We start from the raw sequence: 57,671 nt of genomic DNA, 5'->3' as shown, positions 1-57,671 counted from the left end.
ATAAGGCCTGTTTAATCAACTCATCCCCTAACCAACTCAATACTCTTAAACTTCCCCAAGCTGTCCTATAAGCCCATTATATTTTATAGCCACCATTCCTTCCCGCATTTAAGCAAAAAAGGGAGCCGGCCTGAAGGCCCCTTTTCCCCGCCACCCTTTAGCGGTGCGTCAAAAAGGGGGTTACCAGGCTTTCAACATCTCCTTGTGCCCCGGGCATTTGGCCCGGGCTTCCTGTCCGGTTTGCATTCCACTTTCGCTTCGCTCCACCTCCATGCTACCCGGCCATGTATCCCGTACCAATAGCCCTGGGCACCCCGCGGCAGCAGTGCTACAACCCCCAGCAACATTCATATCAGTTTTACATCTAAAACACACCTATCCAATAGTCCGCACAGCTGCTATTCCCCGCCCGGTTTCCTTTTCCCATCCACCCCCTTTTTGCCGCGTCATTATAAACCCCGAAAGGACCATCCACATGCGCAGTGGTTTTGTTTGTCATTCGTAAAATCCCAGTTCGTAAATCCACATTTCCCCGCCACCCCAAAAGCGGTGTGGGAAAGGTGTAATTCCCTTCAAACACCCCTTATGCCGGTGGCACTTGCCCCGTGCTCCCTGGCCGGTTTGCATTCCACCTGCGTTTCTCTCCGGCTTCATGCACCCTGGCCATGCATCCCGGGCCAAAAGCCCCGGCATCCCGCGACAGTAGTGCTCAATCCCCAACCTCATCAACGTATATCATTACCCCATCAACATACTTTTATTTGTTCGCACAACTGCCTTTTCTCTTCACGCATTTCACTTATCCGGATACACCTTTCCCACGTCATTATCGTCCCCGGGAAGGTACATTCGTTTATCTCCAACAGATTATTCAACATTGCAGGTTCTCTAACCTCAAAAGCTTTGAAAAAACAAAGACACCCATTTCTTTACCTGGCTAATCAAAATAGCCAAATATCAGATTGCGATATGAAAGCAAAAAACACGTTCAAAAAGAAAAAAAAGACTCGCAAAGTTAGGTCGGTATCCCGCAGCCCCCAGCCTTTGTCTGTCAAGGTCAAGCCCTTCGGGTTTTGCAAAAAACAAAAACCGTAAACCTCATCACTCCCTTTGCTTTGCAAAAACCTTGACAGACACCTATACCGCCCAATTCCACAGCTTTCTTTTTTCTCTTTTTCTTTTGTTCTTTTGATGATAACAGAAATAATTTACCTGTGAAAAGTATTAAAATCAAATCATTCCTATCTGTTTCTTTTGCTAATGGAAACCTTCTACATATTAGTACTCCCCAACAAAAAAGCCGCTCCCTCCTGGAAACGGCCCTGGCACGGTGGAGGCAAGGCCCCCTCCGCTAAATTATTTTTCTCTTTTCCACTATACGTCACATTTTCTTGGTTACTTTCTTGGTTACTTTCTTAGTTACTTACTTGGTTAATCACTCCCAAATAATTTCTGTTTATCTATATTACTGTCTGAAAACACAATCATTAATCATACATTCTAAAAATAAAGAATATGAATAATAAACTAGAATTTTATGATTATCCTATTGGTTTTCAACAACCTCCCAATGTCCTCCTTTGGCCGATCCTACACGTTTAAGTAAATTCTCACCCCTCAATTTTTTCAACTGATACTCAACACCTTTATCGGTTATTCCAATTTGCTCAGACAATTCATGGATAGTAATTTCTTTATTTCGCTTTATCAGAGTCAAAATTTTCTCCCTAGTTTTCTCCCTAGTTTTCTCCCTAGTTTTGACCTCTCTATTCTTTTCTCCTGCCTCCGTAAAAGTGGAATTGACAGAAACTCCAAACACACCCATTCGATCATAATCAAAAACAGGAGCAGGATTTCCATTTTCTTCCAACTCAAACTTAACCCGGGCTATTCCTCTATTAAATCTGTTTACATATCCAAGCACTTTCATTGCTTCTGCTATTACCGGGTTCCTATAATCATTGACATTTGGAAAATTCTCCGGTCGGGCATTTCCATATAGCCCTCCTGGATTTATCACTTCTATTCTTTGGGAATAATGATAAAATTTCACTGGAGCATTTGATTCATAATCCCTATGCATGATAGCGTTCATTAAAAGCTCTCGCAACGCCCATTTAGGATAATTCAACTGTTTACTTTCTTTCAAAGCTGATATGGCTACTGGTTTTTGTTGAATGATAACATACTCAATAAAAGTATCAAGCTCCTGCAATATATCTATTAAACTCCCAGTAAACTTTTTCTCATTTATAATTTCGGAAGCCTCAGTATCTCCATTAAACTGCACATACTGAATGTAGGCTCCGGGAATATGACGTTCGACCTCTTTCCCAAAAAGCAACATCCCGGCATTTGTTACGCTCGCATAATTGAAACTATAAAATCTTAAACTTGCAAGTTTTTCTTCTACACTCCTGTGGTCCTTTGACAAAGTTTCTTCATCTAATGCATTGGGAAGATAATTTTCGAGAAAGGTTTTTAGTTTTATTTCATCAACACCATTCCCTAATGAAGGACGAATATCATAAGTACTGACATTTGCTGTTCTCTTTTCTATTAAAAGACGCTCTTCCATCTCACTTGCAATGGCTTTCCGGGGTCCCACTCTTATCCAGGTTCTGCCTTTGTATCTTACAGGAGGAAATGGGGACGGTTGTATCTCCAAAACAATAACATCACCATCAGGAAAACTAAAAACTTGCGTGGACATTATGGGTTGCGGTAATATGTTCCCGTCTGATCGTAATCCTCCCAATGATTGGAGTAATTTATCAGTTGCCCTCAAGCCGCTAGGAGTGCCATCATCATGAACGCCTATGAGCAGATAACCATTTCTCAATGTTTTCCCAATATCATTCGAAAATGCACAGATTGCTTGTGAGAATTTATCAGTATCATTCTTTGATATAGTACGTTCTATCTGTTCTGATTCCATATCTCCAAGCAGCGCCTGAACTTTTTCTTTTGTCAATTCTACCTGATTCATAACTTTTCCTCAGAAAACCATATTAAACTTTGATGTAAGTCAAATCCCTCAAAGTTGCAAAAAATATCCATCATTTTCCAGGGACGGGTGATTTCCCAATCGCCCAATCTTAATCACCCCAATCCCCCCCATTTCTCTCACATTCCCCCAACTCCCTTGCAAACAGACACCCTCCTTGATAAATTGCCTCTAATCGATAAAACCTCAAATTATGGCAATTTTTGAAGATGCATTCAACAAAACCCTCATTCACGAAGGTGGATACGTCAATGACCCTGATGATCTTGGCGGGGAAACCTACAAAGGCATTGCCCGAAATATCCACCCCGACTGGACTGGCTGGAGAATCATCGACAGGTACAAACAATCGCCAGGTTTCCCGGATACTCTGGGTACTGATGTTCATCTCCCTGATGAGGTCAGACAATTCTACAAAAACAAATTCTGGAACAAGATAAAAGGCGATGCCATTCAAAACCAGTTGGTCGCAGATTCAATCTTCGACTTCTCAGTGAACTCCGGCATCAAAACCGGGATTTCAATTGCACAGAAAGTCCTCGATGTTGCCCCCGACGGAATCATTGGCCCCATTACCCTTAAGGCTCTAAACAATACCAATCCCGATCTGTTTCTGGCTTCCTATACCATCGCAAAAATTGCCAGATATGTCCACCTGGTCAAAATTAGACCGGCCAACCGTAAGTTCTTTTTCGGATGGATCCGCCGTGCTATTGGTGACATCTAAAAACTAAAATCATGAGCTTCATTGCCAACCTCTTCAATCCCAAAGCAGGAGAGACCATAGTCTCTTCTATTGGTAATGTCATCGACAACCTTACCACAACAAAATCAGAAAAACTTCAGCTGGAACTGGAACTCAAGAAAGCCGAATGGCAACATCAGCATGAAATGCAAAGCCTGCAGATTAAACAGGAAAGCAACATTCTAAAGGATAAGGATTCAGCACGAAACCGGGCAGCAAAAGTGCAGACAAGCCCATCCGCTACGCTGCTAAACAAAAACATCTCTGCTTACCTGGCCATCATTACCACCGTACTCTCTTTTGCTCTATTCTTTGTCATTCTCTTTTATCCCGATTCTCTCCCTCAAAAAGGCAAAGACATTATCATCTATATCCTGGGCGTTCTGAGTGCCATTATCACTCAGGTCTTCAGCTTCTACTTCGGTGCCTCCCTCAAACAGGAAGGATCAAACCTCTTCCACCCTGACTCACCAGCTCATTAGTTCATCAACTCATTAACTGAAAAAAAGCCCTCCGGTTTCCCGAAGAGCTTTTCATCTCAAACATCAAACAGTGTCAATTCATGAATGGGATTTAGGGTAAGTTGCAATTATTTTTTCTTCTGACAATGCAAAAAATCTGCGCATAGCTGGGCTCTGCAATGATTTTTTAAAGAAGTTAGAAGTAAAAAGAATAAAACTTGGTCCTGAAAACCATGCCTGATTTGACACTAACCCACCCGTTGGTGGCTATTTTATTCCTCCTCTCGGAGATGATTTTTCCTTTGGTCGGTTCAGCAAACGCTTAAGCAACAAAGAGACCAGGAAACTAACCGCAGCACCTATGGCAGAAAGCACAATCGTTCCCATCACATCTGCCAGGGAAATATTGGTAAAGATCCCTGTCAGTGTTCCTCCAACAAACCCTGCCTGCCGGCCACGTTCTATGTTTCCCGGGCTCATCATTATTCAACGGCAATTACGCGCAGGGCATTGGTCGAACCATTGTTGAGCTTATACAGCTCACCGTTCACTTCCTGCCAAAACAGGAGGCCAAGCATCACAACTCCAACACCACCTTCAACCGGCTCCACACTCCCGACGGTCAGAGTTTCTTCCAAGTGCTCCGACTCATCCAAAGAAAAAGGCTCCCCTTCAACGGTAGCAGCCGCCGATTCCAATCCGTTAAAATCAAAGAAACCGGCTACAGTCACAAATTGCGCATGAGTAGCTCCTTCAGGTTTCCGGATACTGGACGGATTGAAGGCGTCAATAAGCACCTCTGCAACACCTTCCGCAAGACTGGCTCCATAACCTTCGGTAAAGATATTCTTCAGGTTACTGTTGGCATTGAATTCAAAGCCCGTCAACAGTGCCACATCTCCAGCCATCACATTCCGCTCTCCACGAGCCGAGACCTCATCACTCTTCACAATCTTTGAGAATGCAGAAGACAAGCGTCCGCTCATTCCCCGGTCAGAAGTTAAGGTTAGCTGCTCGCGAAAAGCATCTCGCAACAATTTCCCGGCCTTGACGGCTCTCAAAAACTCCTGTCCGTTTTCCCGGGTACGCGCAAACCTCGGATCATTCTTGATGCGATCACCATCAATGCCCCCTTTAGTACGAGCCAGATATTTCCCGCCACTTTTGTAGAAAGTAAGGTCTCCTACTCTTCCTTTCAACTTCAAAAAACTTTCTTGTCTTGCCATAACATTTTAGGTTTTCAGGGAGATGGTTACCCCATACACCCTCGTTTATGAATCAAACCTATCACCGAAAACCCTTTTTTTCAAATCACCACAGGAAACCTGACTTTCAATGAGAAAACTGTCCTACAATGTCTCTTTTTTTATTATTTTTACTGGTACATATTTACAAACAGACAATACCACCTCAGTATAGATACGGTATATCTCAAGTATAGATAAAGTATTAAAACCTGACTTATTGTTAAATAAGTAACCCTATAGAAAATGAAGACCAAAAGAATTTGCATTTACGCCAAGGACATCCAGCGAATCACAGGCAAAAGCGAAAAAACCGGTTACCGCATCCTGGACAACATCCGTAAGCGCCTGGGGAAAGAACCCCATCAATTCGTAACCATCCAAGAATTTGCCGACTTCGCCGGCTTTGCGCCCGAAGAAGTAAAGGAGTACATCTACGACTAATCCCAGCCATTAAAATATCTCTCCATTTTTTTTGAATAATTTTGTATTAATGTGATACACAAATTCTCATTTTTCGTACTTTTATAATATGGTTCAGTTTGCACCAAAAACGCACGTTTCAGTTCAAAAAAAATGAGAACAAAACGGTGAGCTCATTGAAATGCTAAATTGTATATTACTAGAAATAAAGTCATTACAGGCACAGGGTGTCGTCCTGCTACCCCGACTTTTCAGGAATCACCTGAAAACAAAAGCCTGTAAATCGTTTGATTTACAGGCTTTTTTGTTTTTTATGATTCAGTTCAATTTAGTTAATACCAGAAACGGTTTGGAGGAATCTGCAATATTGTGTTGTTCAAATCATTAATCGGGAAACTGGAGAAATCATCCCGGTTGAGGTTTTTGTAACCATATTGCCCAAGAGCCAATATACTTATGTAGAGGCTTGCCTGAGCCATAAACGGGAATATTTAATAGGCTGCATGGCAAATGCCTGCCCTTACAGGGCGCAAGAATCAAACCTGATTTTTTCCCGTGACGATGCCACCTGCTTTTTTAGTTGGGCTTGCAGCCCGGTTTCCCCCACTCCCCGCTTCCGCACAAAAGGTTCATCATCCCTTGTTTGCTGACAAGAAAACAATTTAACACTTCATTTCTCCCCTTCAACACGGATATTTTCCCCTTCCACTTAAAATAAGCGATCTCCTTTTTCTCTGTTTCTATTTTTGCAAAAAAACAGATGAAGAACAACATCTTAATGAAAAAGAAAATGAGAACAGTACTATTATCCCTGACCATTATTGGTCTTACTATTTTAAGCATTGGATGCTCGAACACTACAGAAGAGCAAAAAAAGGAAATGCGGTATGTGAAGATAGCGAAGGTAAGCCCCCCCTCGTCTGCTAATGAACGGTCATTTAATGCCACTATTGAAGAGAATCACCAGTCCTCTGTGGCCTTCAGGGTAGGGGGACAAGTGGAGCACCTCTATTACTCGGAAGGGGACTACGTAAAGAAAGGTCAGATATTGGCAGTCCTGGACAAGCGGGATTTCAAAACCAGGTTGCTAGCTGCCGATGCCCAATACAAGCAGACTAAGAACGAATTTGAAAGATATTCACAACTGTATGAGCAGGGCAAATTCCCGAAGAATTCCCTGGACAAGCTGGAAGCCGGATTCCTGGCTGCCAAAAGCAACTGGGAAAGTGCCGCCAATGCCCTGACCGACACGGAACTGAAAGCCCCCTTTTCTGGTTACATACATCAAAAGCTCATCGACAATCATGAAACGGTTGCCCCGGGAGAACCCGCCTTGATAATCATTGATACCAATACACTGGAAGTGAACTTCTCTGTGGCTGAATCCATCATCAATCAGTTACATGAAGGACAGCAAGCCATGGTGAGCATCAACCACCATGTAGCACAACGCTATCCGGCAACCATCAAATCGGTGGCCCAAAAAGCCGGAGACGACGGATTGTTCAATGTACGATTAAGAATGCAAAATCCGGATCCCCGCACTGTTAAGCCAGGCATGACCGCCAGAGCATTCATCCACAAAACAGAGGAAGGCAACTCAACCATGGTATCCGTTCCTGCCGAAGCCCTCTTTTTCAAGGACGGAAAAGCCAATGTGTGGATCTACAACCAACAGAACCAAACAGTTGCTGTGCGCCCTGTGTCAACAGGTGAAGTCATTGAAAACGGACACATACAAATCGTCAATGGCATACAGGAGAAAGAGCTGATTGTTGTAGCAGGAGTTCACTCCCTGATGGAGGGGCAGCAGGTTAAACCACTTTCACAGAATCTCTCACTTTAAAAGCCAGTTACCGATGTTAGAGAAAATACTTGAAAAGAAATCACTACTCATCACCTTTTTCACCATCCTGGTAATTGGAGGTATTAGCTCATTCTCAAGTCTCAGCAAACTCGAAGACCCTGAGATCCCTGTAAAGGCTGCCGTGGTCATAACACCTTATCCGGGGGCATCTGCCGAAGAAGTAGATCTGGAAATCACCAGCCTTTTGGAAGAAGCTATTCAGAAGCTGGAAAATATCGACTATATAGAATCACGCTCCCTACCGGGGATGTCACAAATCACAGTTACGCTGGAAGGAAAAGTAACCACTGCGGAACTTCCACAGATCTGGGATCATCTCCGAAGAAAAGTGAACGATGCTAGTTCCGGACTGCCTGCCGGAGCAGGAACCCCTGTGGTCAACGATGATTTCGGCGATGTATATGGCATCTTTTTGGCCGTTAGCAGCGATGGCTATTCCTACGAAGAGCTGGACAATTATACCGATTTCCTCAGAAAAGAATTACTGCAGGTAAAAGGCGTGAAACGAATTGAAGTGGTAGGTGAGCAAAAAGAGGTGGTAAACATCTCCTTCTCAGCGGAAGAATTCGCACATCTGGGCATCAACCCCATGTCAATTGCTCAAACAATCAACGACGAGGCTAAAGTGACAGATGCCGGAAGCCTGGTGTCGGGAACAGAGCGATTGCGAATAAATGTGGGAACCAAGCTACGCTCCCTGGCAGAGGTGGAAGACCTGAATATTTACACCAATGATGGCAGAAGCTTCCGTCTGGGAGACATCGCCACTATTTCGAAAGACTTCTACCACCCCAGACAAAGTGGTTTATCATTTAACTCAAGACCTGCACTGGGGCTCGCCATCTCTATGGAATCGGGCGACAACATCATCAAGCTGGGAGAGCGGGTAGATTTGCGCCTGACAGAACTAACCCCGGAAATACCTGTGGGCATCGAAGTTCATAAGATCTACGACCAACCATCAAAGGTACAGGATGCAATAGGCGATTTCACCATCAACTTGGTTGAATCCGTAGCCATTGTCATTATTGTCATTCTGATAGCAATGGGGTTTCGAGCTGGACTCCTTATCGCCAGTAGCTTAATTTTCACCATTTTAAGCACCTTTATCATTATGGGATTCCTCAACATGAATCTCGATAAAGTTTCGTTGGCAGCCATTATTATTGCCATGGGAATGTTGGTGGATAATGCCATTGTCGTGGTAGATGGAATTCTTTCAGACATGCAAAAAGGCATCAAACGTCGAAAAGCGTTTGTCCTGGCAGCCAAACAAAATGCCTTCCCCCTCCTGGGAGCCACCATAATAGCCATTCTGGCATTTATGCCACTGGCATTTAACACCACTGCAGCCGGAGAATTTATGAAACCACTCTTTTTTGTGTTGGCCATTTCGCTTACCATGAGCTGGATTCTGGCGATGATTCAAGCCCCCTTCATGGCTTCCCTCTTTTACAAAAAGGGAAAAGTAAAGAAGAACAAAGGACAGGAGGCAGACGAGATCTATTCCGGAGGGTTTTATCGGTATTTCCGGAAAACAATACGATTTGCCCTGTGGCACAAGTCACTGGTAGCCATTGCAACAATACTCATTCTGTTCCTCTCTTTTTGGGCATTTCGCTTTATCAACAAAGACTTTTTCCCGGTATCCAAATACAATCAGTTTATGGTAGAATACAGTCTGCCCGATGGCAGTGACATCTACCAGGTGGAAAAAGATCTGCAGTCGATACAAAATGCCCTGCTTCAATGGGAAGAGGTGACCAAAGTAACCACAGCTCTGGGGAGTTCGCCGGTACGCTATACCCTTTCAAGGCCCATGAACAGCTTTAATCCTGGCTATGGAGAGTTAATTGTTGAAACAAATAATTTCGAAGAAACAATAAACATCATGCCCCGTATAGAGGCTGAGTTTCAAAAAAAGTACCCCAATGCCACCATTCGTTGCAGACAATACTCATCCATCGGGGGTGACTATAAAATCCAGGCCATGTTTTCGGGTCCCGATCCGGAAATTCTCAGAAGTCTGGCCGACCAGGCCAAAAAGATCATGAACGACGAATCCACTGCAATATTTGTAAACGATAACTGGGGCAACAAAGTTAAAAACCTGGCTCCTGTTTATGCACCCGAAAAGGCCAGACCACTCAACATCAGCCGTAGTTCGATGGCTTCGACACTGGCCATTGCCTCCGAAGGAATGCCGGTGGGAGCCTTCTATGAAAGTGACACACAACTCCCAATAATGTTGAAGATGGAACCATCGCTGGCCGACAATCCGGAAAATATTGGTTCAGTTCCAGTCTGGGGCAACTACTCGCAAAGCAGCATTCCCCTGCAACAGATTACCGACTCCACGAACATAAACGGAAGCAATTACCTGATATGCAGATACGACGGCATCAGATCCATCAAAGCTCAGTGCGATCCCTTAAGGGGACTGACTGCCCCTCAGGTAATGGAAAAAATAAAACCCGCTGTTGAGGCCATTCAACTCCCCGAAGGCTATTCTCTCGAGTGGCACGGTGAGCTGAAAGACAATAAAACAGCCAACCAGGCACTTATGGAAAACCTGCCGCTGGCCCTGTTGCTGATGGTACTTATCACCATTGCCCTGTTCAACAACTTCCGCCAACCCAGCCTCATCTTCCTCATTGTGCCACTGGCATTCATCGGCATTATTGCCGGATTTCTGATTACACGTCTCAATTTCGGATTTGTGGCCATTATTGGGGGGCTGGGTCTCATCGGTATGATGATTAAAAACACCGTGGTGCTGCTTGATCAGATCAACATTGACATCAACAGCGGAAAGGACAGGCTGGAAGCCGTTATAGGAGCCACTGTATCCAGAGTACGTCCGGTCACCATGGCATCCCTAACCACCATTCTGGGAATGTTTCCGCTACTGTTTGACGAAATGTTTCAGGGAATGGCGGTGTCAATAATGTTCGGACTGCTCTTTGGAACCATCATTACTTTAATTATTGTTCCGGTTCTCTATTCCGTTTTTTACAAAGTGGACACCAGAACAATTGCCCATCACGATGATTTACAGAATAATTCAAACTAATACTATGTTGAAAAAATCACTATATCTCACGCTCTTCACATTTTTCCCCATTGCGGCAATGACCCAGACCCCTGTCACTCTTCAGGAGTGCCGCCAGGAGGCCCTATCTGCAAATAAAAAAGTGCAAACCTCCATCTTACAGGTTCAAAAAGCCGAGGCTGCAAAAAGAGAAGCACAAACCGCTTATTTCCCGGCCATAAACGGAAGCGCCAATGCCATATTCATTCCTGACCTGGAAGAGTTGAAGCAACTGGGCATCGACAAAGACAACCTGCAGGTTTATCAGGCACAGTTATCGGCTCAGCAGCCCATTTATGCAGGAGGTAAAGTCAGATTGGCCAATCAGATGGCCAAACAAGGCGTAGAGATTGCAGAAAAAGCAAAAGAACAACAACAGGCAGAAATAATTCTGGAAACAGATGAAGCCTACTGGCAGCTGGTCGCTATGCAGGAACAACAAAAAGTGGTGAACAGATTTACCGAAGCCCTGGATTCCCTGGAAGAACAACTTCAGGCTTCTTACGACCTGGGGCTGGCTCCCCGGAGTGAATTGCTGAAAGTAACCGTCCAAAAAAATGAAGCTGAGATGACGGCCCTGGAAGTCACCAATGCCGTACGCCTGCTACAAATGAACCTGGCACAAATCATAGGAAGACCCGTGAATGAGCAACTACTGGCTGTCACAAATCCCGGAATGAACAGCAAAAAGAATACCTTCCCTGCGAGCAACGAAACAGCTGAAAGCAATATACAACGACCGGAAATCAATATTCTGGAACGCCAGGCACAAATAGAAAACCTGCAAAAAAAATTAACCCGGGCAGCGTACCTGCCACAATTGGGTGCTCAGGTAAGCTATGGGTACTCCGAAGTGCCCGACATTGCCGAGGGTTCCTGGAACATGAATGCCATGGCCCAGCTGTCGGTTCCGGTTTTTCACTGGCGCGAGAAAAAACACAAAATGCAACAGGCGGAGATTAATGAACAAATGGCTATATTAGAACTTGAAAACAGCCGGGAATTAGTAACACTGGAAATCAGCCAGGCCCGCCTGAAACTGGAAGAAGGTCTGGAGAGAATACAGCTGGCCCGCAAATCACTGGAAGAAGCTTCCGAAACATTATCGGAGGTGGAAGTCAGTTACAATGCAGGATTGAATACCATCACCGATCTACTGAATGCCCGTGTGGCACATCAGCGCTCGGAAGCATCACTGGTAAAGTCCCTTTCCGATTACGAAGTTCTGAGAACAAAATGGCTCAAGGCCATTGGACAACTCAACACCGGTCAACAAGCACAGCAAAACAATGAGGAATTTTAAACCATTGCATCAGTATTGGTCCGAAAACGGACAAATACCACACAAAATAGGATTCTTAAAGCGTTTTATAGCAGAGATCATTACCTCTCTGCTATTCCTCTTTACAATAACCATAGTTGTAAAAGAGGAATCCCTGCAAACGATGCAATTCAAAGCTGTTTTGTTTTTTGTTTCCTTCATTGTGTTTCTCAGCGAAGGAATTTTTGTCTTTGATGCGCTGGTTGGCAAAAGATACCCCTGGCATGAGGCCCTTTTAAAAAGGGTTATCGCACTGCTGATTTTCGCCCCGTTCTGGCTGGTAATAACAGGAATAACAGGAAATTGGGTGCGCCCCTTCTTTATTCCGGATGAAAGCATGAGAGATCCGGATTCCTTTGCTTTGGGCATCACCATTCTGGTTCTCTTTGTTACCATCTTTGTGGCAGCGTTGGTGGCAAACAACTACCACAATTCCCTCAAATATTTTATTCTGGAAAATGAAAAGTTGCGACAGGAGAAGCTGAGACTGGATTATTTTGCCCTGCAGGATCAGTTGAACCCCCATTTTTTGTTCAATAACCTGAGCACACTGATGGCAATCATACCGGAAAACCCGGACAAAGCTCTCATATTCATCGAAAAATTTACGGATGTTTACCGATATGTACTAAAAAATACAAATTCGCGGCTGACACTACTGGAGGAGGAGCTGGAATTCATCCGCGCCTACATCACGCTCCATAAGGAACGACTGGCTGAAGGATTTATTTGCAACATTGAGGTAGAAAAGGATGCACTGAATAAACTTTTACCACCGCTGAGTTTACAGTACCTGGTCGAAAATGCTATCAAACACAATCTGGCTACCGAAAGCCGGCCCTTAAAACTGGATATCTACACAAAAAACAACCGATTGACCGTCTCCAATAACTATCAACCAAGAAACTCAACCTATTCCACCAATACCGGTTTATCGAACCTCAAGAAAAGATATCAATACTTAGGATTGAAAGGCAGTGTGGAAGTCCTCAATACCAATGAAACATTCAGCGTCTCTATCCCATTAATTCAAAAAAGCGATCATCATGAACTATAAAGCACTCATTGTAGAAGACGAGCCCCTGTTGTCCAGGGCGCTGAGGAAACAGATAGAACACCTGCGTCCAGACATCATAATTGATGATGAATTAAGGACAGTAGAGGATACCGTGAAATGGCTAAAAAGCAACCCCGAGCCGGCACTCATCTTTATGGACATCCAACTGGCCGATGGCATCTGTTTTTCCATTTTCGACCAGGCTGATGCTTCCAACAAAGCCATTGTTTTCACCACTGCTTACAACGAGTATGCCATCGAAGCATTTGATATCAACAGCGTTGCCTATCTGCTGAAACCCATCAAAACAGACGATCTGAAAAAGGTATTTGCCAAGTTGGATAAAGTGTCCCTGACAATCGATCAGCAGATTGCATCATCTAAACTGATCGATTATTCAAGACTGGCAGAGGAAGTTACCCGCCATCAAAACAGATTCCGGAAACGATTCCTGGTTGCCAAGGCAGATGCCTACAAAAAAATTCCCGTGGAAGATATTGCATTCTTTATGGTGGAAGACAAAATAACCTTGGCAGTTACCTTCAAAAACCGGCAGCACATTATCGACTGGACGCTTTCTGACCTCGAAGAGGAATTAAATCCCGATGAGTTTCTGCGCATGAACAGGCAGTTTATTATCAACCTGAATGCCATCGACAGGGTGGAAAACTACTTCAATAGCAAACTAATCATTAAACTCATTCCCGGATTGGAAACACCTGAGCGAATAGTGGTAAGCAGGGACAAAGCATCCATCGTTAAAAAATGGCTCGACCGATAAGAGCTTTCCACTTAACCCCCCGAAATTGAACCTTCAATTTCTCATTTTGCAGGTTCATTGTATTTCACAGGCAGGACTCTTCACAGCATTCTACCTTTGCGCTTCGGTTTATGGATTTGTTGCATAAATCGTATGAATATTTCAACCGAAGCCTGATGATTCATGAGCTTTTGTCAGAAGATCATTTCTCAGACAAAGACAATCATGTAGGTTAAATCTGCCAAAGAAACGCTGTGAAGTTACAAAACTCAACATACCGCACCACACTCATTGCAGGGACAGGCATTTTAACCATCCTGGCACTCTGGTTGATCCCTCATCTGAGTATTAATCCGTCATTCGACAAATACATACCCGAAAACATAAATAATCGCACTTTTCTGAACAAACTGGACAGCATTTTCGGAGGCAATGAAAAGCTCCTGTTGATTCAATACAACGAAGAAGGCGTTTTTAACCCCCGTAGTTTTACCAGAACTATCCGGCTTACAGAACAGCTGCAAAACATTGATGGTATAGAGCACACTTTCTCCTTAAAGGATGTCATCGGGTTTCGGGAAGAAGATGGTTTCACAGAGATTTACCCTCTTCTTTCACACATTCCGGATAAGCCGTCAGAACTGAAATTACTGAAACAGAAGATTGCCAAAAATCCGTTGGCCGGACATCTTATAAGTAATGATTTCACCACCTCCGCCATTATTCTTACCAAATCAGAGTACAGCGACGACCGAACCATCATTGCTGAAATCAACCGCATAATTGGAGAAATTCCCGGTAAGGACGAAATCCACATTGGCGGACTGGCTTACATAAGAAATTCTGTTAAATCCTACATCAAAAAAGATCTTATAACCTTACTCCCCGCAGCTCTGATTGTGATGATTGTTATGCTCTTTCTTTTTTTCAGAGAGTGGAAAGGCGTTCTGTTACCCTTTCTGGTGGTCCTGCTTTCCATTGTGTTAACATTTGGTCTCATGGCCCTTTTTTCGTGGGAAATATCGCTGGTTTCGGTACTTCTGCCCATCATGTTGATAGCCATCGCCAACGATTATGGCATTCACCTCATCAACTTATATCAGGAAGAATCCGGTAAAAATCAAGAGATCCCCCCTTCCGCCATTCCGCAAAAAATTTTCCGTGAACTCAAACGCCCCATCACCATCACAGGCCTTACAACAATTGGAGGTATGCTGGGGCTGCTCTCACATCAAATGGCTCCGGCTGCTCAGTTGGGTGTTCTTGCTTCGGCAGGCATTGGCATTGCACTGGTGTTGAGTCTTTACCTAATCCCGGTTCTACTCACATTCTATACAAAAGCCCCCAAAACACCGGTCATTAAAAGAAGCACCACCGGCTTCTTAAACAAAAGCCTACATCTTTTGGCACGTGGAGTCAATAAGCATCCAAAAACCATCGTTGGTTCCTTTCTGGTGATTTCTTTCATCAGTATCGGGGGCCTTTTTCTCCTTAAGGTAGACACCAATGTAGAAGAATATTTTACCGGCGACTCAAACGTTGGCACCGGCATAAAACTAACCAATAAGAAACTAGGAGGTTCACAATATATTTCTTTACTCTTTTCCGGCGATATCCTCGAACCCGAAGTACTCCGGCGAATTGATCAATATACCGCTCAAATAGCACTATTGCCTCAGGCAGGTAACATCATTTCTCCTGTTACACTTTTTAGAGAGCTGAGCAAAGGATTATACTCTGAAGATGAATCCGAATTTGACAATCTGCCCCAAACCCGGCCCGAAGCAGCCCAATATCTCGAAATCGCATCTATGGCTGGTTTCGACAAACAGATAGCACAACTGATAGACCTGAATCGCAAGAATGCCAGAATACTCGTTAGCCTTACGGATGGCAGTAACGAAACCGGGAAAAAACTCCTCAATGAACTTTACAATATTGCCGGAAAAGACCCTTTGCTGAAAGGAATTGCCGGACCGGGATTGTCCAAAATTCAAATTGCAGACATGGTTATCCGCGGACAGATCACATCGCTCATACTGGCATTTTTTATCATCATCATTCTATTATCCATCATATTCAAATCAATAGTTGCTGGAATACACGGAAGTTTACCGCTTCTTTTCTCTACCCTCCTGCTGTTTGGACTGATGGGTTTTTTCGGAATACCATTGGATATTGTAACTGCTTTGCTCTCCTCTGTCATGATTGGTGTGGGAATCGATTACACCATCCACTTCCTTTGGAGATACAAGGCAGAATTTGCAGCACAGGGCAGCATAGTAAAAGCCATTTCAACAACACTATCGACAACAGGAAGAGGCATTATATTCAATGCATTATCAGTAATCATTGGCTTTGCCGTTCTGGCATTCTCAGGTTTTGCACCCCTCCGTTTTTTCGGACTCCTGGTAGTCATTTCAATCTTTTCCTGTCTGATTTGTGCATTATTACTTGTACCTGCTATTGTCACCTTAACCAAACCGAAATTTCTGGAACCAGACCAAAATAATTAATTGCTAATAAACAAACTATGCAAATAGCCCTACTATTCATATACCTGTTGGGAATAATTAATCCAGCAAACGGAGCTGAAAAACAGACTAAAACTGCTTTCGAAAATGCAGTGAAAAAACTTGCGCTTAAGGACGCACAGGCACAGATAACACTGGAAACTACCGATGCAGGAGGCAGCAGCATCTTACGCAAATTAAACGTCTCTTTTGGGCGCTTTGAGAAAGCAAGAAAGGTAATGATAGAAATTACTGCACCGGAAGATTTAAAAGGAACTCAAATTTTAACGACTCACTTCATCGACAAAAGCCGAAAGAGTACCATTGAAATATTTTTGCCTTCAACAGGAAAAATCAGGAAATTCAGAGCCAATAATCGCAAATTAAAAATTCCCGGCACCGAAATTCCGATGAACCATTTCAGCAGCGCGGCTTTTGACGATTATCTCATCTCAGAAGAAGAAAAAGATAATTTTAATGGCAGGGAAGTTCAAAAAATAAAACTTCAGCTTCCCGGAAATGCCGAATACCTGGTGGCTTATCTTGATGTGCAGGCTGAACTGTTGTACCGCATCAATTCTTTTGATAACAAAGGCAACCTCACCTCCGATACTGAATTCACAGATTACAGACATCCCGAATTTTATACTTCAGAAAATCATTTTCCATACAAGGTACACGTTTACAATCCTACCAGTGGCAAAACCTCTGAGTTAACTATCACAAAACTAAGTCAGCTAACTCAAATCAGAGATTCCGATTTTGATTTGGACAAAAACCTGCAGCCATAAAATGACATTCTTCTCAACCATAGAACCAATCTACTATTTACTCCCCCTCGCAGGATTAATAGTTGGCCTGTTTGGTACGATTCTGGGCGGCGGTGGCGGTTTTTTCTTTCTGCCAATACTCACCCTGGTCATTGGGGCTCCGGCTCAGACAGCTGTCATCACCTCGCTGGTAGCTACGTTACCAATATGTATCGTTGGGGCTGCAATGCATTACAGAAAAGGTAACATGGATATCCGAACTGGCTCGGTATTCGCCATCTCCGGTATTTTGGGTGCTTTTGCCGGTGCTGCCATCGCAAACTACATCATCCCCCAATTGCTCAAAACGATTTTTGGGATTTACGCAGTTGGTATAGGTGGCTTAATGCTTATGAATGTAAAACAGCGCCGGTCTGATAAAACAAACAAAACCTTTAACAAAAGAAGAAAACCAACTAACTATTTAAAAAAACCAGCCTACGGTTTCCTGGCTGGTATAATTACGGGAACCTTCGGAACCAGTGGAACGGCACCGGTTCTGGCGGGTTTATTCGCGGCCAGACTCCCGGTAAAAATGGTTATAGGAACCTCCCTTTTTGTACTGGTTGTCAACACCTCTTTTGCTGTAGGCGCACATTTTTTAATGGGCCAAATAGACCTGACCCTGGTGACACTCCTCACAGCAGGTTCCATACCAGGAGCTTTGCTGGGGCCCGTTATTTTATCCAACATAAAAACCGAGAATTCTGAAAGTTCAATAAAGTATGTCTATGCCACTGTAATGGTACTCATTGGCATTTTAATGATAATCGCATGATAAAACTGATATACATCATCATTTTAAGTTATTTTTTGGCAGGAGGTATAGGATTCTATCTCATCAACAGGCATAAACCGATACAGGTTGCACGCAAAAGTTACACCAAGTTTGGGGTCTATTTCATCATTATCAACCTGCTCTTTTTCTCCATTGTAATCAATCCTGTTTTTTTCAAATACATCAGCTTTGTCATCATTGGCGGGGGTATGATGGAACTCTTTTTCCTTCATCAGTCAACAGGCTACAAAAATAAAGGCATCTTTCTCATCTCGTTACTTATTTTCACTGCCTTATCTTACGGCCTTTTTACATTTAGCCTCCTTAATAAAAATTTGATTCTGTTCTCTTTCCTCACCCTCTCCATTTTCGATAGTTTCAGCCAGATCACCGGGCAACTTTGGGGTCGTCAAAAAATAGTGCCAAAAATCAGCCCACATAAAACCTGGGGAGGTTTTATCGGTGGAACTCTGGTGGCACTTTTCAGTGCCATCCTCCTGCACAAACTTTTTTCAGGCACTCTAACAGAATTACTGATTATTGCCACCGGCATCATCGTTTTTGCTTTTGCGGGAGATTTGGCAGCATCATGGTACAAAAGGATATTTCAAGCCAAAGACTTCAGCAATCTTATTCCCGGACACGGTGGATTGCTTGACAGATTTGACAGCCTCTTAGCAGGAGGTGCCTGGGTGGCCCTTTCTGCATGGTTCTTAAACATTTGAAAAATTAAATTTCACATGGATAATATAATCGCAATTTCATTTATTTATTTGATCGGAATAGCTGTTTTGCTGGCTTTCAATGAAATAAACTACCGACGACTAAAAATCAGAGGAGAGATCACCCGGAAGTTTGCGCACTTCTCAGCCACACTGGCTACCGTACCATTTCCATACATATTCCCGTCGCACTGGTATGTACTCATTCTTGCGTTTCTCTTTTTTCTGGTTCTGGCCATCACACAATACAGCAGGAAACTTAAGTCCATTCACGACATCCGCCGTAAATCCATGGGGAGTTACCTTTTACCACTATCCATATATCTCACCTTCCTCATCTCATGTCTGCTGGAAAATAAACTATTATTTATCCTGCCCATGCTCATTTTAGCAATATGCGACCCTATGGCTGCGATTCTGGGCATCAACATTAAAAAATACAACGGAAGGATAAAACTGGGCAAACGCAAATTCAATAAAACCTGGCTGGGCACCACAGCTTTTTTTATCACCAGTCTGATTATAGCCATGCTTGCACTATGGCTTCACCGCGATATTTTTGACTTTAAGACATACTGGCTCGGATTATTGGTCGCAACGGCTGGAACACTGGGAGAATTGATTAGTTGGCGAGGGTCGGACAACTTATCCATTCCCATGGCAGTAATATTAGTATTAGTATCATTTTTATAACAGATAACCTTACAACATGAAGCGAGTAATTGTTAACGGAGCCAATGGATATGTGGCCTCCAACTTCATAAATGAACTCTTAAAACATCATTACCAGGTCTTGGCTTTGGTAAGAGGGAACACTAAATCTTCAGCAGAGGACAGGGTAATTCAGGCTTTAAATGTCATCAATGACGGAAACACCCCCTCCCTCGACAACCTGATGATTGTGGATTATTCTCTGCTTGATAAGAACTTTGGTCTTTCTGAAACCCGTCTGCAGGAATTATTCAAAACTGATGTGGACTATTTTCATTTTGCAGCAAGTCTCAAATATGACCGCAAGTCCAAAGACGAATTGCTTGCTGTCAATGTCAGAGGGGTAGAGAACTCGGTCAACCTTTTTTCCGCCTTCTCATCGGCTGATTCCCGCTTTTTCTTTGTTGGAACTGCCTATTCGTGCGGAAACACAGAAGAGATATTCGAAGAAAAATTCTATCCCGATCAGGACATTTCATCCTTTCGCAATTACTACGAATGGTCGAAAAGGCTGGCCGAAAATGTAGTCAAACGTAATATTGACCACAATGGACTCCGCGGGCATGTCATTCGTTTATCTCAGGTAACAGGAGATAATCGTACAGGCATTACAAAAACAGATTACGGCATTTTTGATTTTTCCAAAAGAGTCTGTAAGCTGGCTAAACGGCACCCTGAAAATAAGGTGAGGGCAAAAATTTCCCCCGATGGTACACAAAACCTGATTCCCATAAATGTGGCTGTCGATTACCTGCATCAAACAGTTAATGCCATAAGCGTTCCCACGATAATGAATTTTGTGGCAAACAAACCGGTCAAAAACAGCTACATCATCAATAGTCTGAAAAAACTGATGCCTATGGATATTGTGCCTGATCCGGAACTCGAACATTCACAAATGAATGCTCTGGAAAGATTAATGGCAGTTGGCATGTCCTTTACCGGCAACTATACCAACATCAATATTCAGTTTGATACCTCAAAACGTGATGCAGTAATAACTCCTGTTGACGACTGCATGGATGAACAAACTGTTTTCCGGATGCTAAACTATTTCATCAAGAATAGCTTTAAGAAAATTCCCACCCAAAAAGAAGTTCCCATTGAAAACGAATAGTTCGGAAAATTAAAGCATCAATTCAGTATCAAACGAAAAAACAACGAAACAATGAAGCAACTCACCATCAAAGGAGAAAAAGTTCTAAACGTTCCCAACCTGCTCAGTCTTTACAGATTACTGGTATTCCCGGTAATCCTTTACATGGCAATCACCGGCAAAGAAGAAACATTTGTTGTTCTGCTTTGCATTAGCCTGGTAAGCGACATTCTTGACGGAAATATTGCCCGGTTCTTTAAACTGCAAACCAACTTTGGAGCAGCCCTCGACAACCTTGCAGATATTGTCACCTATGCAATGGCACTGACTGGACTTTTCATTTTCAAGTGGGACGTTATTGAACCTCACGGCTGGATACTATTCCTGTTTCTGGGAGTTTTTATTCTCAGTTACATCGTCTCTTTTTTACGATTCGGCAAAATTCCGGGTCTTCACCTCTATTCTGCTGTTTCTGCAGGTTATCTTCAGGGAATATTCTTTTTCGTTCTGTTTGTTTTCGGCTTCTGGCCCTGGTTCTATTATCTGGCCATCGGTTGGGGAACACTTGCTTACATCGAAAAAATATTTGTCCTCTTTAAGCTGGACGACATCAAAATAGGCGTAAAAGGTCTTTACTGGTTATTGAAAAAAGAGCGGAATAATTAATGATTAAAATAAACTATAAAACAGGTTGGATTACTGCGCTACTCTGGTTGTTTGGCGGCCTGCTGAATGCTCAACAACTGACGGGTGTTGTGTTGGACAAGGAGACCCGGGAGCCGGTACCTTTTGCAAATATCTCGGTAAAAGGAACCCTCCAGGGTACTACCGCCGATATCAACGGTGCCTTTGCCTTGTCCAATCCCAGGCAGGATACACTGTTGTTTTCATCGGTCGGTTATTTCCAGAAGCAAAAAGCGCTCAGTGAATTCAAGGGGGATAAACTAACAATTTTCCTGCAACAAAACATCCAAAACATCGATGAGGTTACGGTAAAACCGGAAGTTGAACGGGCTGTTGTCTTATTTCGACAGATTCAGAAAAACAAAGAAGTCAACAAGCAAAATATCCAAAACACAGACAATTACAAAACACTCTCAACAACCAATGTTTACATCGCTGTGGATACCGCGTCGAGGGTTCCCGGGCTTATTGACAACTTTAAAGAACTTACGATCAGTGGCGACGAAAATAACATCCGTTTCACACCAATATATCTTGCAGAAAATGGAGCGCTCATAACCAGCGATTCCGTTCAATCCGTATATCAAAAAAAAGACGGCATTTTCCCCAGAATAAATCAGGCCATCGAAACATACATTCTTCGCAATGTGGTAATAAACCTGGATTTCTATGACGAATACATCAATATCCTTAACAGGTCCTTTCTTTCGCCACTGGCAGAAAATGCACTGTCAAGATACAACCTCTATCTCAATGACAGCTCAACCATAAATAACGCTAAATATTTCCATTTTTCCTTTGCACCGAAAAACAGACTGGATCAGCTCTTCTCCGGTAGTTTCACCATTGAGGACAATAGTTTTGCGCTCACAAGTATGGAAGTAAATATTCCAAAAGAAGCCAACCTCAACTTTGTAAACGGGTTTCGCGGTCATGTTTCATTTCAAAAAACACCGCAAGGAGAATGGTTTTACAGGGAACAGGATGTACGCATCAATATGTCACTGACACTAAATAGTGAGACGGATTCACTTTACAGCTCAGAAACAGTGGATAACATCTCCTCCGGCAACTGGATTGTCAATAAACTAACACAATATGCACTCACAAATGACCCAGAGTCCCAGAATAACAATACCTGGGCTGAGAGTCCTGATTTTGAGCAAAGTTCAACGAGAGAGGCCGACTATTACCGCGTGGAAAAACTCAAAGAACAAAGTCTGATCAAAGGAGTTGATGCCCTTGGTGGACTTGCACTCACAGGCTACCTCAACGCCGGAAAAATCGACATCGGGCCCATGTTCACCATCTACAGCACCAACGCCATCGAAGGCCACCGGTTTACCATCCCCCTTCGTACAAGCCAACAATTATCAAAACACTTTTCAGTCGGTGGTTTCCTGGGAATGGGAACCAAAAATAAAGAACTGAAATACGGGGCCAATATGATTGTGCAACCAGGGGAATCTGACAAATTTATTCTCCGGCTCAACTATTCCGACGATTATTCTCTGGTCTCTCACGATAAATTTCATCGATTCGTAAAAAACAATCCAAACCCTAAAGGAAACGGAAACCTTATTGCCGCTCTTACCTCTACTGAAAAAGACCCGTACCTTAAGGAAGAAAAAAGTCTGGATCTTCGCTTCGAGTACAATGTAAATGACAATTATCAACTGGAATTTTCGCCCTATTACCTTCATAGCTCTCAAACACCCCAAGTCATCTTCTCAAGCGACTTCACCCAATTTGAAACTTATGAAAACTATGGGCTCCTGATGAACCTGAGGATCGTTTCCGGACAACATTACGATAAGTTCTATTTCGACCGAATCTATTATCTCGACCCCATTCCGGTCATCAATTTGAGCTGGGATATCGGTCAAACCCTGTTGCCCGGTGCAGAAATGAAAGACGGTGAATGGTATTCCCATTTACATGGCTCCATCAAAGGCCGCTTAAACATGGGACAGGTTTTTATGGAATATATGCTCAATGCCGGATGGCTTTACGGTGATGCCCCTTATGACCTGCTGGATCAGCCGGCAGGCTCCATGTCAATGGGGTTTGCAAAATACCAGTTTAATCTGCTCCACCATGCCGCTTTTGCCCATAACCTCTATACCAACACCCATTTTCATTTCAATGGTGGGGGAATCCTGCTCAACAGGGTACCACTTATCAAAAAATTAAAATTACGGGAAATCGTTTCCTTCAAAGGGCATTACGGCACACTTACTGACGATTACAATGGAGTTTTTGATCTTCCTGCCTACTATTCAAAAGACTCCGTGCCATACGCCGAACTTGGATTGGGACTTACAAACATATTTAAATTCCTCAGAGTTGAGTACGTCAGGCTGATTGGCAATCATTATCGCCATAGCGGTTTTACCGACAAAGATGGCATTCGCATAAGAGCAGAAATGAGCTTTTAACCCCTTTTAAACCTAAAAAAGAAAAATGAAAACCTTAAAGAACAAGAAAATCTGGATCACAGGAGCCTCTTCCGGCATAGGAAAAGCTCTGGCTGTTGCACTGGCACGAGAGGAGGCACTGCTTGTGCTATCGGCACGAAACAGCCATGCGTTGAAGCAAACCCGAAAAGCCTGTATGGAATATACTTCTTTTTGCAAGATTCAGCCCCTTGACCTTTCCGATTTCGCACAAATACCGCTGGCTGTTCAGCAAGTTACCAACGAACTGGGTAATATAGATATTCTTATCAACAATGCAGGAATCAGCCAACGCTCACTTGCCCGTGAAACGCCTGTTAATATTGACCGCCGCATAATGGAAGTCAACTTCTTTGGAATGGTACAGCTCACCAAAGCAGTTTTACCATTCATGCTCAGCCAGGGATCAGGACATATCGTTGCCGTCAGTAGTATTACCGGAAAATTCGGCTTTCCCTTGCGCACAGCATATTCGGCATCGAAACATGCAATTCAGGGCTTTTTTGAATCCCTAAGGGCTGAACTCACAGACGATAACATCAAGGTAACCATCGTTTCTCCGGGGCGGATAAAAACCAATATTTCGCTCAATGCGATTACTGCGGATGGCTCTGCTCACAACAAAATGGACAATGGTCAGGCCGGAGGTATGTCCCCTGAAAAATGTGCAAAAAAAATCATCAATGCGATAAAAAAACAACGCAAAGAAGTCCTTATTGGAAACAAGGAAATCCTCATGGTTTATATCCACAGGTGGCTGCCGGCTTTATATCATCGATTAGTAACCAAAGTAAAAAATTAAAAAAAATAAAATATGGAAGAAGCTGTCCCAAAAGTCCAATGTTGATGTCATTCTGAGCTTGTCAAAGAATCTGTTCGTTTGAAAGACAAATGTTTCGATTACGCTCAACATGACACTTTTTTGGTGCTTTGTAATTTTTGGACAACTCCTTCCATCAAACCAATAACTTAAAAAAATCATATACTGATGAAAAAGAATATCGTTGGAATTCAACAAATCGGCGTAGGCTTAAAAGATGCGCGGGAAGGCTGGAAATGGTATCGGCGTGCTTTTGGCATGGACATTAAAGTCTTTGAAGATACGGCGACAGCCAGGCTGATGCACCACTATACCAATGACAAAGATTGTGAACGCTATGCGGCACTAGCCATGAATATGGAAGGGGGCGGTGGCTTTGAAGTATGGCAGCATACGCAAATGGAACCGAAACCACCGGTTTTCGATGCTAAACTTGGGGATACAGGAATCTTTATCACCAAAATGAAATGCCGCAACGTTTTGAGGGCATACGACCAACACAAGAAAATGGGGATAGACATCTTGGGTGAGCCTGTTCTCAATCCGGAAAACAGGTTACACTATTACCTCAAAGACCCTTACAATAATATCTTCGAAGTGCTGGAGGACGACCGATGCTTCATGAAACAAAAATCTCTCACCGGTGGGGTGGCAGGGGCAGTGATCGGGGTATCCGACATTGACAAGGCCATGGAGGTATATTCCGAAATTCTCCAATACGATGATGTAGTTTCTGACAAATCAGGGGTCTTTGAAGATTTTGAGCCCTTGCCCGGAGGAAAAGAGAAATACAGACGTGTACTACTGGAGCATAAAGAGCACCGTACGGGTCCTTTCAGCAAATTGTTGGGACCTACCCAAATTGAGCTGGTGCAGTCACTGGAGCGCAATCCCCGAAAAATTTTCGAAAAACGCATCTGGGGAGAACTGGGATTTATTCACCTCTGTTTTGATATCAAAGGAATGGAGGCGTTACAAATGGAGTGTGAGGCTAGGGGATTTCCTTTCACCGTTAATAGTGCCGACAGTTTTGATATGGGAAGTGCCGCAGGTCATTTTTCATACATCTCAGACCCCGATGGTACCCCCATCGAATTCGTAGAGACCCACAAGCTCCCCATCATCGAAAAACTGGGGCTTTACATCAACCTGAAGAAAAGAGCCCCTCAAAAGCCACTCCCCAACTGGATGGTAAAAACCCTCACATTCAGCAGAGTAAAAGATTAATAATAAAAAACCGATTATTTGTAATGCAATATTTTCGGCAGGGAATATGAAGCAGGGTTTCGCTTCACTCCCTGCCGTTTTGCTGATCTGTTCATGCTCCCTTTTCAACCCCTCAACCGGCTTTTTTCCCTCTTCATCTACTGGCTGATAAAAGCCCCGGGATTCTTAAGTAATTTTACCTGAAAATGCAAAAATCCAAATATGGGAAAGGCAAAAATAAAAGTAGAAACAGTTTCAGAAAGCTTGCGCCCCTTTTTCGATAATCTCCCCAACTTTTTCCATCACAAAGGAGTAACCATCAAATCGGCCAGGAATGAAATCAAAATCTTCAAGCACAGAGAAATTTTACTCTGTGTCAAGTCCTTTAAAAAGGTAACACTTTTCAACCGGCTAATGTATTCCTGGTTTCGGCCATCTAAGGCCATTCGTTCTTTCCGACTTGCCAGGCACCTCCTCAGCAAAGGAATCGAAACACCCGAACCACTCGGGTTTGTGGAGGTAAGAGACATATGGGGTATACTTCGCGAAAGTTACTATGTATCCTTTTACCAAAACCATTCTTTCACACTTGGCGAAATGCTGAACTCTCAGGATCACCGATCCCCCAGAATATTTAAAGAATTTGCCCGTTTTATGGCCGGAAGCGTTCATCCAGCAGGAATCTGGCACAATGACCTGAGTGCCGGAAATATCCTCATTTCCGAAACACCCCGAAATGGGTACAATTTCTCCATCATCGATCTAAACCGCATTAAAATAAAGAAGTCCATATCCCCTCAAAAAGGGATACAAAACCTGAGTAAACTCACCAACAAACCATTGCCGCTCACCATCATGGCAGAAGAATATGCACGTATCACAAAAGGAGATCCTATCCAATATACTTTTTCGCTCATCTGGAGCCACCTATCCTTCTCTGCCTTAAGACGAGGTACCAAAAGACTATTGCACCTGCTCAAGCCCAGGGTAAATAAAATTGTTGAACCTGTAACACATTCATAAACCAGTGCAGTATTCCTTTTTCTTTGTAGAGACGCAGACACCCGGTTAGTTTAAGAAACTGTTTAAGTTTTATCCTTTGAGATGTTTTCGAGTCTTGAACTCTTATACTTCGTCAAAATTTCCTTAAATAGCGCTGCTATTCTCGTCAATTTTGACTTGCCTAAAGAGCTCAATCCTTCAAAAACACCCTACAAAAACAAAATTTAAACAGTTTCTAAGTAAATGCTATCTTCATGGCCCTTGATACTATTAGCTTATTCCTCCCGGGTGTTTTCTTGTAATACCGGGAGTCATACGTTTTCAATCGCATGTTCCCCGGTTTCTTTAACAAACAATACCAATCAAATTCCTTCAAGTGTTGGTTTCACCGGTACAATAAGCCCCTGCTCATCAAACTCCAAACGATCTATGCATACTTCACGATGAAATCCTGCACTGTCTCCCATATCTATTCCTTTGGGACGATTGAAGCGGTGATAAACAATAAACCACTCATCAGAACCGGCTTTCTGAATGACAGAATTGTGGCCTGTCCCATAAATTTCTTTGGAATCATCACGGGCGATCACCAGATTGTGCTCAGGAATGGTTAATGGGCCCATGGGACTGTCGGCCATAGCATAGCGCACGCGATAATCCGGACTACGGGTATCATTTTCGGACCACAGGAAATAATATTTCCCGTTTCGAATGAATACTTCCACACCTTCCCGAAAGGTGTCATCGGCAGGTGTCATCACCTGAACTGTTGACCGGTCAAGCGAAACCATGTCATCCTTCAATCGTGCTCCGGCAAGATAACCATTGCCCCAGAACAAAAAATAATTCTGAGATTGGGGATCAAAAAAGACATCAGGGTCAATTTCCTGACCTCCCGACACCCCTTCAGGCTTCCAGTTAACCAGTGGCTTTCCGCTATCAATAAAAGGACCTTGCGGGTTGTCGCTAACCGCAACTCCTATTTTCTGAGCTGCAGTGAAATAGTAGAAATACTTGTAGTTCCCATCCACTTTTCTTTCAATAGCAGTCGGTGCCCAGGCATTACGGGGGCCCCAGGGGACATCTGTTTTCAGATCCAAAATTACTCCTTCATTTTCCCAGTCCACCAGATTGGTTGAAGAAAATGCTTCGAAATAATCACCCGACCAACCGTGATGCCCGTCACTTGTGGGATACAAATAATACTTTTCGTCACGCTGAGAATAAATTATTTCAGGATCGGCATAGTAGCCTTCCAATACAGGATTGCGATGAATAGCTGCTGTCACCTTGTACTTTAGAGAACCAATCTGAGGTACTTCTACTTCATAAACCACAGGCCCCTGAGAGAAATCCTGAGGGCCCTCCGGCGAAATCCTCGCTTCAAAAGCAGATGAAAACTGAGGATCCAGGTTGCTCAGATCAGTGCTACTTTTTACGGGCAGGAATATCTCTCCTGCTTCATGATCAAATACAACATTATTGGACTTCACATAAGGTGATTCAGTCTTTTCAATACCAAACATTTCCACTCCTCCCCATTTGTCCATCAAAAGCTGGTACTCATCTCCGGTAATCGGCAAAACCGACCCGTGCCTTGGATGAAAATCCATGGAAATCTGTTCGTCCACTACTTTGAAATGCTCCAGATCTGTGGACTCAGTAAACTGATATTTTCCCTTCATGTAAACGTCATACATCAGGATATACTTATCCTGCCCAATCAGCTTAAAAGTACCGGATCCTTCAACAGCATCCGTTGTTTGTTGCAGGTATTCATCCTGCATACTGTATCCTTCAGTAAGCTTATCGGAGACTGCTTTTTTGATACCATTGCCATGACCTTCGGTCTTGAAAAAGAGATGGAATTTTCCATTCTTTTTAACAATATCACCATCAATACACGACTTCCCTTCAGGATGAAAAAACAGCTGTTTAGGCTCAGTCTCCAGGGCCGTAAAATCATCATTTGCATAAGCATAATAGATAATATCGGGATGATTCTCTTGCTCTTTCATGGAGAAATAAACCATGTACTTTCCTTGCTGTTCATCGTAGATAGTTTGTGGTGCCCACACACGATCAACATTTCCAAAAACTTCGGGATAGGTTTCCGGGATATTGATCACCGATGACTCCCAATGAATCAGATCCTCAGATTTCATCAGAATCAATGCATAATTGTTCCATCCCATGTCGGGTACATAAAGATCTGTTGCCACCATATAAAAGTGTTTCCCGTCTTCACCCCTCAGCAAATGGGGATCACGCACCCCTCCCGAGCGACTGATCTTTTTGGAATCGATCACCGGCATATTATCATTGAGTGCACGATAATTATACCCATCCGGACTCAGGGCAAACCGAATGGACTCTTCTCCCGGACCGTTTCCGGTAAAGTAGGCAAAAAGGTAAGCCTCATAATTATTCTGACTACTGCAACCGGCCAGACTGATAGTAATTCCCGTCAGCGGAACAATGAATGCCAGCCACAATTTTTTAAAAACCTTTGTTATACGCATTTCTTTGGGTTTAATTTATTTTTAGTTTACAGACATAAAAGGAGTTTCCGCGGGCATTAATAGTAAAACTATTTTCATCAGTCTGCACAAAAGAAAAAACCGGAACTACTAAATTGGGATTATCCAGTGAATTTACAGCTTCCGGATCGTTTGAATGCAATTCAGTGATTTCCACTCTTGCATTTTGTATTGACCCTTTGAGGCCTTTCAGGCTCACGGTGATCTCTTTTATTTCGGAAGAAGCATTCACCGCTTTCACAATTACGGCTGAAGAGGTTTCATTCAAAACAGCACTGGCATAAAGACTATCCTGCCCCACAATACTGCTTCCATTTTGTTGAATATCAAGCACATGGGTTCCCGTATTCTGTCCAACCATCTGCTGAACGTAATAATTCGGCGTTCGTACAACCGATAAATTATCAAACCATATCATATCGGGTTTCCATTGCCAGGCATCCATGTGAGCAAACAAGGGAGCATAAGTGGCCAGCTCTACAACATCAGCATTACGCTCCAGCCCGGTCATAAAAGCCGCCTCTGCAATGGCTGACCGAACATTGTTATCCCGACTCGCATGATGAGCTGCAAATTCTCCCGCAAAGACTTTTGGCCCTTTCCGGTCATAATCATCGTAGCGGTCTGCATTCTCAAGAAACCATTCAGGACTGCGATAGTAATGTTCATCCACCAGATCCACCTTAAGTTCTTTCATTTGTTGCCACAAATAATCAAACCTTTCTCCATCAGGTGTTGGGCCGGAGGATCCCACAATTTTAATCTCAGGATGCTTTTCGCGAAGGACTTCCATAAACTTTTTCAAACGCTCAGGGTACTGGGGTCCCCATTGTTCATTTCCGATACCTATCATTTTCAGGTTAAACGGCTCGGGATGTCCCATATCGGCACGCACTTTCCCCCACGTTGAAATAACAGATCCGTTGGCAAATTCAATCAGATCAACAGCATCCTGAATATATGGTCCCAGATCATCCACTGCCACACATTCGGTACTTTCATATTGACATGCCAGTCCACAGTTTATCACAGGCAATGGTTCGGCACCAAGATCTTCACTCAGGAGAAAATACTCATAAAATCCAAGTCCATAGGTCTGGTAATAATCAGGAAAAAACCGGTGCTTAAAAGTATAGTTCCATCTATTTTCGTTGAGCGGCCGGTTTTCAACAGGCCCTACGCTATGCTTCCACTGGTAACGGGATTCCAAAGTATTTCCTTCGATAATGCAACCTCCGGGGAATCTGAAAACTCCGGGATTCAGCTCATAAAGTGCTTCCACAAGATCTTTGCGCAGACCGTTGGCACGATTCTTCCAAGTCTCTGAAGGGAACATGGAAATATGATCCAGATCTGCCACCCCGGGACTCTCGAGAATCAGACGCAGTTTCCCTTTTGCATCGGTCTCTTCCGCCTTCAGGCTTACCGAATATTTCTTCCAATCAGGACCATTCACCAGAATTTCCCCTCTCCCGATTATTTCCTCATCCGACCCCACCAGTTCTATTCTGAATTTCATTTCCCCGGCTTCCGGTGTGCGGGCATAAAATGAAAAATTATACCCACTGTTTTTTCGGAAACCCATTCTCCGGAAACCTTCGTTCTCCAGACCTGCTCCTCTCCTTGATCCCTTCTCCTTTAGTCTCACATAGTGGGGATTTCGCTCAAAGCAGGGGTTTTCCTCACTGACAGTGACATCTCCAAAGGGTGTCCACCCCACAAAAGGATGATGAAACTCAAAAGAGCGGTTTTTGATCAACTCGGCATACAAACCGCCATCTGCTCCAAAATTGATATCCTCGAAGAAAACTCCAAACATTTCCGGCTGGATTTCGGAGCCCTTTTTTTTCAGATTTACTTCAAATAACTCTTGTGCCTGTCCGATAAAGGCCAACAGGACAAAAGTGAGTGTTAATGTTATATTTTTCATTTTTACTATTTTACAAGGCTGTCCAAAACTTCCAGTCCTTTGTCATTCTGAGTGCCTACCCCAAAAATATTTGGGGATTAATGTGTAAACAACAGAATTGGCTCGTCCCTGAAGGGGGCAAATTTGAATTACCCCGGGTTAATAACCCGGGGTGAGGCTGAACAATTGGTATCAGGTCCACGAATGGGGGCCAATAAATACAATCTTAATTTTCAGCCTGTTGTGAATACCAGTCATTGGCTACAAAGTGAAAAATCTCTCTGTCAATGATTTTCATCTTCTAAAAAATGCTCAGGAAAACAAATACAGTGACTTTTTGGACATCCTACAGATTAAATTACCTTTCACTTTTTTCAGCTACGATTAAAGCACCGCCTTCAGGCAACAATGTCAGTTTTACCCCTCCTTTGTTATCAAGCTTCACTACCTTTTCTCCAGCGGAGCGATCCTCTTTATCGTATATCAATTTGACTTTTTGGCCATGCAACATTGGCAATTGAAGATTTAATTTTTTGGTATCTTTCTCTCCATTTACGGCTGCTACATACCATTTTTCGCCCTTTCTTCTGGCCAGCACTGCATATTTCCCGGGATATCCTTCCACAAAGACAGTCTCATCCCAGACGCTGGGCATTTCCCGGATAATATTCAGAACATATTCCGGTTGTTCATTCAAATTGTTTGGGGTAAGACCAAAGTGCTGTATAGGTGAAAAGTAAAGAACTCCAGTTGCCAATTCAAAAGCATCGGTGGTACGGCGAATGCTTCCCCCCTCCTGCGTTCTTGTCAACCGTTCATTCAAGAATACCGGGGCAAAATCCATCGCTCCCACAGCATTTCGGGTGAAGGGCAGAATGGTGGCATAATGAGCATGTTTGTCGCTGGCATCTTGTGTAAATATCAGATTCTCTGAAGCCAGAACCGCTTCGGAGGTTACATAATTGGGAAACATCCGTTGCCAGCCCCGTGGAAGTGTACATCCATGAAAAGTAATACCCAGACCATACTCATTGGCATCGGTAAGGATATCTTCATACAGTTTCATCGTTGCCTGCTTGTCACCACCAAAAAAATCTATTTTCAGACCTTTAACACCATTGCGCTGCAACCACTCCATCTCTTTTTTCCGGGCAGGAGCTGTATTCATACAATCCTGAGGCGTTTGAGGCGCATTGTTCCAATAACCATTGGAGTTGTACCACAGCAAAACATCTACATTTTTGGAATTAGCGTACTTCACAAGCTCCTCCATTCGCTCACGCCCAATATTGCGATCCCACCAGTTATCGATAAGCACATATTCAAAATTAAGATCAGCTGCCAGGTCAATATACTCCACCTGATCATCATAGTTTATGCTCTGATCCTGCCACACAATCCAGCTCCAGGTTGCACGGCCCATTTTATAATCCATCGACGGTTCATAAAGAGGTTTAACCACATCGAACATAACTGTAGATTCAACGATTGGCTTTAGTGTTTCCCCCAACGTGATTGTCCGCCAGGGGGTGCGGGCGGGCATAGCCATAGCCGCATAAGTTCCATCCATTCCATTGTTTTCACCTGACTGGGGAAACTCAAGCGGATAAAAGCCTTCCTTCGTTCCGTCTCCCAATCTTGACCCGACATAGCGACTGTCAACACCTGTCTCGGAAATTAACACCCAGCCGTCATCCCCAACTTTAAAAAGTGCCGGAAAGGTATAACCAACCCCATACTTCGAAGGCATCCCCATCGGTTCATCATAAGTATACTCCTCTTCGTAACTGGGTTTGGTCTGTTCCCATCCTATCATGGGTGTAGCCTGATGGGTAATAAAAGTGGTGGAATAATCAGGAAGATCAAAGCCTGTCGCTTCCTCGTTGATAATCACCATGGTGTTTCTGTCTTTGGCAATCAACTTATAAGAGAAGGCAACATCATTGTTGCTCACACGAAAAATCACCTGCAATGTATCCTTATTGGAATTCACAAATTCGCTGGAACATTCAGTTGCCTCATAATCAACATGGCTTACTTTTGCCCGATCCAGATCATAAGAATCCTGAATTCTTTGCTGATGATGGGAAACATAGCTCATACCCCTGGAAAAATCTCCAATAGAAGTTTTTAAGCCAAGCGGAGAGTTTTCAAGAAAAATCTTTTTATTCAAATAGACCGAATAAAAAATCTGACCTTCTCTGTTTTCTATTTTCACTTCAAGGTTGGCATCCGGACTTTCTACAGCAATAGAATTGGAAGCCTGAGTAGTGCAAAATGTAAACAATGCAATTGTTAAGGTTATTAAGTTTTTCATCCCTATATAATTTGTTTATTCTGGTTCCCGAAACTTCTGGAAAACTCATAAAAAGTATTACACCATTATTTGGTAATTCTCTTTTCATGCTGTTTCACAGCCAAATAAAAGTTTATTTAAACTACGCTGAAAACAAATTTAATCAGAACAGGCTGTCCAAAAAGTTATACATACCGAGTCTTTTGTCATCTGAACGCAGAAATGAATCTCATGGATAGTGATCTTCAAAATTCCAAAAAACAAATAAAACAACTCTGAAAACTATATGGACAGCCTCTTGTTCTTACTTTAAATCGGGGTAAGTTTTAAAAGTTACTCCACAGGCCCCATCACAAAACCATATTCATACGATTTTTCGGTCAACCGGTACTGTTTATGTGTCCAGGCGCCCCAACTGTCGTCGCCACCAACACCCATCTGCTTAAGATCAATATCCACAGAAGTAAGATCGCGGGGGTGTACATCATCAATATGACGCTGTACAGGACGTTCTTCACCTTCTTCCCAGCGGCCATCGGTGCGACGGGGGGATTCGAAATCTTCCATGATGTTGTGATGCGCAGAAACTTCCAACAATTGTTTGCCGCTAAATTTAAGTCCCTGTCCGGCTTCGTTGGTAATGCTCATCCAGCGTACATCGGTTTTATTGCCATTTTCCTGAGGCCTCAAATAGGGCCAGTACTGGTCAGCCACACTCCCTTTGTACAAACTCACAAAAGCACTGGTTTTACGATCCTGGTATGATTCATGAGGTCCGCGTCCGAACCATTGCATCTGATCAAACTCCCGTGGCATATATAAAGTCATACCCATGCGTGGTATTTCGGGTAAATCTCCTTCGGCCATTTTAAAACTGTTATCAACTTCTATATGCGCATCACCCTTAACCAGGTAAGTGCTTCTGTAAGTACCGATCTGGCTGTCCTCTCCATCTTTGAGGGCAAATTCAAATGAAACCAACACTCTGCCGGCACCTGCATCTTTCACATCGGCATTGGTCAGCTCTCTTTCCTCTCCGGCTTCGCGCCACATCCGTGCACGCACAGGCATATCATTACCAAAGTCGTTGTCGGTGGGAGCACGCCAGAAACCCGGCTCGGGACCTTTTTTCAACAATTCTTTCCCGGCATATTGATAGCTGGTCATTTGGCCCTTTTTCATATTGAATTTAACAGAGAAATCCGTTCCGCTAACAGACAATACATCATTGCTAAGATCCTGCTTAAGAGAGGAGAGCTCGGCTTCATCTGCTTTTTCGGGAACCACCAGAGGCAATTCAAACTGCTCCGCAGCAAGCAATGTATGGGCAGGAACCAATCCGGCAGCTTCTTTCAAAACTGCTTTTACCATCAGAAAGTATTCTGTACCAGCCACAGGTTCAAAATCCATTTCAGCCGACACAGACACTTTCTCATCAGGCTTCAATGCAATTCCGGCAAATGTTCCTGTAGCAACAGACGCTCCATTGCCTTCGATAATCCATTCAAAGTTGAAATCTTCAGTATTCAGAAAATCATACTTATTTTCAATCTCGATGATTCCTCTCTTCAGATTTACCGGATGAAATTTAATGTACTGATACACTTTCTTCACCTCTTCCAAGGCGGGCTGAGGCTGACGGTCGGGATCTACCAAACCATTAAGACAGAAATTTCCATCAGTGGGTACGGTATCAGGACCAAAGTCACCGCCATAAGCCCAGTATTCCCCGCCATTCTCGTTTTGCGTCAACAATCCCTGGTCTACCCAGTCCCAGATAAAACCGCCCTGCATTACATCATGAGATTCGATAACATCCCAGTAATCCTGGAGGTTCCCAACACTATTGCCCATGGCGTGGGCATATTCGCATTGAATCAACGGCTTGCTGCCATCTTCTTTGGCATAACGCTCCATTTGCTCAATACGCGCATACATGGGACAGTAAATATCGGTATTTCTACCACCATGGGCCTGCTCGTACTGAACGGGACGAGTAGAATCCTGCGCTTTCAGATAATCGTAAGTGGCGTCAAAATTCACACCGTTGCCCGCCTCATTTCCCAACGACCATATAATTATGGAAGGCTGGTTTTTGTCACGCTCAAACATATTCCGTGTGCGATAAAGATGAGAAGCCTTCCAGGTGCTGTCTTTAGCCAAAGATTCCTCTCCATACCCCATACCATGCGATTCCACATTGGCCTCGTCGATAAGGTAAATACCGTAACGATTACAAAGCTCGTACCATCGCTCAGGCTGCGGATAATGAGACGTCCGAACAGCATTGATGTTATGTTCTTTCATGGTTTGGATATCTTTGAGCATAGTGGCTTCATCCATTACGTGACCATTAACATCATGATGCTCGTGCAGATTCACCCCTTTCAGGTAAATATATTTCCCATTTACCAAAAGAGTATTTCCCTTGATCTCAATTTTTCGAAAACCAACATCCTGACGCACTACTTCCAAAACCTTTCCGGCATTATCTTTAAGAGTAATAACCAGATTGTAAAGATTAGGAATCTCAGCCGACCAGGGTTTCACATTCTCATATTCCGAAGCAAATTCAACCTTGCCCTTAGAAGTTGTTTCAGTAAATCGTTCAACAAGCTCTTCACCATCATAAAGCATGGCTTCCACGGTTACCGCGTTATCATCCGAAGAATCTTTCATTTCGGCCTGCATCCGGAAAATCCCGGTTGTGTAATCATCATCCAGTCCGGCCGTTACCCTGAAATCACGAAGGTGTTGTTTTTCCCTTGCCATCAGAAACACATCACGGGTAATGCCCCCCAAACGCCAAAAGTCCTGATCTTCCAGATAACTGCCATCGCTCCATTTATATACTTCAACAGCAAGCGTATTATCTCCGGGCTTCAAATATTCTGTGATATTAAACTCAGCAGGTGTTTTACTATCCTCACTGTACCCGACTTTTTGCTCATTTACCCAAACGTACATAGCAGAACTGACCGCTCCAAAATGGAGGTACACCTCTTTCCCATTCCACTTTTCGGGAATAGTGAAAGTGCGTTTATACGATCCCACCGGATTGTAGTGCTCCTGAATTACCGGGGGCGTTTTTTCGTGAGGGTATTGAACATTGGTATAAATAGGATACGTGAATCCCTCAATTTCAAAATTTGAGGGAACGGTAATGGTTTCCCAGTCACGCGTATCAAAATCATTCTTAAAAAACCATGCAGGCCTCTCGGCAGGATTTTGAGAAAGATGAAACATCCATTCTCCGTTAAGCGATTTCAAAAGTGAAGAAGCCCATTTGTCTTCAGAATTTACTTCGGAGGCATCAGCAAATGGTACAAACCATGCACGGGGAGCCTCTTTATTTATCTGATTAACAGCCGGATTCTCCCAATCAACCGGCAACTTCTCTTCATAAGGAACATCAGAATAATCGCTGTACGACTGACAACCCCATAATAAAGCAGCAAACATCAGGATGGATACTAGTCTCATTGTTAGATATTTTAGTTTATTTTCTATAAAAGTATTAATTACTATTATCTTATTGCAATCTTTTGGCGGAAAATTGTTCTTCTGAAAAGAAATTCCAAATAAGTATTAACTCCGCCAAAAAGATTCAAAAATTTTATTCCATTTTTCCCACCAGTGTCACCACGGATCGTTTTTCGATGATGATACTCTCGGCAGGCATCTCTCCTTTCTCCAGACTTTTTTCGGCAGAAGTAGTATAGGAGTCAAATTGGTCGCCGGAAATATTGAAAGTCTCTCCTATACTTCCTATGGTCATTTTCTTATCACTGTCCGAATAATTTACAAAAACCAGAACCAGCCTGTTTTCCACAGGATCTTTGTAGGCCGAAAACATAACATTTGATGCCTGAAAGGTTTCTGATTTTGGAATGGAAAAGCCCGATTTAACCCGAACCATGCCGGGCCTGATAAATCTGGAATAGTTTCCCAAAGCCCATAATAGTTTGGATTCACGATAGTAGCCATCATTTTTCAATGATTCGGCCCCTGGATCCAACGGCTCACCATTTTCATTTATACCATTATCCAGATATATCAGACCGTCTTTGTAGTCACCCTGTGATAAGGCAGTCCACCAACTCCAGGACTGTGCATTTGCCAGGGCCAAATCAAAATGAATCACCTTAGCCACATAAAGAGCGGTGCCCATTCCCAGGTCTCTTCCCCATCCATCACCAATATCCGGAGCATTCTCCAAAATACAGAACTCACTTTGCCAAAATCCCGCAGTCCCTCCATTACTATTCAACTCATTGCCCAATGTTTTTCGAACATCGACAAGGGTATTGACATCAGCGGTAGTAAAATAGCTATGACCCAGTGCAACCTTTTTCACGTTACTCAAATCTCCAACGTAATTGGATGACGAAGAGTTAAAAAATGCATGTAGTTGATCCTCTCGTCCGGCATTTCCAAAATCACCGTACAGGAATTGTAGTTCACCAGCCTCCGGCACAACAATTTGGGATTGGACATTCTTTTCTTCAAGTTTAGGAGACAATTCCCTGAGGATGCTTGCAATGTCACCATTTGTCGCGGGCGATCCCTCCTGACCCGGAGAGTCCCAGTTCCATTGAGGTTCATTTACCGGACTTAGATAGTCAAATGCCAGTCCCTCCTGTTCAAAATGCTGGCAAACAGTAGCCAGGAGCTCTGCATAATCGGGTATTCGGCCAAATTCAAGGTTGATATTGGTTCCGCCCGGAGAATAAGCTTTTCCATTTTTCGTATAATGCACCGGAGGACTATTGACAAACCCCAAAAACGATTCTACCCCTCGTTCTTCAGCAGCACGCAAAAACCATTGTTGCCCTGCCTGTTTCGTCCAATCGTAAGTTCCATCCTCATTCAGAAAGCATTCCGAACGGCGCCAGGAATTACCAATATCACTGGCCAGCCCCTGTTCGGAACTTCCGGCACCAATATTGAATCGCCACAAAGAAAGGCCAATTCCCTCAGGGCTACCATCTTCTTTTAACTTCTGACTAAAAAGAAGATCGGCCATCGCATTTCGTTTTTCCAAAGGCCAGTTGGCACCTACAAACTGGACTCTCCACGCATCTGAAGCTCCAAAACCATCGATGGGCTGCAACGAGACCGAAGGATCAACAAATATTAATTCTCCCCCGGTGTTTTTCTCCACGTCATTTTTATCGTCGTTGTCGTTCTCGCATGCCAATAAAAACATTGAAAGCAGAAACAAAAACAGCATATATTTAATTGATTTATCCATATTTCAGATTTATCCTATTCGATTGTAAATTCCACGTAATCACTCCCGAGCCATGGAGAGGAGAACGAAACATTTACATTTCCCTTATCCTCTGCCTTGATATAGGCAATCATACGGCCCTGAAAGACCCGTTGCCTGTTGTCATTATAATTTCCCATATCGGAATGATCGCTACTTTCCAGACCCAACAACTTTGCCGGGCCCTCAATATTACAGGTAATTTGGTTGTCAGCCAGAAAAACATCCTCTCCGTTCTCATCTACAATTTGAATCTCAATTTGCAGAACATCGCCCGAAACAACCGGCTTTTCATTCCAAAGTCGGGCTTCAATAGCAGCAGGGCGTCGGGATGTTTCAATATTGTCGGACACCATCTCTTCCCCATTATTTAATCCTGTAACTTCAAGATTTCCGGGAGCATAAACAACATCCCAGAAAATAACGCCGGTTTCCTGATCCCGTGACTTTTCATGACCAATTTCTTCCCCGTTAAGGTACAATATGGCCGACTCGCAATTGGTATAACTTACGACCCGGATGGTATCTCCGACTTCAAAATTCCAAAAATGCGGCGCGTCAATCAGAGAGCCATGACCTCCTCTAGCTGCAGGATAGGCGCCAACATAAATCATAGGTTCCTTTGTCCACAAGCTTTTTCGATAATAACCCCGGGGTTTAACAAACCCAGCCAGATCCAAAAGTCCGGTTGTAAACCCACGCGATGGCCATCTAAAAGCCTCTCCCAAATAATTTATGCCGGTCCACAAAAACTGGCCAAAGATGAAATCGTTGTCCCGAACAGCTTTCCAGGCTTCGTAGTCGTGCCTGTTTTCACTGCCATACAAAACCCGGTTTGGATATGCTTCATGATCCTGATCGTATCGTCGTTCGGTATAGTTGTAACCAACAACATCCAATGCACCCGGATAATCCGTTTTATTGGACATAACGGGGCCGGCCAATCCGGCGGTTACAGGTCTGGAAGGATCATGCTCCCGTACCACCGAAGCCAATCTCTTTGCTATCCCTCCCAAACGATTGGCGTCAGGTTGATCAGGCTGATAACCCCGGGTATGTTGTTGCTGAATACTTGCCTCATCCAGAACAGGGTGAGAATAGGGATCGTTGGGATAATCCACTTCATTGCCGATGCTCCACATAAAAACCGATGGATGATTCCGGTCCCGTAAAACCATATCCCGCAAATCTGTTTCGCCCCATTCTTCAAAAAACTCATACGAACCTTGAAAAGCAGGTTCACCCACATTCCAACCTTCCACCCATTTCTTTTTAGGGAATTCCCATTCATCAAATGCTTCATTTAATACCAACAATCCAAGTTCATCGCAAAGGTCGTATAGTACCGGTGCCTGTGGATTATGGCTGGTACGAATGGCATTTACACCCAACTCTTTCAGCTTAATCAACCTGCGTTTCCAAACCTCCTCTGGTACCGCACTGCCCAAAACTCCGGCATCGTGATGTAAACAGACACCTTTTACTTTCATGTTGTCTCCATTCAAAGCAAATCCCTTGTCAGAATCAAAATCAAGGGTACGAATGCCGACCCTGGTTGTTGTCTGATCAATGAATTCCTGACCGTTAAAAACGGTGGTTTTTAATTTATAGAGATTGGGATTGTCCACAGACCACAAAGAAGGTTTTTTAACGGTCAACACCTGATTGACTTTGCCTGAACTCCCATTATCAACTGTCAATTCACCGGACGATGAAGCTACCAGTTGATCTTCATTATCAAAAAGCTCTTGCTTAACTGTCAACGTTTGCAGTTGGGAAGTAGTATTGGTAATACTGGTTTCCAAATTTACAATCGAGGTATTTTTGTTCATCATTTTTGTCTGATAAAAAACACCCCATTGAGAAATGTGAACCGGATTGGCATAAACCAGGTACACATCTCTGTAAATGCCGGAACCCGTGTACCACCGGGAATCAATACTTTTGCTGTGATCGACCCTGACCGCCAGCGTGTTCTTTCCACCAAATCTCAAAAAGGGAGTAAGATCATACAGGTACGAAATATATCCATTGGGTCGAATTCCCAGAGATTTTCCATTAATAAAAACCTCACCATTGCGATAAATACCCTCAAAATAAATATATACCTTTTGACCTTGTTCGGATTCGGGTATTTCAATATTCTTTCTGTACCAGGCAATCCCTCCGGGAAGGTATCCGGTGGCACTGGCATTATGCGGACTATAAGGACCTTCAACACTCCAGTCGTGAGGAAGATCAACCGTGCGCCAATCCGAATCATCAAAACTTTCGAGAGCAGCCTGCTCTGTATCTCCTTTGTTGAATTTCCAATTGGAATTTATCCTCTCCGGTTCACCAAATGAGACCTGACCGATAACTAAGGAGCTATATATCAGAAACATGAGAAAGCTAACAACTTGCTTCATAAAATAAGATTTTGTGATTGTATTTCGTCAAAAAAGAATTTCCGGTAAGAATATATTTACCCCGGACAGTTTGTGCATTAGCCAAATTGCCCGGGGTGGTTGTAACATAAATATCAGTATTAAATGACTGTATAGTGTTTGCAAGAAAATGCCAACTACTGCATAATTCTGGTTTTTGGTTCAGTCATTTAATAACCGGGATTCTGCTTCATCACACCATTACTTCTATCAATTTCTGATTGAGGAATTGGCCATAGTTCATGCTGATTTTCCTGAAACATAGTTCCTTTATCCTGCGGTTCTTCAGGATGAATGGTCTCATAAGGGTCGGTACTTTCGTTCAGATTATACTGCACAAAGTATCCGTTTGGCCCCATGGCTTCAGCAATTCTGGGTTTGCCTGAAACCGGGTCAATCTGGCGACGAAGGTCATACAAACGCAAACCCTCTGATGCCATTTCGAGACGACGCTCTTTCCAGATAGCATATAAAAGATCATTGCCTGAAAGATCATTCCTGGGCTCCAAATCTACCCTCGCTCTGATAGTTGCAATATCCGCTTTGGCCTGAGCCTCATCACCCAGGCGAAAAGCCGCTTCGGCACGTGTCAGGTACATTTCACCTAATCGGAGCAAAATCATCGGCAGTGGAATATGACGATCCTTAACCGTCAGCTGACGTCGCATATCTATTGGCACATAATATTTACGCCATACGCGGCCTGATTTATTAATATCCACATTAAACTGATAGTTGGGGTTTTCTTCCTCATCACCATAAACAGGTTCACCCACCGTAATAATGGTACTTTTTCTCCTGATTTCGTCACCTTCGGAAAGATAAGCCTGCTCAAGATGTGATGACGGGACACACCAACCCCAACCATCCATGATTTTATCCTCTTCACCCTCAGGCCATGTTTCACCACGCGCACACATCACCACTGAAAATCGGTTTCCCACGTTGTAATTCTGGTTGCTGCTGGCATTAATTTCAAAAATTGACTCAACACCGTGGTGGTTATAAACACTCCAAACATCCACAAAGTCGGGCTCCAAACTAAACGGCCCCTGTCCAATCACCTCATCTGCATAAGCATAGGCATTGGTATAATCCTCCATAAACAGATAAGTGCGCGCCAGAAGTGCTTTACAAGCCCAGCCGGTGACTCTTCCTTTGTTGTCGTCACCATATTCACCAGGCAAAACAGCAGCAGCCTCTTTCAAATCCTTCACAATTTGCGCATAAACCTCTGATTTTGGTGCTCTTTCCTGATTTAATCCGGAAGTTCCCTGAGGCTCAGTCAACAACACAACATCGCCAAAGTTTTGCACCAGTTCCCAATAACTGAAGGCTCTAAAAAACTTGGCCTCTCCAATCAACCTTTCTTTTAACTCCTCATTAATAGGAGCGTCCGGTATTTGGTTAATGGCAATATTAGCAGCCCCAATATTCAAATACTTATGAGTATAAAAGTTTTTCAGAGACCCGGGAGCGTTCGATGCCTCCACAAAATAATGAGCAAAAGCATAATGGTCACCAGGATCCTGCTGCAGGTTTCCCATCCATCCATCATCGGTTGACATGATATTGGTTATACGCAAAATCTGTTGCCACCAGTCGTCCCAGTTGGCGAATGATTTGTACAAACCGTTAACAAAGGCTTCGGCCTCTGATTCGGTAGCAAAATAATTATCCAGATTTTGAACGCCCCGCTCTTCTATTTCAATAAAATCCTCACAGGCAGAAATCCCAACGAACATGAGAACCGCCAATAATATATTTAATATTTTTTTCTTCATAACTTTTGTTTTTGTACTGTTACTTTTACCCAAATTGAGCGATTCTCACTCAATCGAATAAGAAAATGTAAGGTTTTCACCATAAGGATAGTGAAAAACCAAAATTTTCTAAATCGGGGTTAACGCTAAGTAAAGCGTTACTTTGTTACACTCGTATCGCTCAACTTAGGTTTTACCTGCTTTTTTCATAGTTAAAAAGTAATATTTGCACCAATCAGATATGTTGGTAAAACAGGATAGGTCCATCCGGAGAATCCAAAGTTAAGTACGTTATCTCCTGCTACTTCCGGATCTACACCTTCAAAATTGGTAACGGTCAGGATATTCTGTCCTGATACATAAAAACGACACTTCGTTAAACCAATCCGATCCAAAACAGATTCTGGAAGAGAATATCCCAACTGTACATTCTTAACCCGCATGTAAGAACCATCTTCAACGTAATAGTCACTAAACCGGGCAAAGTTCTGGTTCAAATCCGTATGTGAAACAATGGGAATATCATTGCTTGTTCCTTCACCATGCCAGGCTTCATCCAATAATCCGGAAATGACATTATTATCAGAACTTTGGGTACTGTACAGATCCTCACGCAACCAATTGACCAGTTCATTTCCCACACTGGCATACAAATTGGCGGTGAAATCGAAATTATCGTAAGCCAGGCTGATATTCAAACCTCCTGTGAAATCGGGCCAGGGACTTCCGATTTTTGTACGGTCTTCACCATTCAACTCTCCATCTCCGTTAACATCCACAAACCTGATGTCTCCTGGTTGAGCCTGAGCCTGCAACAATGCCCCATTCTCGCTTGCATGTGAATTAATTTCAAACTGATTCTGAAATATCCCGTTGGTTTGATAACCGAAGAAATATCCAGGCTCTTCACCTTCTACGGTTTTTGTTCGCTCTTCGTCCCCATAAACAACAGGGGTAATTTCCGGAAGATCTGTCGCTTCAACCGAAACTGTTGTAAAAGTAACTCCCACATCATATTTCAAGCGGCCCCTGCGGTTTTGATAATTAAGCCCCATTTCAACACCTTCCGATTTCATGGAACCCACATTCGACCAAATTTGAGCATCATTGGGGTACCCGCTGTAATTGGGATAGGGCAGTTGAAAGATCATATCTTTGGTCTTTTTCTGATAATACTCAACTGACCCATTAACCTGACTTCCAAAAAGTGTAAAATCGGTTCCCAGGTTTATATCTTCAACAGTTTCCCACTTGATATCCTCGTTTTTCATGCTACTCGGGTAAGTAGTGTTAACAAGTGAACCCTGACCTGGTCCAAATACGTAATAGTCCTGTCCGATACCTGAAGTATAAACACTAGAGGGCAAATTCTGATTTCCCAAACGGCCCCAACCGGCTCTTATCTTTAAATCATTAATAAAATCTAATCCATCCATGAAAGATTCATCAGAGATACGCCATGCAACAGATGCCGATGGAAATGAAGCCCACTTGTTATTGGCCAGAAACTTGGAAGAGCCGTCAACACGGTAAGTTGCTGTCAGATAATAACGATTCAGATAGTTATAGGACAACCGGCCCAGATATGACTCAAGAGAATTGCCCCAGGAATTTCCATTAACCTCCGGGTTTTCAGTAGCAGCATCTATTTCACGAAGTGGATCCGAATTATTCGGGATTCCGTCTTTGGTTCCATTAATAAACCGACCTTCCCATTTTTCCATGGTAGCGCCACCCATCAATGAAACATTATGCTCGTTTACATCAAGAGAATAAGTTAACGTATTGGTCCAGTTCCAGTAAGAATTAAAATTGTGTGACCGATAAGCATAATTGAGTTCATTCTTTTCATGTGCCCCGTCAATTACAAAATCGGGCTCAAAATCATCGTTATGGTCAAATTTATAATCGCCACTTATCTGAGTTCTGAAATCCAGATTCTTAATCGGTGTAACTTCTGCATAAGCATTGGCCGCAAGAGCGTAATACCCACCTTCATCAAACTGCCGTGCATCCCGAGCAATGGGGTTCCAAACATAGGTATAATATGATCTTTGATAAATACTATACTCATTCAGTCCCTCCTGCTCTTCACTGGGGCGATAGATGGGGGTCACAGGGTCAATCAGTAAATAATCCTGATACCAGTTTGGTGTGCTTTCCCACATTTCTCGTCTCGGATTCAACATCACGCCGGCAGTAATCCAATCGGCAAAATCCCAATCTGAACTCAACCGGGCAGTAAATTTCTGCCAGTTACCGGAATTGTAAAATGAATCCTGATCGTAGTAGTTTAAGCTAACTGCATATCTGTTTGTCTCACTTCCACCTGATGCCTGAAAGCTAAAATTTCTTTGAGGAGACACTTTGTTTACTCCTTCTCCCCACCAATCAGTACCCTCTCCAAGGCTTGCCGGATCAGGGAATCTTTCACCCAATTCGGCATTTTGAAGTGATTGATTCATAATTTGTGCATATTCTGTGGCATTGGCCATATCATAGGGTTTATCGAACACCTGAAAACCATACGACAGATCTGCTGAAAACAGAGTTTTCCCATCTTTTCCACGCTTGGTAGAAATCAGCACAACCCCATTGGAAGCACGACTACCATAAATAGCTGAAGCCGATGCATCCTTAAGAACCTCAATACTTTCGATCTCATTGGTATTCAAAAAGTTCAGATTATTTCCCATGGGAACACCGTCAACCACATAAAGCGGGTCTGTAGAAAGGTTGAGTGATGTAAAACCCCGAATAAGCACTTTCGGAGAGGCTCCGGGATGTCCGCTTCCGGCAATAATCTGAACACCAGGCGCTTTACCCTGCAAAGCCTCAACAGGATTTCCCACGCTCATGGTTTTCATATCCTCACCTTTAACGGAAGTAATAGAACTCGTAAGATCGCTTTTTTTGGCACGACCATATCCGATAGCCACTACTTCATCCAAGGCGACAAAAGTCTCTTCCAATTCAATATTAAGAATCGTCTGGTCACCAACGGGAACTTCCATATTATTGAACCCGATAAAGCTAAATTGAAGAACATCATCGGACTCCGCATTCAATTGAAAGTTGCCATCAACATCCGTAATCGTTCCGGTGGCCGTTCCCTTAATTGCAATAGAGACCCCCGGCAGCGGTTCTCCATCGGTAGAAGCTACGGTTCCTTTTATCAATTTTTCCTGTCCGTGCATATTGACTGAAAAGCAAAATAAGACAGCCAAAAGCCAAATGAATTTATGAATGTATTTTCTCATATTCTTGACATTTTATGTTTGTGATTATCGAAACCCTGAACTGTTTTAATCTATGGTAGAAAAAGAAAAACTCAATTTCCTCACCACATGAATTTGATAAACATTTTTGTGTAAAGGGGCTGTCCAAAAAGTCCAATTTTGATGTCATTCTGAGCTTGTCGAAGAATCTGTTCACTTGAAAGACAGATGTTTCGACTACGTTCAACATGACATTTTTTTGATCCTTAATACTTTTTGGACAACACCTGATTAATTTTCTTATTCTCTATTGAACCGGTACCACTTTGGCCCTGTTGAGATGAGAATCAAATGTAACTTTGTAAGTAGTTCTGACCGCGACGGTCATCGCAACATTCTCTCCTCCTTTTAAAATTGTTTTTTCTGGATCCACTTTTCTATCAAAACGCCAGAATGGTTCGGGCCACCATCCCCATGGATGTTCGGGTTGGAAAATAAATTCAACGGTTCCTTCCATATCAAGAGTTTTGTAAAACCTGTAATTATTTTCAGGATCACGTTCCAACTCAATCGAAGCCCAGGTAGCCCAGTCCTGGTCGGGATAATCAGGAAATCCTTTACCAACCAATCCCAATTTTCCTACATATTCGGTTTCGATATAAGCATCGTCATCGGGATTCTCAATTTTCGGCTCAAAATACCAGTCATCGGGAACATAAGACTCCACATTGTAAGTCATATTCTCCAAATCAACAGAAATAAGGTAATATCCTTTCTGATCAAGAACAATTGGCAAGGCATTTTCAGGATCATTGATCAATTTGGAAGGATCGTTGGGGTCCAGACCATAGCAATGAGGTGCGAAGCTTGTTGTTTGAGGAACAAACCTAACTTCTGCGCCAGGAGCTTCCGCATAATACTTTCCTTCAAAATTGTAAGGTGCAGTTTTCGAAATCAACATAGGAACACCAAAAAGGTCCGAATTCAGTTCCTCATCGGTGGCCACATCGGCAAGATACAGTTTGTCAAAGTCAAAAGAAGCCTTAACGACTCTGTTGCTGGTCACCACATTACCAGCACTGTCTGCCAAAACAAACTCAAAATTGTACTCGCCTACTTCAGCAGGCAGGGTGGCAATATTCTGATATTCAAAATTCAGTTGCCCTGTTCCCATAAACGAAACACTGTCGTAGAAATTTATGGACGATTCCCTGGCTACGAAATAACCAAGCTGACGCGAATCTCCCAACACAGCATTTATCTCAACAGGTAATTCGCTGTCAGGAGCCAGAGTTAATCCATTAACAGGATTTTTAACATCCAGAACCGGGTTGGTGAAGTCGCCATCCATAAAAACTTCCACAATTTCACTCGCCGTTCGATCTCCCATATTATAAACGGTAACCTGAATACTATGTCCTTTATTGGCTGCATCTTCAGGCACCAAAAAGTCGTAAGAAAGTTCATAACTCTTCACCACTGAATCATTGGTAGAGATCTCAATATCCCGGTTAAGATACCAGTCATCAATATTCAGGTTGATCTTTTTTATGCCCACCTCATCGGTAGCAATCCCTTCAATCCGGATGGTGCGTCCCTGTTCGGAATGTATCTCCGCAGCCTGCAATTCCAATGCCGGGTCGCTGCTTACATCCCAGCTTTTCTCATTGTCATCATCGCACCCCCAGAACAGGATTGCGCCAAACAGCAATGATAATGACAACATTGTCAAACTTTTTCCACTTTTTTTCATAGACCTCATTTTTTAAAATTATAATCCAATTCAAACATATACCTGTTTTTCACTCTTTATATTTTAGGATAACTGTCTTAACGGTCTGCGGGTCAACAACCAGGTTTTCCAGACTACCCTTCCGAAAAGACAAGTTTTCATTTTTTGAAGTGACATAAGTCTTTATCTCCTCATTGAAAAGAACTTTGTTTTGTAATTCCAGAGACTGCTTTTTATCGGAGTAATTTATCAGTACCAATACCACCTCTCCTGTAGCATTATTCTTAAAAGCAGATACCATCAATGAAAGTGCCTGCTCAAGATGATTATCCCCATTATCGGTCTTGACCTCAATTCTGACCATTCCCGGTCTCACGAATCGGGAGAAATTCCCCATAGCCCACATAAGCTTTGAATCATGGAAATTCCCATCAAACTTTAATTTCTCATTGTCCGGATGTTGTTGGTCTGAGATGCCTTCTCCCCCATTGTCCAAATAGATAAGTCCGTCTTTGTAATTACATTGAGTGATGGCGGTCCACCATTGCCAGGAAGTAGCATTGGCAATGGTTAAATCGTAATGCATTACCCTGGCAACATACAGAGCTGTAGCCATACCAAGATCACGTTGATGTCCACCAGTTATGTCATCATTGTTTTCCAATATGCAAAATTCACTTTGCCAGAAATCCATTTCAGGATTAATTGAATCCAGGCTCTGCCGAAGTTTAAGCCTCACATTAATAAGTTTTTCAACCGGCCAGGTGGTAAAATAACTATGTGCTGAAAAGAGAGGAGCAGTGTATTTTAGCTTACCTAAGAAAAGCGGGCTGTCGGGAGAAAGAAAATCCCGGAATTGCTCAGAACTACCCACATAATCAGAAACCCTCTCATATAGAAAGTTGTATTCGGCAGTTTCACCCGGAGCAATCATCGTTTGGAGTCCGCGCTTTTGAAATTCATGATCGATAAAATGGGTCAGCAGATAAAGATCCTCGTTCGTAGCGGGGGTTCCCTCTTGAGTAGGATTACTCCAGTCCCATTGGGGCTCATTAAACGGACTAAGATATGAAAAACCAAGCCCCCTATCTTCAAAGTGTTCACACACATCAGTCAGGAACTTCGCATAATCCTGTAATTTATTATCCCGAACATTCAGATTTGTCCGCCCCTTTGGAGAAAAAGCTTTCCCATTAGTAGTAAAATAAACAGGAGCAGAGTTTGGAAAAGCCACAGTGTTCTCAACACCATATTGATGGGCCATTTTCAGAAACCATTGTTGACCTTCCTGTTTTGACCAGTCGTAAGTCCCGTCAGGGGAAAGAAAACATTCTGATTTTCGCCAAGGATTCACAATCCCGCTACTATCGCCCTGTTCCATACTTCCGGCCCCTATATTAAAACGCCATAAGGACAAACCAATTCCCAATGGGTTTCCTTTGTCATCAACCTCTTGGCTAAACAACCACTCCGACATTTTTTCTTTTTTTGCATCCGGCCAGTTTTTACCAACAAACTGACAGCGCCAGGCATCTGATGCTCCAAATGAATGAATAACCTGATATTCCTTTTCAGTATCCATCTCAATAAATACTTTTTCAATTTTCTGGCCTGAAACTCCAAAGTTCATCCATAAAAAAAATCCTGATAGCAATAGAAAAATCCTCATTCGACAATTTGTTAATTTTTAAACAACACCATCAAATTAAGTTAATTTTAATGCAGATAGTTATAAGTTTTCATTCACTCATTCGTGTTTTTTAGTCGCATTCAATAATTTATCAATCACATGAAAATTATTTTTTATGTTGATTATGTGATTGTTACAATATATTACAATAAATCATTCACTATTTTTTTTACTTTTGAATTATCATTAAGGGTAAAAAGGAGTTTTTAACAATTAAAATCGCTTTTTATCATTTGCTTTTGCAGCCAATAACAAATAAAAAAAAACACCAAATGAACACCATATTAAAATACTTAAGCGCAACCTACCTTCTCGCTACAACACTTTTCTTTAATAGTGTAGCGCAAGAATCACCCCTTAATAATTACGATATTGATATAATCAACAGTACGCAGGGCCTCCCTTCCGATGATGTAAAAGATGTTTTCCAGGACTCAAAAGGGTTTTTATGGTTTTGTACCACAGAGGGACTGATTCGATTTGATGGGTATGTGCTAAAAACATTCTCCATCGCAAACCATCACTCCAAAGGACTGATAACAAACTTATTTAACAACATTCTGGAAGATTCCAACGGGTATTTATGGTGTGCCACAGACCGCGGTGTGGCCAGACTTAATCGAACGGATGAAAGCTTTACATTTTTCAATACTCAGTCTCCCCCACCATTTACTTTATCTTATGATGTTATAGAAACCATCGTAATAGACGAATTCGACCACATTTGGATTGGTAGTTCAGGAGCCGGAGTGGATGTTTTAGACCCGGAAAAAGGCATCATTAAGAAGTACAATATTGCGACTGGAACAGCGGGAATGAATTCCGATTGGATTACCAATATTTTTAAAGATGCCAACAATAATATCTGGATATCCTCGTGGAAAGGAGCGTTAACACATATCAACAAAACAAACAACACTGTAAAATCCTGGAAAAAAGAAGACATCCCATTAGAATTACAACATTTCTCTCCTTTTGCCATGACCCAGCAAGGAGAAAACAATTATTGGCTTGGACTTTGGGAAGAAGGTATTATCAACTTTAAATACGAAGAAGATAGTATCATAATTAAGAAACACATTAAATTCGATAATAATGAATTCGATGCGGCAGAGAACATAATTTTCGATTTGACTTTCGATAAAGATGGAAATCTGTGGGTGGGGAGCCCTACGGGCCTGGCCATATCGCAAAATCCGCAACAATTAAAGCCGGTTTTTACCAAATTCACCACCAAGAGCAATTCTATAAAACTCTCACACAACGAAGCGTTCTCCATACTTTGTGATGCTTCAGGATTAATCTGGGTCGGAACCTCCGGCGGTGGAGTAAATAAAATTGACAATAAAATCAAACTTTTCAATTCCATGCATATTACAGCCGAGACAGAATCTCCCGGCAGTCAATCGATTTCCTCTTTTATAAAAACCAATGCCGGGGATTTACTCGTTGGAGTAAAAAGCATGGGGTTCGGAGTATTTAATTTGAAGAATCGCTCATTCACTCAGTACAACCGTATTCCCAGGTTCAAGAATCTACCCCAGGACTTAAACACAGTCAACTGCTTTTTTCAGGATTCTAAAGGTTTTTTATGGCTTGGAACCAGATATATGGGCATAATTAAGTTTAATCCCAAAACAGGTGAGCACTTGATAATCAACAAAAACACTCCTGAATACGATTTTCCATCAAGAGAAATATTTGATATTCATGAAGATCCTTTCGGTCACGTTTGGATAGGCACAGAAAACGGCCTCTACAAAATCGTTGAGTCAACTCCCGATAAATTCCATAATTTCTTCATTCTGAGATATGCCACGGATGTTAACAATCCAACCTCCCTGAGCAGTAACAGAATCTCAAAAATACTTATTGACAACAATAATAATTTATGGGCCGCCACTTTCGATGGAGGAATAAACCAAGCCATTTCAGACATAACGCAGCATTATCCACTCGAATTCAAAAGATTTCAAGCGTCAAAAAAAGATAGCAATGGGTTAATAACCGACCACATTCTTACATTGTTCAAGGATTCCTCAGGGAGTATCTGGGTTGGTTCTGGTGGTGGCGGATTATTCAAGTGGATGCCTGCTCAGTCGGAATTTATCTCATTTGCTCCGTATGTAGCGGGAGATATAATTTATGCGATAAATGAGGATAGCAATAACAATATCTGGATTGGAACCAACCGGGGACTGACAAAACTGAACATCATGGAAAAACAGGTCAGATCCCATTTTTTTCTTGAGGAGAACGGACTTCAGGGTAATATTTTTAACAGAGGAGCTTCGTTTAAAGACACAGAAGGGAATCTCTATTTTGGTGGAAACAGAGGATTTAACATCTTTAATCCACGGGATATCAGTCCTGATAATTTCATTCCGCCGGTGGTTATTACCAACGTAAAAGTAATGAACAAACCGGTATCCATTACAACATCCCGCGACAAACCACTTATATTAAATCATCTCGAAAACAATTTTTCAGTCTCTTTTGCAGCCCTCTCCTATTCTCAACCCGAGAACAATAAATATTCGGTTCTGCTCGATGGGCTGGAAAACGAATGGCGATTTATGGACGCAGACATGCGAACCCTAAACTACGCCAACCTGAAACCCGGAGAATACACTTTAATGATCAAAGGCTCCAACAGTCAGGGACATTGGAACCCAAAGCCAGAAGAACTGTTCATCAAAGTGAACCCTGCACCTTACAAAACATGGTGGGCCTTTACCTTTTACGCCCTAATCTTCGGAGGTATTATTTTCTTTATCTTCCGAATGGAACGTAAAAACCAACAGGTAATACATGCATTGGAAATTGAACATATAGAAAGACAAAAGTCCGATAAACTCAATATTTTCAAACAAGGTCTATTTGCCAATATTTCCCATGAATTCTTAACACCATTGAGCATTCTGGGGTGCCTGATAGACGACTGGCGACATACTCACATCGCTCCCAATGGGAAAGACCTGGCACTTGCCGAAAGAAACATCAACCGCCTAAATCGCCTAAACAGACAATTCCTCTATTTTAGCAAATCCGAGATAGAGCAACTTCCGCTATCTGTGAGTGGAGGAAACCTCAACAAATTCACGCAGTTCATTTGTGACAATTTTGCCCCCCTCGCCCGAAAGAAACATATTATTTTTGACTATAACATTAATTGTCCCGAATCGAACCTATGGTTCGACCAGGAAAAAATTGACATAATTCTTTACAATTTATTATCGAATGCGTTTAAGTTCACGCCCAAAGAAGGAACAATAACCCTCAATCTATCACTTTCAAAAACAGAAGATGGAACAATAGCCAATTTTGAGATACAAGACACCGGTGAGGGTATAAGTGAGGAAAAACAAGCCTTGATATTCGATCGATATCAGTCCATCAGTGGCAACAACCACCAATCCGGAGGTTTCGGCATTGGATTATCTCTCACAAAAGCAATGGTAGAGACACATAAAGGAACCATTCGTCTGAAAAGCATACCCGGAGAGGGCACAACTGTTTCATTTTTTCTTCCAGTCAACAAAAAAGCTTTCGACCAAAACGAAATTGCAGAAAACAGATTGGAACAAATCCCTGCAACCCTCATGGAAGCTGAAGATATTGAAGAAGAAACCATTCTTAGAATAAAGAATCTTCAACAATCATTCGACCATAAGCCCACCGTTCTGCTCGTTGAGGACAATTACGATTTCCGAAAACTTTTAAAAGGAAGTCTGGAATCCATTTTTAATATAATTGAGGCGCCCAATGGAATGATTGGTTATGAAACTGCCGTCAACAAAAAACCTAACATCATAATATCGGATGTTGTAATGCCTTCGATGAGCGGCATTGAACTATGTAAAAAAATAAAAGCCAATGAGACTACTTCGCACCTCAACGTGATTCTGTTAACCGGCAAAACATCGGATGAAGAACGAGCAGAAGGTTACAGAGCAGGTGCCGACAGCTATATTGCCAAACCATTTAATCTGCCTACTCTGTTGGCAAGAATGGAAGCATTACTTGAGCAGCAAAAACGGAATCAGGCTTTCCAAAAAAGCTTTAACCCCAATAAGAATAAAATAAATGATATCCATGATGAATTACTGATTCAAGCCAAAGATATAATAGAAAAAAACATTTCCAATCCTGATTTTTCGGTCAGGCAACTCGCTGAAAAAATGTCAATTAGCAACTCCATGCTATACCGGAAAATATCAGAATTGGCAAACATCAACCCCAACACCTTCATTCGAAAAATGCGAATGATGAAAGCTGCCGAACTACTTGAAGAAAACCAATTAACTGTTTCTGAAGTAGCTTATCAATGTGGTTTCAAGGATGTCAGCTATTTTGGAGTAACATTCAAAAAAGACTACGGCATAACTCCATCGCAATACCAAAAGAGTAAAAAAATTTAGCTATGACAAAAGACGAAAAAGAACAATTGGTAACCATCATTGAATCAGAAATCCATAAGCTTACTGCCAAAATAGAAGAACTGAAACAATTCACCGGTCCTATCTCTCCCGATGATGCCATTGGGCGCATCTCCCGGATGGATGCCATCAACAACAAAACCATTTTTGATGCCAGTTTGCGAAATGCCAAAACCCGACTATCGCAACTGGAACAAATCCTGAAATTAAAAAACGATGGAAGCTTTGGCATCTGCAACAAATGTCACCAGAGCATTCCCTTCGAAAGGCTAAAACTAAGGCCAGAAATACGTCTTTGTGCCTCTTGCCTGAAAAGATAAGCTATTCAGCCAAAAAGGGTGACCGCTCTTTCAAATACAACAAATTGAGCCGGTGCATGGCACGGGTACATGCTATATAAAGCAACCCCCTGTCCACTTCATTGTAGTAGTTGTCAGCATCGGCATCAGGGATAATAACCTGATCAAACTCAAGGCCCTTGGCCATGTGCGATGAAGTAATAATAATTCCCTGTCCAAATGCACCAGTTTCGGCACTTAAAAGCAATAAGCGGTCGTAATCGTCGGTCAATGCAGCATAGAGTTTTGCTGCCTGTTTTTGCGTTTTGCAAACAATTCCTAATGAGTGAAAGTCCGACAGCTCAAACTCATCGATGATGGTTTTTATCTTTTCAATTTGTGCGTTCTTTGATTTGAAAGCATCCACTGAAGGTGCCTCTCCGTGCCGCTCAACCACTTCCAGGTCGCTGTCGGGTTGGATCTTTTGAGCAAAACGGGCTATTTCACTGGTGGAACGGTAGCTTTTATTCAATAACATACAATCGGCACCCGGAAAAACTTTAGCAATGGAATCGGAGTTAGAAGAACTAAAAGGATTTACCGACTGGTTTGCATCTCCAAGAATGGTCTTTTTGCAGGAAAATAAGCGCGACAGCACCGAATACTGAACGGGAGTGTAATCCTGCATTTCATCCACCAAAAGGTGCTTCACATGACTAAAGGTCTTAAATCCCTCAAGTTTCAGTTTCATGAAAGCCAGCGGGTAAACATCGGGATATTCAAAAGTTGAGGCCCTGGCATACTTAAACATTTCAGGTCTGCCCAGCCACTGATAGAAGTCTTTGTACAACTCCCGCAAATTGGTAATCCGAAACATATTCCTGATGGTTTTCCGCAATTCGTTGCGTTCCTTTCCGGATATTTCGTACTGATTGTAAAAAAGCAGGTCACGCTCAATGTGACTGACAATTTCGTTGAACCTTAAAAACAGCGGAACCCGGTGAAGTGACTTGAACTTATCAGCAATATAGGAATCCGGAATGGGATTTCTTTGAACCATAATCATCTCAGGCTCGAAGTAGTTGTTTTCAATATAAGCCAGGTATTCATTCAGTTTAGTCACAAATTCGAAAGTGGCCTTAAACTGAATCCGCTCCCGGAAACTTTCATCTTCCTTCTCAAGTAACAACGAAACCTGCTCAAAGAAAGTCTGAAAACGGTATTTGCCGTCAAGAAGCTGATTGGCCAGTTCTTCCATCCCTATTTCCGGGATTTGCTCCTCCCCCAACTCAGGCAGCACATTGGAAATGTAATCTGCAAAAACCTTGTTGGGCGATAAAATCAGAATATCTTTTGAGGAAATGGTCTCACGAAAGCGATAAAGCAGAAATGCAATACGATGAAGGGCAATAGAGGTTTTCCCTGAACCTGCCACCCCTTGAATAATTAGCACCTGAGAATCTTCGTTCCGGATGATGGCATTCTGATCGCGTTGAATGGTGGCAACAATGTGCTTCATCTTATCATCCGAAGCCTTACCCAACTCCCTTTGAAGCACTTCATCATGAATGTTCAGCGAACTTTCCAGCATGTATTCCATTTCACCAAATCGAATACGAAACTGACGTTTTAGAGTAATTTCTCCTTCCACTTCACCTGTAGGCGCCTCATAATTGGCCGTCCCCAGCTCAAAATCGTAAAACATGGAGGAAACCGGTGCCCGCCAATCATACACCAAATTCTCTTTCTGAGCCTCGTCGTAGTAGGCATGAACGCCTACATAAACAGGTAGTGATTTAAAAGCATCCTTTTCTTTAAAATCGAACCGCCCAAACCAGGGCGATTGTCTGAGTTTACGCAACCTTTTCTTTTTCTCCACAGCAGCTTCACCGGTTAGGGCCGACTGCCTCACAGACTGATGAACAGCCACTTTCTCCACATGATCCATACCGGTTTTATGCTCCCAGAGATAATCTTTTTGAGCCTGCACATCTTTGGCATATTGCACTACATTTATGTCGATCTGGTTGATGGCTGATTGCAACTTCTCTTTAATCGATTCCAGGTAATTTCTCTCGTCTTTCTCTGTCTTATTAAACATGCCGCTGTTTAAAATTTGTACTGTTGGAAAAATTCTTTTCAGAAAGTAAATCTGAAAATTGAGTATGAGACCTCAAAAAATTGTCAGGTATCCAAAACAAAAGGAGGCTGTCTAATAAGTCACACAGTTTTTGCATAGCATAGATCATGGTTTTTTAGATTATTGACTCTGGGATTCTTCACTGCGTTCAGAATGACAAAAACACATGACTGTCTTAACAAACTCTTCCGTACAGAGAATTCAGGGGGGAGTAATGCCGCAGTATTTTGACCGGTGAATTATCATAACAGCGGCAAAAATAATAAAAAAAATCAACTCAAATCCGGGACATTTACATCAGTCCCGGGCTTTATCCAACAGACGGTTCAGCTCCTTTATTTCATCAGGAGTCAGATTGGACAGAAGATTGTCCGTTTGCTTCTCACAACCCAGCATATCATCCAGAAGGGAGAGGCCTTTTGCGGTTATTTCAATACTCTTCTGCCGGCGGTCGGCAGGATTTTCAACCCGGGTGACCATTTCTTTTTCCACCAGCCTGTCGATAATTCGGCTCACATCAGATACTTTATCCAGCATCCTCTCCTTGATAAAACCAACAGACAAAGGCGCCTCCGAACGAAAACCACGAAGAATCCTCAACACATTATACTGCGGTTCGGTAATTCCAAAGCGTTTAAACGACTGAACCATTTCATAGCTCAGAACATTTGTTGTATAACGCAGGTTGATAAACCCTTTGTAGTATTCATTCCGAAAGCGTCCTTTTATCTCATCTTCGATGCGCATAGCTCAAAAAACCTTTGGTTACTTAACAAATAACTCCACATTAATGAAAAACTCATCATCAATGGCTTTGTCGGCTAAATTATCAAAGAATTTTTTAGATCCGTAACGAACATCATATAAAGTTCTATCAACCTCAATTCGGGCTTTGTAACCATTTTTGGTCGCCTGTGCCAGAAATGTGACAGGGTTGGTATTTCCTTTGATGGTTAGATTCCCGTTAACTTTAAGGTCAGAACCTGATTTTGATGAAGATACAACCTCAAACCTGCTGGATTTATGTTTTTCGACACCAAAGAAATCAGCAGATTTAAGATGTCCTTCCAACTGTTGGTTTAATGATTCATCCTCAATATCTGTCACTGCAATACTTTCCATATCAATGACAAATTCCCCACCGGTGATCAGACCATCATCAACCACCAGATGTCCCGACTTCAGGTCAATCGTT

Annotated in this window: 40 protein-coding genes (1 of these 40 only partly in view); 21 read left to right on the top strand and 19 right to left on the bottom strand. The window is 42.7% G+C overall.

The window, feature by feature from the left end:
• Positions 1-180 precede the first annotated feature (180 nt).
• The 3 genes from BY457_RS19020 to BY457_RS11035 form a co-directional block, all read right to left on the bottom strand.
• The gene (locus tag BY457_RS19020; RefSeq protein ID WP_181256459.1) at positions 181-351 is read right to left on the bottom strand and encodes a hypothetical protein; all 171 of its coding nucleotides are present in this window, start codon (positions 349-351) and stop codon (positions 181-183) included.
• A gap of 144 nt (positions 352-495) precedes the next feature.
• Positions 496-726: a hypothetical protein gene (locus BY457_RS11040; RefSeq protein WP_106153389.1), complete on the bottom strand. Its 231-nt coding sequence runs from the start codon at positions 724-726 to the stop codon at positions 496-498.
• A gap of 820 nt (positions 727-1,546) precedes the next feature.
• The gene (locus BY457_RS11035) at positions 1,547-2,989 is read right to left on the bottom strand and encodes an RNA-binding domain-containing protein (RefSeq protein ID WP_106153388.1); all 1,443 of its coding nucleotides are present in this window, start codon (positions 2,987-2,989) and stop codon (positions 1,547-1,549) included.
• 211 nt (positions 2,990-3,200) lie between these two features.
• Between BY457_RS11035 and BY457_RS11030 the strand changes: the two genes are divergently transcribed.
• Together BY457_RS11030 and BY457_RS11025 are read left to right on the top strand one after the other, a co-directional pair.
• Entirely contained in the window at positions 3,201-3,734 is a 534-nt protein-coding gene (locus BY457_RS11030; protein ID WP_106153387.1) for a glycoside hydrolase family 108 protein, read from the top strand.
• Between the two features lie 11 nt (positions 3,735-3,745).
• Positions 3,746-4,234, top strand: a complete 489-nt coding sequence (locus tag BY457_RS11025; protein ID WP_106153386.1) for a hypothetical protein — start codon at positions 3,746-3,748, stop codon at positions 4,232-4,234.
• A 246-nt stretch (positions 4,235-4,480) separates the two neighbouring features.
• Here the strand turns inward: BY457_RS11025 and BY457_RS11020 are convergent, their stop codons facing one another.
• Complete coding sequence (locus BY457_RS11020; RefSeq protein ID WP_258176698.1) at positions 4,481-4,696, bottom strand: hypothetical protein; 216 nt, start codon at positions 4,694-4,696, stop codon at positions 4,481-4,483.
• On the bottom strand, positions 4,696-5,439 hold the full coding sequence (locus tag BY457_RS11015; RefSeq protein WP_106153384.1) for a hypothetical protein: 744 nt from the start codon (positions 5,437-5,439) through the stop codon (positions 4,696-4,698). Before BY457_RS11015 ends, BY457_RS11020 begins: the two co-directional genes overlap by 1 nt.
• A 264-nt stretch (positions 5,440-5,703) precedes the next feature.
• On the opposite strand from BY457_RS11015, the gene BY457_RS11010 reads away from it, so the two are divergent.
• Positions 5,704-5,901 carry a hypothetical protein gene (locus BY457_RS11010; RefSeq protein ID WP_106153383.1) on the top strand — a complete coding sequence of 66 codons (198 nt, stop codon included), beginning with the start codon at positions 5,704-5,706 and terminating at the stop codon, positions 5,899-5,901.
• Between the two features lie 311 nt (positions 5,902-6,212).
• On the opposite strand, the gene BY457_RS19015 is transcribed toward BY457_RS11010, so the two are convergent.
• A complete protein-coding gene (locus BY457_RS19015; RefSeq protein WP_181256458.1) occupies positions 6,213-6,359 on the bottom strand; it encodes a hypothetical protein in 147 nt (48 codons plus the stop codon).
• Positions 6,360-6,670: 311 nt separating this feature from the next.
• Between BY457_RS19015 and BY457_RS11000 the strand changes: the two genes are divergently transcribed.
• From BY457_RS11000 to BY457_RS10925, 16 genes are all read left to right on the top strand, one after another.
• Positions 6,671-7,726: an efflux RND transporter periplasmic adaptor subunit gene (locus BY457_RS11000; RefSeq protein ID WP_106153414.1), complete on the top strand. Its 1,056-nt coding sequence runs from the start codon at positions 6,671-6,673 to the stop codon at positions 7,724-7,726.
• 13 nt (positions 7,727-7,739) lie between these two features.
• The gene (locus tag BY457_RS10995) at positions 7,740-10,820 is read left to right on the top strand and encodes an efflux RND transporter permease subunit (protein ID WP_106153381.1); all 3,081 of its coding nucleotides are present in this window, start codon (positions 7,740-7,742) and stop codon (positions 10,818-10,820) included.
• Positions 10,821-10,824: 4 nt separating this feature from the next.
• On the top strand, positions 10,825-12,141 hold the full coding sequence (locus BY457_RS10990) for a TolC family protein (protein WP_258176697.1): 1,317 nt from the start codon (positions 10,825-10,827) through the stop codon (positions 12,139-12,141).
• Positions 12,128-13,216 carry a sensor histidine kinase gene (locus tag BY457_RS10985; protein WP_106153379.1) on the top strand — a complete coding sequence of 363 codons (1,089 nt, stop codon included), beginning with the start codon at positions 12,128-12,130 and terminating at the stop codon, positions 13,214-13,216. Before BY457_RS10990 ends, BY457_RS10985 begins: the two co-directional genes overlap by 14 nt.
• The gene (locus BY457_RS10980; protein ID WP_106153378.1) at positions 13,206-13,997 is read left to right on the top strand and encodes a LytR/AlgR family response regulator transcription factor; all 792 of its coding nucleotides are present in this window, start codon (positions 13,206-13,208) and stop codon (positions 13,995-13,997) included. The genes BY457_RS10985 and BY457_RS10980 overlap by 11 nt, the downstream gene beginning before the upstream one ends.
• Before the next feature lie 233 nt (positions 13,998-14,230).
• The gene (locus BY457_RS10975) at positions 14,231-16,492 is read left to right on the top strand and encodes an efflux RND transporter permease subunit (RefSeq protein ID WP_106153377.1); all 2,262 of its coding nucleotides are present in this window, start codon (positions 14,231-14,233) and stop codon (positions 16,490-16,492) included.
• Between the two features lie 17 nt (positions 16,493-16,509).
• Positions 16,510-17,280, top strand: a complete 771-nt coding sequence (locus BY457_RS10970) for an outer membrane lipoprotein-sorting protein (RefSeq protein ID WP_106153376.1) — start codon at positions 16,510-16,512, stop codon at positions 17,278-17,280.
• Position 17,281: 1 nt separating this feature from the next.
• Positions 17,282-18,076, top strand: a complete 795-nt coding sequence (locus tag BY457_RS10965) for a sulfite exporter TauE/SafE family protein (RefSeq protein WP_106153375.1) — start codon at positions 17,282-17,284, stop codon at positions 18,074-18,076.
• On the top strand, positions 18,073-18,801 hold the full coding sequence (locus BY457_RS10960; protein ID WP_106153374.1) for a phosphatidate cytidylyltransferase: 729 nt from the start codon (positions 18,073-18,075) through the stop codon (positions 18,799-18,801). The genes BY457_RS10965 and BY457_RS10960 overlap by 4 nt, the downstream gene beginning before the upstream one ends.
• A 15-nt stretch (positions 18,802-18,816) precedes the next feature.
• A complete protein-coding gene (locus BY457_RS10955) occupies positions 18,817-19,491 on the top strand; it encodes a diacylglycerol/polyprenol kinase family protein (protein WP_106153373.1) in 675 nt (224 codons plus the stop codon).
• Positions 19,492-19,507: 16 nt separating this feature from the next.
• Positions 19,508-20,626, top strand: coding sequence for an SDR family oxidoreductase (locus BY457_RS10950; protein WP_106153372.1), 1,119 nt, complete (start codon positions 19,508-19,510; stop codon positions 20,624-20,626).
• 51 nt (positions 20,627-20,677) lie between these two features.
• Positions 20,678-21,271, top strand: a complete 594-nt coding sequence (locus BY457_RS10945; protein ID WP_106153371.1) for a CDP-alcohol phosphatidyltransferase family protein — start codon at positions 20,678-20,680, stop codon at positions 21,269-21,271.
• The gene (locus tag BY457_RS10940; protein ID WP_106153370.1) at positions 21,271-23,727 is read left to right on the top strand and encodes a DUF5686 and carboxypeptidase-like regulatory domain-containing protein; all 2,457 of its coding nucleotides are present in this window, start codon (positions 21,271-21,273) and stop codon (positions 23,725-23,727) included. Before BY457_RS10945 ends, BY457_RS10940 begins: the two co-directional genes overlap by 1 nt.
• Positions 23,728-23,752: 25 nt before the next feature.
• A complete protein-coding gene (locus BY457_RS10935; RefSeq protein WP_106153369.1) occupies positions 23,753-24,547 on the top strand; it encodes an SDR family oxidoreductase in 795 nt (264 codons plus the stop codon).
• Positions 24,548-24,733: 186 nt separating this feature from the next.
• The gene (locus tag BY457_RS10930) at positions 24,734-25,792 is read left to right on the top strand and encodes a VOC family protein (RefSeq protein ID WP_106153368.1); all 1,059 of its coding nucleotides are present in this window, start codon (positions 24,734-24,736) and stop codon (positions 25,790-25,792) included.
• A 201-nt stretch (positions 25,793-25,993) separates the two neighbouring features.
• Positions 25,994-26,794 carry a lipopolysaccharide kinase InaA family protein gene (locus BY457_RS10925; RefSeq protein WP_106153367.1) on the top strand — a complete coding sequence of 267 codons (801 nt, stop codon included), beginning with the start codon at positions 25,994-25,996 and terminating at the stop codon, positions 26,792-26,794.
• Positions 26,795-27,135: 341 nt separating this feature from the next.
• Here BY457_RS10925 and BY457_RS10920 read toward each other — a convergent pair whose 3' ends face one another.
• From BY457_RS10920 to BY457_RS10870, 10 genes are all read right to left on the bottom strand, one after another.
• Positions 27,136-29,295 carry a family 43 glycosylhydrolase gene (locus tag BY457_RS10920; protein ID WP_106153366.1) on the bottom strand — a complete coding sequence of 720 codons (2,160 nt, stop codon included), beginning with the start codon at positions 29,293-29,295 and terminating at the stop codon, positions 27,136-27,138.
• Positions 29,296-29,305: 10 nt separating this feature from the next.
• The gene (locus BY457_RS10915; RefSeq protein ID WP_106153365.1) at positions 29,306-31,243 is read right to left on the bottom strand and encodes an alpha-L-arabinofuranosidase C-terminal domain-containing protein; all 1,938 of its coding nucleotides are present in this window, start codon (positions 31,241-31,243) and stop codon (positions 29,306-29,308) included.
• A 337-nt stretch (positions 31,244-31,580) separates the two neighbouring features.
• On the bottom strand, positions 31,581-33,539 hold the full coding sequence (locus BY457_RS10910) for a glycoside hydrolase family 97 protein (RefSeq protein ID WP_106153364.1): 1,959 nt from the start codon (positions 33,537-33,539) through the stop codon (positions 31,581-31,583).
• Positions 33,540-33,851: 312 nt separating this feature from the next.
• Positions 33,852-37,001 (bottom strand): glycoside hydrolase family 2 TIM barrel-domain containing protein, encoded by a 3,150-nt coding sequence (locus tag BY457_RS10905; protein WP_106153363.1) that lies wholly within the window; start codon positions 36,999-37,001, stop codon positions 33,852-33,854.
• Positions 37,002-37,134: 133 nt separating this feature from the next.
• Positions 37,135-38,772 carry a glycoside hydrolase gene (locus BY457_RS10900; RefSeq protein ID WP_106153362.1) on the bottom strand — a complete coding sequence of 546 codons (1,638 nt, stop codon included), beginning with the start codon at positions 38,770-38,772 and terminating at the stop codon, positions 37,135-37,137.
• A 14-nt stretch (positions 38,773-38,786) separates the two neighbouring features.
• A complete protein-coding gene (locus BY457_RS10895; protein ID WP_106153361.1) occupies positions 38,787-41,198 on the bottom strand; it encodes a sugar-binding domain-containing protein in 2,412 nt (803 codons plus the stop codon).
• Between the two features lie 188 nt (positions 41,199-41,386).
• A complete protein-coding gene (locus tag BY457_RS10890; RefSeq protein ID WP_106153360.1) occupies positions 41,387-43,000 on the bottom strand; it encodes a RagB/SusD family nutrient uptake outer membrane protein in 1,614 nt (537 codons plus the stop codon).
• A gap of 191 nt (positions 43,001-43,191) precedes the next feature.
• A complete protein-coding gene (locus BY457_RS10885; protein WP_106153359.1) occupies positions 43,192-46,239 on the bottom strand; it encodes a SusC/RagA family TonB-linked outer membrane protein in 3,048 nt (1,015 codons plus the stop codon).
• 265 nt (positions 46,240-46,504) lie between these two features.
• The gene (locus tag BY457_RS10875) at positions 46,505-47,950 is read right to left on the bottom strand and encodes an Ig-like domain repeat protein (protein WP_258176696.1); all 1,446 of its coding nucleotides are present in this window, start codon (positions 47,948-47,950) and stop codon (positions 46,505-46,507) included.
• A 49-nt stretch (positions 47,951-47,999) separates the two neighbouring features.
• Positions 48,000-49,598, bottom strand: a complete 1,599-nt coding sequence (locus tag BY457_RS10870) for a glycoside hydrolase (RefSeq protein WP_106153357.1) — start codon at positions 49,596-49,598, stop codon at positions 48,000-48,002.
• 293 nt (positions 49,599-49,891) lie between these two features.
• On the opposite strand from BY457_RS10870, the gene BY457_RS10865 reads away from it, so the two are divergent.
• Together BY457_RS10865 and BY457_RS10860 are read left to right on the top strand one after the other, a co-directional pair.
• Positions 49,892-54,040, top strand: coding sequence for a hybrid sensor histidine kinase/response regulator transcription factor (locus BY457_RS10865; RefSeq protein ID WP_106153356.1), 4,149 nt, complete (start codon positions 49,892-49,894; stop codon positions 54,038-54,040).
• A gap of 2 nt (positions 54,041-54,042) precedes the next feature.
• The gene (locus BY457_RS10860) at positions 54,043-54,378 is read left to right on the top strand and encodes a TraR/DksA family transcriptional regulator (protein WP_106153355.1); all 336 of its coding nucleotides are present in this window, start codon (positions 54,043-54,045) and stop codon (positions 54,376-54,378) included.
• A 1-nt stretch (position 54,379) separates the two neighbouring features.
• Here the strand turns inward: BY457_RS10860 and BY457_RS10855 are convergent, their stop codons facing one another.
• The 3 genes from BY457_RS10855 to BY457_RS10845 all read right to left on the bottom strand — a co-directional run.
• On the bottom strand, positions 54,380-56,437 hold the full coding sequence (locus tag BY457_RS10855; protein WP_106153354.1) for a HelD family protein: 2,058 nt from the start codon (positions 56,435-56,437) through the stop codon (positions 54,380-54,382).
• Positions 56,438-56,773: 336 nt separating this feature from the next.
• Positions 56,774-57,223, bottom strand: a complete 450-nt coding sequence (locus tag BY457_RS10850; RefSeq protein ID WP_106153353.1) for a MarR family winged helix-turn-helix transcriptional regulator — start codon at positions 57,221-57,223, stop codon at positions 56,774-56,776.
• An 18-nt stretch (positions 57,224-57,241) separates the two neighbouring features.
• Positions 57,242-57,671 carry the 3' portion of a YceI family protein gene (locus BY457_RS10845; protein WP_106153352.1) on the bottom strand. Its footprint extends 137 nt past the window's final position, so only the last 430 of its 567 coding nucleotides appear in the window; the start codon falls outside the window, past its right edge — the gene reads right to left on this strand; it ends in the stop codon at positions 57,242-57,244.

The organism is Marinilabilia salmonicolor, assembly GCF_003003035.1.
GTDB lineage: Bacteria > Bacteroidota > Bacteroidia > Bacteroidales > Marinilabiliaceae > Marinilabilia > Marinilabilia salmonicolor_A.
The sequence above is the reverse complement of the archived record's forward strand: the minus strand, read 5'-3'. Positions and strand labels throughout refer to the sequence as shown.

Coding starts and splice junctions, on each gene's coding strand:
- BY457_RS11030 (WP_106153387.1), top strand. CDS start 3,201: ATGGCAATTTTTGAAGATGCATTCAACAAAACCCTCATTCACGAAGGT.
- BY457_RS10995 (WP_106153381.1), top strand. CDS start 7,740: ATGTTAGAGAAAATACTTGAAAAGAAATCACTACTCATCACCTTTTTC.
- BY457_RS10940 (WP_106153370.1), top strand. CDS start 21,271: ATGATTAAAATAAACTATAAAACAGGTTGGATTACTGCGCTACTCTGG.
- BY457_RS10980 (WP_106153378.1), top strand. CDS start 13,206: ATGAACTATAAAGCACTCATTGTAGAAGACGAGCCCCTGTTGTCCAGG.
- BY457_RS11020 (WP_258176698.1), bottom strand. CDS start 4,696: ATGATGAGCCCGGGAAACATAGAACGTGGCCGGCAGGCAGGGTTTGTT.
- BY457_RS19015 (WP_181256458.1), bottom strand. CDS start 6,359: ATGGCTCAGGCAAGCCTCTACATAAGTATATTGGCTCTTGGGCAATAT.
- BY457_RS10860 (WP_106153355.1), top strand. CDS start 54,043: ATGACAAAAGACGAAAAAGAACAATTGGTAACCATCATTGAATCAGAA.
- BY457_RS10875 (WP_258176696.1), bottom strand. CDS start 47,950: ATGAAAAAAAGTGGAAAAAGTTTGACAATGTTGTCATTATCATTGCTG.
- BY457_RS10990 (WP_258176697.1), top strand. CDS start 10,825: ATGTTGAAAAAATCACTATATCTCACGCTCTTCACATTTTTCCCCATT.
- BY457_RS10895 (WP_106153361.1), bottom strand. CDS start 41,198: ATGAAGCAAGTTGTTAGCTTTCTCATGTTTCTGATATATAGCTCCTTA.
- BY457_RS10985 (WP_106153379.1), top strand. CDS start 12,128: ATGAGGAATTTTAAACCATTGCATCAGTATTGGTCCGAAAACGGACAA.
- BY457_RS10955 (WP_106153373.1), top strand. CDS start 18,817: ATGGATAATATAATCGCAATTTCATTTATTTATTTGATCGGAATAGCT.
- BY457_RS10930 (WP_106153368.1), top strand. CDS start 24,734: ATGAAAAAGAATATCGTTGGAATTCAACAAATCGGCGTAGGCTTAAAA.
- BY457_RS10970 (WP_106153376.1), top strand. CDS start 16,510: ATGCAAATAGCCCTACTATTCATATACCTGTTGGGAATAATTAATCCA.
- BY457_RS11000 (WP_106153414.1), top strand. CDS start 6,671: ATGAGAACAGTACTATTATCCCTGACCATTATTGGTCTTACTATTTTA.
- BY457_RS11010 (WP_106153383.1), top strand. CDS start 5,704: ATGAAGACCAAAAGAATTTGCATTTACGCCAAGGACATCCAGCGAATC.
- BY457_RS10965 (WP_106153375.1), top strand. CDS start 17,282: ATGACATTCTTCTCAACCATAGAACCAATCTACTATTTACTCCCCCTC.
- BY457_RS11040 (WP_106153389.1), bottom strand. CDS start 726: ATGAGGTTGGGGATTGAGCACTACTGTCGCGGGATGCCGGGGCTTTTG.
- BY457_RS10960 (WP_106153374.1), top strand. CDS start 18,073: ATGATAAAACTGATATACATCATCATTTTAAGTTATTTTTTGGCAGGA.
- BY457_RS10945 (WP_106153371.1), top strand. CDS start 20,678: ATGAAGCAACTCACCATCAAAGGAGAAAAAGTTCTAAACGTTCCCAAC.
- BY457_RS11025 (WP_106153386.1), top strand. CDS start 3,746: ATGAGCTTCATTGCCAACCTCTTCAATCCCAAAGCAGGAGAGACCATA.
- BY457_RS10935 (WP_106153369.1), top strand. CDS start 23,753: ATGAAAACCTTAAAGAACAAGAAAATCTGGATCACAGGAGCCTCTTCC.
- BY457_RS10920 (WP_106153366.1), bottom strand. CDS start 29,295: ATGCGTATAACAAAGGTTTTTAAAAAATTGTGGCTGGCATTCATTGTT.
- BY457_RS10855 (WP_106153354.1), bottom strand. CDS start 56,437: ATGTTTAATAAGACAGAGAAAGACGAGAGAAATTACCTGGAATCGATT.
- BY457_RS10905 (WP_106153363.1), bottom strand. CDS start 37,001: ATGAGACTAGTATCCATCCTGATGTTTGCTGCTTTATTATGGGGTTGT.
- BY457_RS10915 (WP_106153365.1), bottom strand. CDS start 31,243: ATGAAAAATATAACATTAACACTCACTTTTGTCCTGTTGGCCTTTATC.
- BY457_RS19020 (WP_181256459.1), bottom strand. CDS start 351: ATGAATGTTGCTGGGGGTTGTAGCACTGCTGCCGCGGGGTGCCCAGGG.
- BY457_RS10925 (WP_106153367.1), top strand. CDS start 25,994: ATGGGAAAGGCAAAAATAAAAGTAGAAACAGTTTCAGAAAGCTTGCGC.
- BY457_RS10865 (WP_106153356.1), top strand. CDS start 49,892: ATGAACACCATATTAAAATACTTAAGCGCAACCTACCTTCTCGCTACA.
- BY457_RS10950 (WP_106153372.1), top strand. CDS start 19,508: ATGAAGCGAGTAATTGTTAACGGAGCCAATGGATATGTGGCCTCCAAC.
- BY457_RS10850 (WP_106153353.1), bottom strand. CDS start 57,223: ATGCGCATCGAAGATGAGATAAAAGGACGCTTTCGGAATGAATACTAC.
- BY457_RS10900 (WP_106153362.1), bottom strand. CDS start 38,772: ATGGATAAATCAATTAAATATATGCTGTTTTTGTTTCTGCTTTCAATG.
- BY457_RS10910 (WP_106153364.1), bottom strand. CDS start 33,539: ATGAAAAACTTAATAACCTTAACAATTGCATTGTTTACATTTTGCACT.
- BY457_RS10890 (WP_106153360.1), bottom strand. CDS start 43,000: ATGAAGAAAAAAATATTAAATATATTATTGGCGGTTCTCATGTTCGTT.
- BY457_RS10885 (WP_106153359.1), bottom strand. CDS start 46,239: ATGAGAAAATACATTCATAAATTCATTTGGCTTTTGGCTGTCTTATTT.
- BY457_RS11035 (WP_106153388.1), bottom strand. CDS start 2,989: ATGAATCAGGTAGAATTGACAAAAGAAAAAGTTCAGGCGCTGCTTGGA.
- BY457_RS10870 (WP_106153357.1), bottom strand. CDS start 49,598: ATGAGGATTTTTCTATTGCTATCAGGATTTTTTTTATGGATGAACTTT.
- BY457_RS11015 (WP_106153384.1), bottom strand. CDS start 5,439: ATGGCAAGACAAGAAAGTTTTTTGAAGTTGAAAGGAAGAGTAGGAGAC.